This window comes from Pseudomonas syringae group sp. J248-6 (assembly GCF_032586995.1).
Classification (GTDB): domain Bacteria; phylum Pseudomonadota; class Gammaproteobacteria; order Pseudomonadales; family Pseudomonadaceae; genus Aquipseudomonas; species Aquipseudomonas amygdali.
The window spans coordinates 433768-490640 of the sequence record NZ_JAWHOP010000001.1; the positions used below are offsets into that span (position 1 = coordinate 433768).

Consider the following 56873-nt stretch of genomic DNA (forward strand, 5'->3'; position numbering starts at 1 on the left):
AGCGTACATGGCGATCTTCCCGCCACCTCCGGTACAGGGGCTAGGCACCATCGGCGGTTTCCGACTGCAAATAGAGGATCGTGGCAACCTGGGTTACGACGAGTTGTACAAGGAAACCCAGAACATCATTGCCAAGAGCCGCAGCGTGCCGGAACTGGCCGGATTGTTCACCAGCTACACCGTCAACGTGCCGCAGGTGGATGCCGCCATCGACCGCGAGAAGGCCAAGACGCATGGCGTTGCGGTCAGCGATATCTTTGACACCCTGCAGGTCTATCTGGGCTCGCTGTATGCCAACGACTTCAACCGTTTTGGCCGCACGTATCAGGTCAATGTCCAGGCAGAGCAGCAGTTCCGTCAGGATGCCGACCAGATCGGTCAGCTCAAGGTGCGCAACAATCTGGGGGAAATGATCCCGCTGGCAACCTTCGTCAAAGTCAGTGACACCGCAGGTCCCGACCGCGTAATGCACTACAACGGCTTCATCACGGCAGAAATCAACGGTGCTGCCGGTCCGGGCTTCAGCTCTGGTCAGGCGCAGGCGGCGGTCGAGAAACTGCTGCGTGAAGAGCTGCCCAACGGCATGGTTTACGAGTGGACTGACCTTACGTACCAACAGATTCTTTCGGGCAACACGGCGCTGTTCGTCTTCCCGCTGTGTGTTCTGCTGGCATTTTTGGTACTGGCGGCTCAGTACGAAAGCTGGAGCCTGCCGTTGGCGGTGATCCTGATCGTACCAATGACTCTGCTTTCGGCGATTGCCGGGGTGATGATTGCCGGTAGCGACAACAACATCTTCACCCAGATCGGTCTTATCGTACTGGTGGGCCTGGCGTGCAAGAATGCGATTCTGATCGTCGAGTTCGCCAAGGACAAACAGGCCGAGGGCATGAGCCCGCTGGATGCTGTCCTGGAAGCATGCCGACTGCGCCTGCGTCCGATTCTGATGACGTCCTTCGCGTTCATCATGGGCGTAGTACCACTAGTGCTTTCCAGCGGTGCAGGTGCAGAAATGCGCCATGCCATGGGGGTCGCCGTGTTCTCCGGGATGCTGGGGGTCACGTTCTTCGGCCTGCTCCTGACGCCGGTGTTCTACGTGCTTATCCGTAATTACGTCGAACGCCAGGAGGCCCGCAAGGCCGCCAAGGCACAAAGACTGCAAAACCTGCCTGCGGAGATGCATTGATGAGCGCGTTAAAACTCTTCCTCCCGAGCCTGCTGGTCATGGCGCTGACAGCCTGCGCCGTCGGCCCGGACTACAAGGCACCGGTTACGGCGCCAGCACAACTGGCGTCCGCAGCCCAGGGCAACTATGACCGCAGCAAAGTGGACACCGTCTGGTGGCAGCAGTTTGAGGACCCTACCCTCAATAAACTGGTGGCCCGGTCGCTGGACGGCAACCGCGATCTGCGTGTTGCCTTTGCCCGCCTGAAAGCTGCACGGGCGATTCGCGATGACGTTGCCAACGACGCCATGCCGGTGATCACCAGCCGGGCCAGCAGTGACCTGGGCAAGGGTCAACAACCTGGTGTTACCGAGCGGCGCGTCAATAGCGAGCGGTATGACCTTGGCCTGGACATGGCCTGGGAGGTCGACCTGTTCGGACGTATTCAGCGCCAACTGGAAGCCAGCGATGCCGATCAGGAAGCCGCCGAAGCCAATCTGTATCAGCTTCAGGTGACTCTGATTGCCGAGGTGGTCGACGCCTACGGGCAGCTACGCGGCGCACAGCTGCGTGAAGCCATCGCCCGCGACAACCTGAAAAACCAGCAGAGCTCTCAGGACGTGACCACCCAGCTGCGTGATGCCGGCGTGGGCAATGAACTGGACGTGGTGCGTGCCGAGGCACGACTGGCAGCCGTTGAAGCGACCGTACCGCAGTTGCAGGCCGAGCAGGTTCGCCAGCGCAATCGTATCGCCACGTTGCTGGGCGAGCGCCCGGAAAACCTCAGTGTCGACCTGAGCCCGAGCAAACTGCCTGCTATCGCCAAGGCCCTGCCGATTGGCGATCCGACACAGGTGCTGCGCAATCGGCCCGACATTCGCGCCGCAGAGCGCCAACTGGCCGCCTCGACCGCACGCATCGGCGTGGCGACCGCTGACCTGTTTCCACGGGTCAGTCTGAGCGGTTTTCTGGGCTTTACCGCTGGCCGCGGCTCACAGATCGGTTCGTCAGCGGCCAAAGCCTGGTCACTCGGCCCCAGCATCACCTGGGCAGCTTTCGATCTGGGCAGCGTCAGGGCGCAGATTCGCAGCGCCGATGCCGACGCCGAGGGCGCGCTGGCCAACTATGAGCAGCAGGTATTGCTTGCCCTGGAGGAGTCGGAGAACGCCTTCAGCGATTACGACAAACGCCAGCAACGGCTGGTTTCGCTGATGCGCCAAAGCGATGCGAGTCGCTCCGCAGCCAGGCTGGCTTCAGTGCAGTACCGCGAAGGCACAGCGGACTTCCTGGTCCTGCTGGATGCCGAGCGCGAGCGTCTGGCCGCTGAAGACTCTCAGGCACAGGCAGAAATCGAGCTGTACCGCGGCATCGTAGCCATTTACAAGGCACTGGGTGGCGGCTGGCAACCTCAGGCCTGATACACCGAACAGGCCGTAAACCCGCCCCGCGCCCATTCAGGACGCGGGGCTTTTTTTGTCCGTAAGCCGACGGCATCATGATTGCCGTTTGACAGCTGCCACCCACTCCCCGAAGCTGCAACCCGTCAAGCATTGGAAATCGATATGCCCAGACTTTCTACCAAGGGGTTATCGCCTCAACCCACTACTCGACATCGCTGGCTGATCGGCGCAGCGGCTGCGGCGATGCTGGCGCTATCACTGGCCTTCTGGTGGTGGCGCCTGCCCGTTCAGACCGTTCCCGCCAGGTTGAGCCACACCTACGCTCAGGCACTGGAACAGGCGCACGACGGCAAGCCCGGCGCTGCACGCGTGCTGTACCAACAACTGGCACGAACCGACCTGTCTGACGAGCAGCGCATCAACCTGCTCGCCGAATTGAGCGACTACCCCAGCCCTCAGGCCCTCAAATTGCTCGATGCCGCGCTGGGTGACCGATCCGCACAGGTGCGCGAAGCGGCTATCGATGTCAGCGTCAGACTGGTCTCCAACAGCCAGCGCAGCCTGCTGCTGGGCCCATTGCTGGACGACGACGAACAATCCGTCAGATTCCGCGCCACCAGTGCCCTGCTCGGCCTGTCACCAGATGAACTGGGGCTGTACTTTGCCGTGCTGCAGCAAAGTGCCGAGGCGTTTCAGGAGTCGCTGAAGAGCCAGCCGCAAAGCGCACAAAACCAGTTGCAACTGGCCAGACTGTACCTGCAGACCGGCGACCTGGAGCCGGCAGTCGCCGCGCTGCAGAGGGCCACAGCCCTGGACCCGGGCAATATTGAAGCAGCGCTGGCGCACATTGAGCTGCTGGACCGCAAGGGCCAGGCTGAGCAGGCACGCAGCCTTTTCGCCCAGTTGCTGGAACATAACCCCGGTTCGTCCATGCTCCAGCACGCACTGGGCATGTGGCTGCTTAACCACGGGCAGGCAGAATTTGCCGTGCTCAGCCTGGCGAAGGCTACAGAGCTGGCACCCGATAACACCGACTATCGCTATGACCTGGCGGTTGCCCTGCATTCGTTGCACGAGCTTGAGGCGGCACAGAGGCAGTTGACGCAGATTGTTCAGAGCCAGCCTGCGAACCGCAAGGCCAGAGTGCTGCTGATTCAATACTGGAAAGAAAACGGTCAGTTGCAAAACGTGCAGATTCTGCTGGCGGAGCTCGAGCAGCAGAACCCCGACGACCCGGTGCTGCAACAGGGACTGTAGGGTCAGAAAGGCAAAAAAAGGCAGGCCAAGGGCCATCTTTGATGCGGCTACACGCCCTTTCATCCGCTGCCTTCAGACATTTCTACTCTTTCCGCATCTGCCAGCCCCCATGTCTGTCAGATGTTTCTCCTTTTAAGCCGTCCCGTGTCGCATGGCACGTTTTCCATCAGCGACTAATGTCGGAAATAACTTACACAACAGCTCGCCTGATAACGCAGGCTTCATTGCCTATATCCAACATTCTCCACCACGACTATTTAACGAATTTGAAAAAGGCTATTTTCTAACTGAAAAAAAAGGTGCATCATTTGCGGGCTACTGAGTTATAACTATCCTCTGTCTGCGCAATGACAAGCCGCAAAGGCCATGTTTCAGCATAGAAACCGCAGGTACAGGGCAGCATCGAGTGAGCGAATCGGTCAATCAGTTTTGTCTCATCGCTTTATAGGGCTGACAACAGCCATTACATTGTTGGAGTGTATTACTTGTCCAGACTTGCCGAGTTTCGAGCAGCAGAGAAAGCCCTTCAAGAACAGCTGGCACAGCTGGAATCCTTGAAGAATGACGCCGGGTTGAAGAAGGAAATCGAGTTCGAGCAAAAGCTCCAGGACCTGATGGGCACCTACGGCAAAAGCCTGCGCGACATCATCGCAATCCTTGATCCTTCAAGCGCTACGTCGCTGGTCGCACCCGCCGGGCCAAAGCGCCGTCGTGCACGCGTGGTCAAGGTTTACCAGAACCCGCATACCGGCGAGCTGATTGAAACCAAGGGTGGTAACCACCGCGGTCTCAAGGCGTGGAAAGAGCAGTACGGTGTAGACACTGTTGATTCGTGGCTTCGCGCCTGATTGAAACTTTGTCCATTGAAGCCCTGCACTTGCGGGGCTTTTTTTATCTACCCGTACGTCAACTGAGCACCTGCACACTGCATCTGCCTGATCAAACGCCCATACACAGTTGACTGCCTGCCCGCCCATGACATTCATACACATGATTAAGTGAACTGCTCGGTACATGTACTTCCAGCGCGTCAGGCATTAATACCGTTGAAATAATGACGCCAATAAAAACTCATCGATTATTCGATTCAGCACGCAGTTACAAACCTGAACACTTGCTGAAATGTGTAGAGTAATTATTCGGTTTATTCGGTGTAATGAGCGATAAGACAATTTGTTACTGCGTGCTTCGCCGCATCGAAAATCGGCGGATGACCGACACCGCGCAGCTTCACACTTTTTTCACATGGATTCTCGGATGATGAAGACCGCTAAAGGAATAGCGCCCCATGCCCGCCTCGGCGGGCTTCTTTTTGCCTGTGAAAAAGCAGGTATCACTGCGCATCGTCCAGTCGCAGGCTCTCGCGGATACGCAACGCCTCGTCCTTGTTGGCCGTGTATCCATCTGCTGATCCCGCGTAGGACAACGACCAGGCCATTTCTTTACTGGCAGCCGCTACCAGCGTCTGGGTCAACACATGCACGCCGTTCTGGGTGATGGTGCAGGTGGTTTCCAGTGCCGGCACGACGCTGAGCCGGCTCTCACGCACATGCGTGCAGACGCTCTGCAGGCCGCTGCGGGCAAAATTGACCTGAACCGACTTGCGCATCTCCAGCAGTACGCCCTGGACATTGACCTCATGCCCGGGCGTCAGGCGTGTCTGGGTCAGCTCCATGACCATCAGCGGGTTTCCACTTTGATCGTTTTTCACCGCGCGCTGTCTGACTTGCACGGACGGTTGCACGGGCTTGCCCGACTCGGTCGGCAGCGACTCGACCTCCCAGCCTGCGGGCCAGATGATCATCGCATCGGCGGCATGAGTCTGTGCAGTGCCCAGCAGCAGGAACAGGCACAGACCTGGCAAGGAGCATCGGTATTGCGAAAGGATCATGGTCAGGTCGCCAGAACAGGTGACCGGAAATTCTGAGCCTGTTGCCGGCATCGAGCAAGACCGAAGCGACGTTATCCGAGCGAGGGTTTGGCACTGCCCGCCCTGCCCCGTATCATTTGGCATTATTTGTACATTCTGTTGGAGACACATTGATGAGCTTGCACGAACTCAACACACTACCGGGCGTTACCGCCGCCCCTGAAGCGGCTACCCGGCAGTTTGTGTTCAACCACACCATGCTGCGCGTCAAGGACATCACCAAATCGCTGGATTTCTACACCCGCGTGCTCGGCTTCAGCCTGGTTGAAAAGCGTGACTTCCCGGAAGCCGAATTCAGCCTCTACTTCCTCGCGCTGGTGGACAAGGCGCAGATTCCGGAAGACGACAAAGCCCGCAACGAGTGGATGAAATCGATCCCCGGCATTCTGGAGCTGACCCATAACCACGGTACTGAAAGCGATGCCACAGCGTCTTACCATAACGGTAACAGCGACCCGCGCGGCTTTGGCCATATCTGCGTGTCGGTCCCGGATGTGAAAGTCGCCTGCGAGCGTTTTGAAAGCCTGGGCGTCGACTTTCAGAAGCGCTTGTCCGATGGCCGCATGAACAGCCTGGCCTTTATCAAGGACCCGGACGGCTACTGGGTAGAGATCATCCAGCCAACGCCGCTCTGAGACTGCCGGTGATCGCTTCGGCAAGGAGCGATCCGCGTAGAAAGCAAAAAGCCCCGTGATCGCTCACGGGGCTTTTCGTTTACCGCTCTCCGATCAGGCCGGGGCGGAAGTACGGATCAGGTGGTCAAAGGCACTCAGGGAGGCTTTGGCACCCTCGCCCAGGGCGATGATGATCTGTTTGTACGGTGCAACCGTCACGTCACCGGCAGCGAAGATGCCTGGCACCGAGGTTTCACCGCGAGGATCGACCACGATCTCGCCGCGCGGCGACAACTCGATGGCACCTTTGAGCCATTCACTGTTGGGCAGCAGGCCAATCTGCACGAAGATACCTTCGAGCGGTACGTTGATCTCTTCGCCTGTGGTGCGGTTCTTGTAGCGCAGGCCGTTGACCTTCTGCTCATCACCTGTCACTTCAGTGGTTTGCGCACTGGTGATCACGGTAACGTTCGGCAGGCTGTGCAGTTTGCGCTGCAAGACGGCGTCGGCACGCAGTTGCACATCGAATTCCAGCAGCGTCACGTGTGACACGATACCCGCCAGATCGATTGCCGCCTCGACACCCGAGTTACCGCCACCAATCACGGCAACGCGCTTGCCCTTGAACAACGGACCGTCGCAGTGCGGGCAATAAGCCACGCCCTTGTTACGGTATTGCTGCTCACCCGGTACATTCATCTCCCTCCAGCGTGCACCGGTGGCAAGAATGACGGTCTTGGCCTTGAGGCTGGCACCGCTGGCGAATTTAACTTCGTGCAGCTCACCGGCCGCGCCTGGAATCAGCTTGTCGGCGCGTTGCAGGTTCATGATGTCGACTTCGTACTGCTTGACGTGTTCTTCGAGCGCAACGGCCAGCTTCGGGCCTTCGGTGTGCTGTACCGAAATAAAGTTCTCGATGGCCATGGTGTCGAGCACCTGACCGCCGAAACGCTCGGCTGCAACACCGGTACGAATGCCTTTGCGGGCTGCGTAAACCGCAGCAGCCGAACCAGCAGGACCGCCGCCCACTACCAGTACATCAAAAGCCTGTTTGGCGTTGAGTTTTTCCGCCTGACGCGCACCGGCACCGGTGTCGATCTTGGCCAGAATTTCTTCCAGGCCCATGCGGCCCTGACCGAAAAGCTCGCCATTCAGATAGATGCTGGGCACCGACATGATCTTGCGATCGGTGACTTCGTCCTGGAACAGTGCACCGTCGATAGCGACGTGCTTGATGCCAGGGTTCAATACTGCCATCAGGTTCAATGCCTGGACGACGTCCGGGCAGTTCTGGCAGGACTGCGAGAAATAGGTTTCGAAATGGAATTCGCCTTGAAGAGCGCGAACCTGTTCGATGGTTTCCGCACTGACCTTGGGTGGGTAGCCGCCAACTTGCAGCAGCGCCAGGACCAGCGAGGTGAATTCGTGGCCCATGGGGATACCGGCAAAACGCAGGCTGATATCGTGGCCAGGGCTGCTCAGCGAGAACGACGGAGTACGCGCGTCGGTGCCGCTGTCATTCAGGGTGACGTCCTTGGAGACACTGATCACATCATTGAGCAGTGCGAGCATTTCCTGAGACTTCGCGCCGTCATCAAGGGACGCGACGATCTCGATGGGGCGAGTAACCCGCTCCAGATAGGATTTCAACTGGGCTTTAAGATTGGCGTCCAACATGTGGCGGCTTCCTGTTTACAAAGGGTAGAAATAACAACGCCCAGGCGATTACCGCCCGGGCGTTTTTTGGGGCGATGCGGTTTACTTGCTCAAGAGCTCAACGCCCCCAGCCGATTCATGCGACTCAGATCTTGCCAACCAGGTCCAGGGACGGAGCCAGAGTAGCTTCGCCTTCTTTCCACTTGGCTGGGCAGACTTCGCCCGGGTGAGCGGCAACGTACTGAGCAGCCTTGATCTTGCGCAGCAGCTCGGAAGCGTCACGGCCAACACCGCCGTCGTTCAGCTCGACGATTTTGATCTGACCTTCAGGGTTGATCACGAACGTACCGCGATCTGCCAGACCGGCTTCTTCGATCAGCACGTCGAAGTTGCGCGAGATAGTCAGAGTCGGGTCACCGATCATGGTGTACTGGATCTTGCCGATTGCAGGCGAAGTGTTGTGCCATGCAGCGTGGGCGAAGTGGGTGTCGGTCGAAACGCTGTAGATCTCGACGCCCAGCTTCTTGAACTCTTCGTAGTTGTCAGCCAGGTCTTCCAGCTCGGTCGGGCAAACGAAGGTGAAGTCGGCCGGGTAGAAGAATACGACAGACCACTTGCCTTTGAAGTCGGCGTCCGAAACGTCAACGAAAGCGCCGTTCTTGAACGCGGTAGCCTTGAACGGTTTTACTTGGCTGTTGATGATAGGCATCGGTATATCTCCTGATGGGTTGGATGGGTTGTTAATTCGATGGAGTGGAGCTTACGCATGATCAGTGACAATCGCTCATTGGCAAACCTGATGTCACTGATTGCTTTTCACTATGAAGGCAGCTTATCGATAGAAGAAACCTTCGACCCGTTCCCTGTCTCCAGGTTGCCCGGGAACGGCGCGGCGTCAATGTAGCGCATCGCCGACTTGATGTCCCTCCAGCCTACATAAGACATCAGTGACTTGAGGTCCCAGCCATTGCTGTGCGCCCAACTGGCGAAGCCGCGGCGTAGCGAGTGACTGGTGTAGTGCTCGGCGGCAATGCCTGCATGCTGGAGAGCCTGACGCAGCAACGGGATAACGCTGTTGGCGTGCAGCCCCTCCTCGCCAAGATTACCCCATCGATCCACCGCCCGAAACACCGGACCGCGCACCAGCGCAGCGCAATTGATCCACTCTATATAAGCCTGCACCGGGCACAGCCGCTGCAAGGCGGGGGTCTGATACGTTCTGCCCAGGTTATCGCGATCACCCTTGCTGCGCGGCAGATAAAGGCTGATGCCCGAGTGGGCGATGGCCTTGACGTCCTGCACTTGCAGGCGACACAGCTCGTCGCTGCGAAAGCCGCGCCAGAACCCCAGCAGAATCAGCGCCGAATCCCGACGACAACGCAATAGGCGCGGCTGATCGTGTTGCGCCTCTGCATCACGTATCTCGCTCTCCAGCCAGGCGATGACTTTCTCCAGGTCCTGCAACTGCAAAGGCTCGGCCTGCTTCTCTTGTGCCGGATGCAATGCACGAATGCCCTTGATGACCTTACGCACCATGGGCGCCTTGGTGGGATCCGCAAACCCCTGACTGACATGCCATTGCGCCAGCGCTGACAGGCGTAGTTTCAAGGTGTTGACCGATAACTTTCCGGCATGGCTGGCCAAGTAACGCGCCACGCTTTCGCTGGTCGCCGGCAGAAACCCGCCCCACGTCACTTCGAAATGCTCGATGGCCGCCCGATAACTGCGGCGCGTGTTGTCACGGGTTGCGGCATCGATATAGCGATCAACGTCATTCATGGTTCAAGCCTGCACATGTACCGGAGAAAGCGCCGAAAAATGAACTGACAACGCCTGACACGGGATAATACGCCAATATCACGGGTTAATTAATTCAAAAAATGGCAAATAATTTCGAATGATATAGTATGTAATTACAGGGTACATACCACAGTACGAAATCGTAGGGGAATACATGGCTCGGGGCGGTGTAAACAAGGCGTTGGTGCAGAAAGCAAGGGCTTCCCTGCTGTCCAGAGGTGAAAACCCCAGTATTGATGCTGTACGTATCGAAATGGGTAACACCGGCTCGAAAACCACGATTCACCGGTATCTCAAGGAACTCGACGCCACGCATGCGCCAGCGCCGGACATCAATGAGGAATTGAGCGGCCTGGTAGCTCATCTTGCCCAGCGTCTTCAGGAGCAGGCTCAGGAACGCATTGATCAGGCCTGCAACACGTATCAGGCCGATCGCGCCACCCTGCAGCAACAATTGGCGGCGGCTCAGCAACAGATCAGCGAACTGCAGGAACATGCGCAGCAACGTCACGAGGCTCTGGAACAGCAGGCTGCCGCCCTGCTTCGCACGCAAAATGCCCTGCAAACCGAACAGACCGAGCACGCCAGACTGCTTCAGGCCAACCAGGACCTGGAGTCGCGCCTGCACGACAAGGACGGCCAGATCCACTCGCTTGAAGAAAAACATCAGCACGCCCGTGAAGCGCTGGAACACTATCGCAACTCGATCAGAGAGCAGCGCGAGCAGGAACAGCAACGCCACGAAGGTCAGGTTCAGCAACTGCAAATGGAACTTCGACAGGCGCAGCAAGGCATCGCCATGCGCCAGGAAGACATCACACAGCTGAATCGTGACAACGAGAGATTACTGGCTGAAAACCGCAGCACCCTGCGTGAACTGCACGAACGAAAAGACCTGCTGAACCAGGCCACTACCCAGGCTGCCGCTCTGGCAGAACAACAGCATCACGCCCGCACCCAATGCGCTCTGCTGGAAGAACGGTTACGCAGCCTGATGGAAGAAAGCACCACGCTCCAGCGGACCATGACAGAGCTACGGCAGCAGAACCGGATGCTGGAACTGCTGCTGACCAAGAAGGAAGCAGCACTGGAAAACCTGCAGAACGGCCTCAGCCAGCCTGATAAACCCACGACCACTGGAAAAAAGCCAAAAGGCAAGGCATGAGAAGCAACGCTCAGGCAGCCATTACTGCGCAAGACAAGAGCAGATGAACCTGAGTGCCCTGACCTTCCTGGCTTTTTATCTGCACATGCCCGCCCGCCTGCTTGATGAAACCGTAGACCATGGACAAACCCAGCCCCGTTCCCTGCCCTACGGGCTTGGTGGTGAAAAACGGGTCGAACGCCCGGTCGATGACGTCTTGAGCCATTCCACTGAGCCGCACATAATCACCAGGTGCCAGCCCGTCTTTCTGAGCGGCAAGTGTTAACCGCTGGCTGCGCACCCGGAGCGCCCCTCCGACCGCAACAGCGTCACGCGCGTTGATCACCAGATTCAACAAGGCATTTTCCAGTTGATGCTCATCCGTACGCACGCAATTCAACCCCTCCTCCAGCTCGATGCGCAATTGCGCGCGAGCGCCGACCGTACCTCGCAGCAGCTCTTCCATAGACCGGACCATATGATTGATATCCACTGCCGTGACATTCAGCGACTGACGACGAGCAAATGTCAGCAGCCTCCGGGTCAACGCAGCCGCACGATTTGCGGAACTGGTCGCAGCGTCCAGATAACGATCAACTTCCTCCACCCGGCCTGCCGCCACGCGGATCCGGATCATGTCCAGGGCACCCATTACGCCGGAAAGCACATTGTTGAAGTCGTGGGCGATGCCGCCCGTCAACTGGCCAATTGCGTCCATTTTTTGCGCATGGCGCAAGACCTCTTCAGCCATTGCTCGCTCGACGATTTCGGCCTGCAAAAATTCATTGGCGGTTGCCAGCTCGCGAGTGCGCTCGGCAACGCGTAACTCGAGACTTTCATTGAGTTCGCGCAACGCCTCTTCAGCGTTGACCTGAGCCGTAATATCGGTGTGAGTACCCAGCCAGTGAGTGATGTGGCCCTGCACATCGCGCATGGGCAGTGCACGCGACAGAAACCAGCTGAAGGCACCGTCCTTGCCGCGCAGTGGAAAGGTGTCTTCCCAGATCGAGCCCGTTGAAAAGCAGTACTGCAAATGCGCCAGCACACGCTCACGATGCTCGGGATGCAGTATCGAACGCCAGCCCAGAGCCGTCATCGCCTCGAACGACGTCCCGGTGTATGCGTACCAGCGCTCGTTATACCAATGGGCCTGCCCGCGAGGACTTGCAGTCCAGGCCAACTGACTCATGTTGTCAGCCAGGGTTCTGAACTGATGCTCGCTTTCACGCAATGCATCAATGTGCTGCGCGATTTCACAATCCTGCCCGGCCAGATGCAGGCGCATTCCGGCCGATGATTTTTCTCTGTTCACGTCGGGATCCGTCCTTTTCAAGCCTTGTCCCGGAGCTCTTCCTGACCTCCGGGTATTGCGCTGCCTGACGTTAGCGTTTGACAGGCGTGCGCATGGTTACAAACTCTTCTGCAGCAGTCGGGTGCACGCCGATGGTGTCATCGAACACCTGTTTGGTCGCGCCAGCCTTGATGGCAATTGCAAGGCTCTGGACGATTTCGCCTGCATCCGGCCCAACCATGTGGCAGCCCAGTACGCGGTCGGTTTTCGCATCCACAACCAGTTTCATCAAGGTGCGTTCCTGATCGTCAGTCAGGGTCAGCTTCATTGGCCGAAAACGGCTTTCGAACACCTGCACATCATGACCTGCCTTGATCGCATCCTCTTCGGTCAGCCCGACTGTACCAATGTTCGGCAAGCTGAAAACTGCGGTTGGAATGTGATTGTAGTCTACCGGGCGATACTGCTCCGGCTTGAACAGACGACGCGCAACGGCCATGCCTTCAGCCAGCGCAACCGGAGTCAGCTGCACACCACCGATGACATCGCCGATAGCCAGGATGGAAGGCTCGCTGCTCTGATAGAGCTCATCAACCTTGATATATCCATGCTCATCAAGTTTGACGTCAACACTGTCCAGCCCGAGATTGTCGAGCATCGGCCGACGGCCAGTGGCGTAGAACACACAATCAGTCTCGAGCGTGCCGCCGCCTTTCATGGACAGCAGCAGGCTGCCGTCGGCCTGCTTGTCGATGCGCTCGATATCGCTATTGAAGCGAATCGTCATGTGACGCTTGAGCAGCTCTTCATGAAGATGGGTGCGAACGCCGCCATCAAAGCCACGCAAAAACAGCTCGCGACGGTAGACCAGCGTGGTGTCGGCGCCGAGCCCGTTGAAAATCGAGGCGAACTCCACCGCGATGTAGCCGCCACCCACAACGACGACACGCTTGGGCAACGTTTTGAGATAGAACGCCTCGTTGGAGGTGATCGCGTGCTCGCGCCCTGGTACGTCAGGAACCTGTGGCCAGCCACCGGTGGCAATCAGAATGCGCTCGGCACTGTAGGTCTGGCCGTTGATTTCGACCTGTTGCGGACCGGTCAATTTTGCGTGCCCTTCAAGCAGCGTCACGCCGCTGTCGACAAGCAACTTGCGATAGATGCCATTGAGGCGATTGATCTCACGATCCTTGTTGGCGATCAGCGTTGCCCAATCGAATTCGGCTTCACCCAGCGACCAGCCAAAGCCCTTGGCATGATCGAAATCTTCGGAAAAATGCGCTCCGTAAACCAACAGTTTTTTGGGCACGCACCCCACGTTAACGCAGGTCCCCCCCAGATAACGGCTTTCAGCCACGGCAACCTTCGCACCGAAACCAGCAGCAAAACGTGCCGCCCTGACGCCACCGGAACCGGCGCCAATTACAAACAGATCAAAATCAAAGGCCATCGATATCTCCTTGGCAGAAGCACAGCATAACCGCTTGGCGGCCAGTCAGAAATGACAAAGCCACCCGAAGGTGGCCTTGTCCCGAGCATCATCAATCGAAAATCAATGCGCTTTGCCGGTTTTGTAGAAATGCTCGAAGCAGAAGTTGGTGGCCTGGATGTACCCTTCGGCACCACCGCAGTCAAAACGCTCACCCTTGAACTTGTAGGCCAGTACGTTGCCTTCTGCAGCCTGCTTCATCAGGGCGTCGGTGATCTGGATCTCACCCCCTTTGCCTGGCTCGGTCTGTTCGATCTTCTCGAAAATGTCCGGAGTCAGGATGTAGCGGCCGATGATCGCCAGGTTGGAAGGCGCATCTTCAGGCTTTGGCTTTTCAACCATGTTGGTCACGCGGAACAGGCCCGTCTTGATTTCTTCACCGGCGATCACGCCGTACTTGTTGGTTTCCTGCGGATCGACTTCCTGAATGGCAATGATCGAGCAGCCATAATGCTTGTGCAGTTTGACCATCTGCGCCAGCACGCCATCACCCTCAGGGTTGACGCACAGGTCATCAGCCAGAACCACGGCAAAAGCCTCATTACCAATCAGCGGACGACCGCTGAGAATGGCATGACCCAGACCTTTCATTTCAGTCTGGCGAGTGTAGGAAAAGCTGCACTCGTCGATCAGTTTGCGAATACCAACCAGATACTTTTCCTTGTCCGTACCCTTGATCTGATGCTCAAGCTCGTAGCTGATATCAAAGTGATCTTCAAGAGCACGCTTGCCACGACCGGTCACGATGGAAATTTCGGTCAGGCCAGCCGCGAGGGCTTCCTCAACACCGTATTGGATCAGTGGCTTGTTGACCACCGGCAGCATTTCCTTGGGCATGGCCTTGGTCGCTGGCAGGAAGCGAGTGCCGTAACCGGCTGCTGGGAACAAGCATTTCTTGATCATAAAAGTCCTTGGTAAGGGCTGTTGGTGTTAACGGCGCAGTCTAATCAGGAGGCGGTCACCTTACAATGCCCCGCCTTTGGCCGTCTGATGCCATGATAGAGGAATCCTCAGGCAGATAGTTCCGCACTTCCTGGATATTGCCTGCAGCCAATTACAGACTGGACCACACTCCAGCCGCCGCCAAAGCCCGCCGCAACAGTGCTGCGCACGCGTTTTCGACGACCGAAGCATTTATGCTCTGCTCCAAAAGAACTTCAACAGTGGCCAGCTAACGACGAGCTATTTATGATGAAAAACATGGCGGAACGATGGCACCCATTACCAGTCCAACGTTCGCATTTGTCAATTCTCTGACCTTATCCTGAAGCGAAAAACATGATCAGAATCCTCTCCCTACTGTCCATTATTGCTGCTCTGGGCCTGACCGGCTGCGCAACCGCCTCCAACACTTACCTGAAAAACGGCAAACAGGGCTTGAGCATCGACTGCTCCGGCGAGGCGATGTCCTGGGCAAGCTGCTACGAAAAAGCGGACGCGTCCTGCGCGGGCACAGGTTATGAAATTGTCGGCACGGACGGCACTCCGCAGCCTGCGGAAAGCGACAAGACACTGGGTGTGGACGTAGGAAACTACAAGAGCCGTAGCGTGCTGGTAGTCTGCAAGTAATCAAGCCTGCCGCCCTGCCCGAAGCGGACAGGGCCTGCTGAGCCCGCCTGAGCGATCAACCGGAAATGCACGCTTCGGCAGCGTTTTGAACATCCCTGAAGCGGATCGGCACGTTGGCGAGTCGTTCATAGACCTTGATCGTACTGCCGCCCGAGCGGCTCTCGACATCGACGACTGCCGCAGGCGATTTGCTGAGCTTTTGCGCCACAATTACGCGCAAGCCATCATGGCGAGGCTCGATAAGCGGCGGCTTGCGACTGCTGGCGATCTTGCCAACGAAGCAATCGGCATACTCCTTGGGGTTCTTGCCCGACATCACGTTCATGGTGGGGGGTGTATGTTCGATGTCATTTACTGTGGCACAGCCAGTCATTGCCAGAGCCAGGACTACTACAGCCAGTTTCATACAAAGCCTCCAAATAAAGGTCCTACGACAAGCTGACGCGCAATTAAATCCCGACTGAGGCAATATTTGCGAGAAACACGGCAAATTAGTGTCCACCGACGTCAAATTGCGGGCATCACATGCTATCGTTTTGATTTTTCAGAAAAACCCCCATTCGGAGCCCGTCATGAAATTCGTACACCAGCGTGAGCATCTCAACGAGGACGACCTGGTCGTTATCGAATGCTCGCAGACCTGCAATATTCGTCTGATGAACGATGCGAATTTTCGCAGCTTCAAAAATGGCGGTCGACACACCTATCATGGCGGTGCATTTGACACGTTTCCGGCCAAGATCGCCGCGCCGAGCACCGGTTTCTGGAACATCACCATCGATACCGCAGGCCGCAAGGTAGATACCAATGCCGGCCGCAAACCGCCTTTCACTCACAAGATCAAGATCGTCCGGCGCTCGACCTCACGCCTGGGATGATGCAAGGAGTCACCGTGAACAACCCAGCCTCGCGCACCACCAAATTTGCTGTCAGCTACAAGCTCAATGGCGAACGCCGCTTCGAGTTCGCCCAACTGCAATCGGCATCAACCAAAGAAGCCGAAGCTGCCTTGAAAAAAATGCACGGCCAGAGCGACGATCAGATCACCGACGTGAAGGTCAGCAAGGCGCTCTGATACCCGCGGGAGCTCGACCCGACCATGCAACGCAAAGGTGACACGCCCGCCAACCTGGATATGTTTGCCGACCAGACGGCCCAGCCTGCAAGCAATGAGCTGATCGGGCCTGGGTCATGGCTGCTCAGAGGCTTTGCGCTGCCTGTCATGCCACAACTGCTGGACTCTCTTGAGGCGACACTGGCCCTTTCTCCATTCAGGCACATGCAGACCCCCAGTGGCTTGAGCATGTCTGCAGCGCTGAGCAGTTGCGGACAACTGGGCTGGATAACCGACCGTCATGGTTATCGATACACCGCAACCGACCCACAAACAGGACAGGCCTGGCCGGCGATGCCGGGTGCCTTCATGCAACTGGCTCAGGACGCCGCGCTCGCAGCAGGTTATGCCGGGTTCGTGCCTGACGCCTGCCTGATCAATCGTTACATCCCCGGGGCGAAGATGTCTCTGCATCAGGACAGAAACGAACACGACCACCGCTGGCCAGTGGTATCGGTATCGCTGGGTATTCCGGCCATCTTCCAGTTCGGCGGCATGCTGCGCAGCGACAAGACCCAACGCATCTCACTGTTTCATGGCGACGTAGTGGTCTGGGGCGGCGAGGACCGGTTGCGCTTCCACGGCATCCTGCCCGTCAAACAGGCCGAGCACCCTCTGCTCGGCGAACAGCGGATCAACCTGACCTTTCGCAAGGCTGGCCGCGACGACTGATCATGCGCCTTCAAGCTCGCTCGATGTGCGAGCCAGTGCGGGGCACACCGCTCGATGCAGATTCAATGCGGTGTTGATGATGCCGATGTGGCTAAACGCCTGAGGGAAATTGCCCAGCATGCGGCCATCTTTCGGATCGTATTGCTCCGCCAGCAGGCCGACGTCGTTGCACAGATCACACAGCCTCTCGAACAGCCGTGCAGCGTCATCAGCCCGACCCAGCAGCACGTAAGCGTCAGCCAGCCAGAACGAACACACCAGAAACGTCCCTTCGCGGCCGGCGACACCATCAACACTGCGCTCGTTGTCGTAACGCAGCAACAGGCCATCCTGCATCAGTGTGCGCTCGATCTGCGCGACAGTACCGGTGACACGAGGATCTTCCGGCGCAAGAAAACCGGTCAACACAATTTGCAGCAGACTGGCGTCGACTTCTTTCGAGCCATACGTCTGCACGAAACTGCCAAGATCAGCATCGAAACCGTTGCGACAGACATCAGCATGGATCTCGTCTGCTACACGCCGGTAGTGACTCGCCAACGCACGATCCTCATCGTTTTCGGCAGCCTTGGCGATCTGAGTGGCGTTTCGGTCGAAGGCCACCCAGGCCATGACTTTTGAATGGGTGAAGTGGCGCGGTTCGGAACGAATCTCCCAGATACCAGCATCCGGCAGGTGCCAGATCTTTTCCAGATAGGGCATGACCACCTTGGAGATCGCCACGCTGCGCGGGTGCTGCGGCATGCCGCCTCTCAGCGCCTGGATCATGGCATCGGCAACCTCGCCATAAACGTCCAGTTGCACTTGAGTCGCCGCGCCGTTGCCGACCCGCACCGGCAGCGAGTTCTCGTAACCACTCAGCCACGGCAGTTCGTACTCTTGCAAACGTCGCTCACCGCCCACGCCGTACATGATCTGTATCTGTTCCGGGTTGCCGGCAACCGAGCGTAGCAGCCAGTCTCGCCAGGCGGTCGCCTCCTCGAAATAGCCAAGATTCATGAACGCCAGAAGGGTCATGGTGGCATCACGCAGCCAGCAATAGCGGTAGTCCCAATTACGCTCGCCACCCAACTGCTCGGGCAATGAAGTGGTCACGGCGGCAACAATGCCACCGGTAGGGGCGTAGGTCATGGCTTTGAGGGTGATCAGCGAGCGCTTTACCTGAGCCGTCCACGGCCCGACGTCAGGACAGCGATCAGAAAACTCCCGCCAATAGGCGGCCGTAACCTCCAGCGCCTGATCGGCATCAATCTGCGCAGCCAACGGCTCGAAAGACGCCTGATAAGCGAGCGTGAAAACCTTGCGCTCGCCCTCACCGACATGAAAACGGCTGGCGGTGTGATGATCCTGCGGGTGCAAGGCCACAGGACTGCGCAGCACGAGCATTTCCGGCCCGGCCACGGCAGTCAGCGTATGTTCGTCCTTGCGCTCGACCCAGGGCACACTGCTGCCGTAATCGAAGCGAATGGCGAGGTCCACACCGAACTCGACACGCCCGGACAGCCCGACCACGATACGCACCACATGACCAGTCGTCTTCATGGGCATGAAATCGATCAGCATGGCGCGACCGTCACGGGTTTCGAAAACAGTTTCAAGAATCAGAGTGCCGTCGCGGTAACGGCGCTCGACAGCGATAACCTCGGCAGTCGGCGCAATCTTCCAGCGGCCATGCTCATCGCTACCCAATAGAGCGGCGAAACAGGCCGTAGAGTCGAAGCGTGGGAAACACAACCAGTCCAGCGAACCATCACGGGCGACGAGCGCCGCTGTCTGACAGTTGCCCAGCAATGCGTAATCTTCGATCAGTGCCGCCATTCAGAAATGCCCGTCGTGATGATGATTCGTCAGCGTGCGCAAACCGCTCTATCAAGCCGGAAGAATGTAACGCTCGATGGCGACGGCAACGCCGTCCTGCTCATTGCTATCTGTAACATGATCAGCCTGTCCCTTGACTGTCTGCTCGCCCTGCCCCATTGCAATCGACAAGCCGGCCTTGTGGAACATCGCCACGTCGTTGCCGCCGTCGCCTATGGCCGCAGTGCGAGAAAGGTCGACTCCCAGATAGTCCGCCAACGCGACCAGAGCGGCACCCTTGTTGGCCTCCAGCGCGGTCACATCCAGGTAGTATTTTTGCGAACGTGCTGCCAGCGCGAGCCCTTCGATCTGCGGATTGAGCTGCGCTTCAAGGGTTTTGAGCAAGTCGAAATCAGCACTGGCCGCGACGATCTTGTCGACGCGATCCAGATACGGCTCGAAACTCTCGACCTGAACATAGCGGTAACCCAGCGCATCGAGCTCATGATCGACGTAATCGGCGTCAGGATCGAGCAACAGCCACTGATCGTCGGCAAACACCCAAGTGGCAACGTTCTGGCCGGCAAACAAATCCAGACATATCTTTACTGCGCGCGGGTCAATGCGATGAGCCACCAGCAGGCTACCGTCGGGATGAGTGATGGTGCCGCCATTGAACGCCACGGTGGGCAAATCCACACCCAGCGCTTCGATCACCTGGCGCATGGCCCTGGGCGGGCGACTGCTGGCCAGCGTGAAGTGAACGCCAGCATCACGCAGGCGCTTGATGGCGTCGATATTGGCTTGGCTAAGGCTGTGATCACGGCGCAGTAACGTGCCGTCGATGTCGGACAAGAGGAACTGTACGGGCAGTTCAGACATTCAATTCTCTCCATTCGCGGCCATCACGGCTCAGCAGATCTTCACCCGCTTGCGGGCCATCCTTGCCAGCTTCGTAAAGCTGCACTTCCGGTTGCGCAGCCCAGGCGTCGAGGAACGGCTGCACGGCACGCCAGCCGTTCTCGATGTTGTCGGCCCTTTGGAAGAGCGTCTGATCACCGGTCAGGCAGTCATAGATAAGGGTTTCGTAACCTGTGGAGGGCTGCATCTCGAAGAAATCCTTGTAGGCGAAGCCCAGCGCGATATCTTCCATTTTCAGTTCCGGGCCAGGACGCTTGGCAAACAGATCGAACCACATGCCTTCGTTGGGCTGGATCTGAATCCTCAGGTAGTTGGGCTTGAGGCGGTCAACTTCGGTGTCGCGAAACTGCGCATACGGCGCGGGCTTGAAGCAGATAGCGATTTCCGTGCTGCGAGCACTCATGCGCTTGCCGGTGCGCAGGTAGAACGGCACCCCGACCCAACGCCAGTTGTCGACCATGACCTTGAGCGCGACATAGGTTTCGGTTGTGCTGTCGGGCGCCACGCGATCTTCCTGACGATAGCCGACGACCTCCTTGTCCCCCATCGCGCCTTTCGCATATTGGCCACGTACCGAGTTGGCCAGAGCTTCCTCCTGACTCCAGGGCCGGATCGCTCCAACCACCTTGGCTTTCTCGCCGCGAACAGCATCGGCACCGAAAGCAGCCGGCGGTTCCATGGCAACCATCGCCAGCAACTGGAACAGGTGATTGGGCACCATGTCGCGCAATGCACCGGTGTGTTCGTAAAAGCTGCCACGGGTTTCGACGCCTACGGTCTCCGCCGCCGTGATCTGTACGTGGTCGATGTAGTGGTTGTTCCAGAACGATTCGAACAGGCCATTGGAGAAACGGCTGACCAGAATGTTCTGCACCGTTTCCTTGCCCAGGTAGTGGTCGATCCGGTAGATCTGCTTCTCGCTCATGACCTTGAGCAAACAGCCATTGAGCTCGACCGCACTGGCCAGATCGGAGCCGAAGGGCTTTTCGATCACGACACGACGGAAGCCATCTTCGGTTTCCTGCAACAAACCTGACGAACCCAGCCGCTGGGCGACCTCACTGAAAAATCGCGGCGCAGTAGCCAGATAGAACACCGCGTTCGCGGTGCCGGTGCTCTCGATCTTGCTGGCGATGTCCTGATAGGTGGAGTCGTCGAGGAAATCACCCTGCACATAACTGATGCGCTCGGCCAGCTTGCTCCACAGCGCAGGATCGAGTGGGTCCTTGCCGCCACCGGCAACCTTGCCGGCGGCTTCATCGCGAATGAAGTTCTCGAGCTTTTTCGCAAAGTCGGCATCGCTGATCGCATTGTGATCAACGCCGACGATGTGCAGCCCTTCATCCACCAGACCGTCGCGTGACAGGTTGTAAAGTGCCGGCATCAGCAGGCGCTTGACCAGATCTCCATGGGCACCAAACAGAAACAGGGTCGTGGGGGGAGCCACTTCGGCTTTTTGCTCGGCGCTGCCACGCGACAGGCCCATTACTTGGGTTCCTTGTGGCCACCAAATCCGAAGCGCATGGCGGACAGCATCTTGTCCGCGTACGAACTTGTCTGGCGAGAACGGAAACGCGCAAACAGGGCGCTGGACAGTACAGGAACCGGAACCGCCTGCTCGATGGCAGCTTCAATCGTCCAGCGCCCTTCGCCACTGTCGGCAACCGAACCGGAGAAAGCATCCAGGTGCGGGTCGGTGGCCAGCGCATCAGCGGTCAGGTCCAGCAGCCAGGAAGACACCACACTGCCACGACGCCAGACCTCGGCGATATCGGCGGTGTTCAGGTCAAAACGCTGCTCCGCTGGCAGATGCTCGGAGTTTTTCTGTTTGAGAAGATCGAAGCCTTCGGCGAAGGCCTGCATCATTCCGTACTCGATACCGTTGTGGATCATCTTCACGAAATGGCCGGAACCGGCAGGGCCGGAGTGGATATAACCGCGCTCGGCGCGGTCGTCGGTCGATTTGCGGTCACGAGTGCGCTCGATCGAGCCAAGGCCGGGAGCCAGTGTCGCGAACAGCGGATCCAGGCGCTCGACAACAGCGGCCTCGCCTCCGATCATCATGCAATAGCCACGCTCAAGCCCCCATACCCCGCCTGACGTGCCGACATCGACGTAGTGCAAGCCTTTTTCGGTGAGCTCCTGAGCGCGCCGAATGTCATCCTTGTAGAAGGTATTACCGCCGTCGATGATCACATCATCGGCGTCAAGCAACTGGCTGAGGGTCTGAATGGTCTCTTCGGTCGGCGCACCTGCCGGGAGCATTACCCAGATGGCGCGGGGCTTGTCGAGCGCATCGACCATTTCCTTGAGGCCTGCGACTGCAACTGAACCGTCATTGGCCAGGGCGTTGCGTGATGCCTCATCGCGGTCATACACAACCGTCGTGTGGCCGTTCAACATCAAGCGGCGTGCGATGTTGCCGCCCATGCGGCCCAGTCCAATAATCCCAAGTTGCATGAAGGTGCTCCTTAAATCGTAAAAAGGTGCCGCACTTGCTGTCCAGCGCATCGACAGGCTGCGAGCATGCTGGTTAGTCAAGCGAGGCGGAACGTCGGTTCCCTTGCGAGAAGATGAAGGCGTTTACGCCCTCCTGTGGTGCATTTTGTCGCGATTAATAAACATTCGCGACAATTAAAAATAAAAAAGTTCCAAAATCATGCAAAAGAAATCAAAATCGGTGCCGATAGAGAGGGTAAGCAGCGGCGCTCATGGATTGAAAGTCATTGCCACGGACCTTTCTGAGGTTGAATCCGCCATTTGCGAGGTGAGCAATGGGCACTGTACTACCAGCACTTGCACCACAAACCCTGTATGTCACGATCCGTCGCGACGAATTGCGCGCATTGAAAGAAGAGCGCGAGCAGTTGCAGAAAAAGGTCGCTCATTTGAGCTCAATGCTGCAGCAACCCCACTTGTCTGCACCCGGCAAGATGCTTCAAGCCTGACTGCCATTGCATCACCCCTTAAAACGCTTCAGGGCAAGCCCGATATTCTGGCTTGCCCACTTGATCTGCTCTCACAGTCTACGCCCCTTCCCTGTCCGAATCTGCTGAACAGCTCTTCCTTGTCCTCGATACGGCTGCACGCAAACCTGCTGCGTACTTTATAGCGCCTTCTGCCAGAACATGGCACGCCCCATTTCAGGGCTCAACTGGTAATTGTCGAAACCGAGCTTCCTGTAGGCACCTTGCGCCGCATCGTTGCCCTCCAAAACCTCAAGCGTCAGTTTGCAGCAACCTCGCTGGCGTGCAATCTCTTCCACCTTGAGCAACATTTTCTGGCTGATGCCCATACCGCGGTATTGAGCGACGACCGCAACGTCGTGAATATTGACCAGCGGACGACAGGCAAAGGTTGAAAAACCCTCAAAGCAATTGACCAGACCTACCGGCTCTCCGGAAATGAACGCCAGCACACTGAAAGCGTAGGGACGTTTGGCCAGCTCGATAGCCAACTGCTGACGCGCATCGCTCGACAGTGGCCGACCTGTGCCCATGACATCCATCGAATATTCGTTCAGCACAAATCCAATTGCATCAGCGTGCACGGGATTCGTGTAACTCGCTTGCAGTACCAATACCTCGGGGGCTTCCATTTCCATCCTCGTCAATTCAATAAAAGTGATTCTGTAAAATCAGTCAAAGGGTAACTCTTTCAGGCCAGCGCGTTATTTCAAGCCAGCTCTGTGACTAGAGCGTCCAGCCCGATTCTATCCTGCCTCGCTGCAAAATGTTCCAGCGCGGATGTAGGAATTTTCTCGCCACGCCCACAGATTGACCGCCAGACGCACCCAGAAAAGGCGCGACGCACCGATGGGGCTCATGAGCACCTCCACTCACCCGTTTTTTTCGATAAAAAAGAAACGCATGACCTCGATTGTCGAACGATCCGACGACCGGTCATGCGCGCTCGGGACTCGAATTTAACCCATAAAAAAGCGCAACGACTGCCGGGCTGGCCCTTGCAGCGTCCCGACAGGCGCGGCTTCAAAGCCCTTGCCAGACATTCGCGCAGAAAAAAGTCGAAACTTCTCCAAAACGCCCCGGTCAGGTGAATGGAGCATCTATGCTATTGGCTGACATCCGGTAATGGCGACATCACGCGGCTTTGTCACTACGCATGGTCCAAACGGGTATTGATCTTGCGTAGTGCACGTATGTGTACCCGGCCATAGGAAATGGCCAATAAAAATCAAGTGATGCACCAAGACTGTTTTAAGGGGAAAAATCGATGATTAGCGCCGCTGTCAAAACCCAGAAGGGAGAGAGTTTTAACCAGCCTGTCGGCGAGCTGACTCATCTGCCAGTCTTCTCTACCAAGAGCGTTCCTTTGCTGCAATTACCAACCTCGACAATTCAGCCTACGCCGACCATGTCTCAGGTCAGCAGACGCAAAGTGTTGTTCGTGACCTCGGAATTGGCCGACCTGGTGAAAACCGGTGGGCTGGGCGACGTATCCGCCGCGTTGCCACGAGCAATGCGCCACCTGCATGACGTGCGGGTTCTTATTCCAGGTTATCCGCAGGTCATCAACAGCGGAAACCCGATCCATATCATCAGCCAGCTGGGCGGGCATGCTGCACTGCCACCTTGCAAGGTGGGTCGCATGGACATGAAAGATGGCCTTGTGATCTATGTGTTGATCTGCCCTGAGCTTTACGAGCGTGAAGGCACGCCTTACGCCGACAGCGATGGCCGCGACTGGTCCGATAACCATATTCGTTTTGCCCGTCTGGGGCTCGCGGCTGCCGAATTTGCGGCTGGCGAAGTGAAAAGCCAATGGTGCCCCGAGCTGGTCCATGCCCATGACTGGCCTGCCGGTCTGGCACCTGCTTATATGCGCTGGCGCGGGCAGTCCACGCCAAGCATCTTTACTATTCACAATCTGGCCTATCAGGGGACCGTGAGTACCGCTTCGAGTCGTGAACTGGGCATTCCAGATGAAGCGATCAACCCGGAAGGCATGGAGTTCTACGGCAAGCTGTCCTTCATCAAGGCGGGCATGGCCTTCGCGAGCCACATTACGACCGTGAGTGCAACCTATGCTCGGGAAATCACCACGCCAGAGTTTGGTTGCGGCCTGGAAGGCTTTCTGCAGAGCAAGGCTGACAAGGGTCAGCTCAGCGGCATCCCTAACGGAATCGACGAAAGCTGGGATGCAGCGACCGACGAACACCTGATCTGCCACTTTGCGCCCAACGAATGGACGCGCAAGGAAATCAACGCCGACTATGTGCGTGAGCTGTTTGAGTTGGATGCCTCGACCGGGCCCCTGTATGCAGTGGTTTCGCGCCTTGTGTATCAAAAAGGCCTGGACCTGACCATCGGGGTTGCCGAGCACATCGTCAACAACGGCGGACAAATCGCAATTATCGGTCGCGGCGAGCCTGAGGAAGAAGATGCCATGCGCGAGCTGGCCGCACGCTTCCCGGGGCGCATTGGTGTGCGTATCGGCTTCAATGAAACCGACGCACGACGCATGTTCGCCGGCAGCGATTTTCTGTTGATGCCATCGCGCTATGAACCCTGCGGTCTGAGCCAGATGTACGCGCAACGCTTCGGCTCCCTGCCTGTCGCACGCAACACCGGCGGCCTGGCGGACACAATCGAGGACGGCGTGACCGGCTTCCTGTTCAAAAAATCAACCATCGAAAGCTACACCGAAGCCCTGAACCGCACGTTTCAGGTATTCGCCCACCGTGAGCTGCTCAACGCCATGCGCTGCCGTGCAATGGCTGCTCCCTTCAACTGGCATCAGGCAGTAGAGCCCTACGCAGATCTCTACCGCGACCTGTTGAAGAAAAACGTGAGCATTTCCAGCAACTACTAGTTTAAGGATCAATGGATGCCACTGCGTACAGACGATAACTGGCGCCACGGCGCCGTCTTGCTAGACCCCGAACACACCCGGTTTGCCCTCTGGGCACCGGATGCCAACTACGTAAATGTCGAACTCCAGGATGGCCAGGGTGTTCAGTCACTGGCCATGCTGCCCCAGCCGGAAGGCTGGTTCGTCCTTGAGGCCCGCTGCGAAGCGGGCACTCGATACCGCTTCAAAATCGATCATGAACTGGAAGTGCCTGACCCCGCCTCCCGCGCGCAGGTCGACGATGTCCATTCTCAAAGCTTCGTAGTGGACCCTCTGGCCTATTCATGGCAAAACACCTCATGGCAAGGTCGGCCGTGGCATGAGGCGGTGATCTATGAGCTGCACGTAGGTGCGATGGGCGGCTATGCTGCGGTGGAAAAACACCTCCCGCGCCTTGCGCAAATGGGCATTACCGCGATCGAGCTGATGCCGCTTGCGCAGTTTCCCGGTGATCGCAACTGGGGCTACGACGGCGTTCTGCACTACGCCCCGCAATCTTCCTATGGCACTCCGGAAGAGCTCAAGCACCTGATCGATACGGCTCACGGTCTTGGCCTGATGGTGATACTGGACGTGGTGTACAACCACTTCGGCCCGGACGGCAACTACCTGGGAAGTTACGCCAAGGATTTTTTCCGCAGCGATCTGCATACCCCGTGGGGCGATGCCATTGATTTTCGCCGCCCGCAGGTGCGCGACTTCTTCGTCGACAATGCGCTGATGTGGCTGCTGGAATACCGCATCGACGGCTTGCGCATGGACGCTGTGCATGCCATTCGCGATGAAACGTTCCTGCCAGAATTCGCAACTCGCGTACGCGGCCAGATCGAGCCGGGCAGGCACGTGTGGCTGAACCTTGAGAACGAGTTCAACCAGGCCGGTCTTCTGGAGAAAGGCTTCGATGCACAATGGGACGACGACGGGCACAACACTTTGCACGTGCTGCTGACCGGTGAAACCGACGCCTATTATTCCGACTTCGCTCAGGAGCCTACACAAAAGCTTGCGCGCCTGCTCAGCGAAGGGTTTGTCTATCAGGGCGAACAGACGCGGCATGGACACACGCGAGGAGAGCCCAGCGGCCACCTTGCGCCGACTGCCTTTGTATTGTTCCTGCAGAACCATGACCAGATCGGCAACCGCGCACTCGGTGAACGTTTGCCGCAGCTGTGCACGCCTGCTGCGCTGAGGGCCGCAACCGCCCTGTTGCTGCTTTCGCCGATGATTCCGCTGATGTTCATGGGCGATGAGTGGGCGGCCAGCGAACCGTTTCTGTTCTTCACCAGCCACCATGGCGAACTGGCCGATGCGGTGCGCGAAGGACGTCGCAAGGAGTTCGCCGACTTTGCCGCATTCGCCGATCCGGAAAAGCGCGAGCACATTCCCGACCCGAACGACATCAAGACATTCGAGGCATCACGTCCGGCGTTTTCGGCAGTTGATCTGGAGACCGACAAAGGCCTGGATCACCGCAGCTGGGTCGACTTTTATACACAGTTGCTGGCTTTGCGGCACAAGGAAATTATGCCGCGCCTGCCCGGTGCACGCTTCCTGAAAACCGATATTCTCGGCGACAAGGCCGTCAGTGCTCGCTGGGCGCTTGGCGATGGCAGCGAACTGCGTATCGACCTGAACCTCAGCGAACAGGCTGTCGATGCCCCGGCGCAGCAAAATGCCCGGCAGATATTCTCCAGCGCGGCAAAATCGTCCGAACTTTCCCCGCAGGCCATCCTCAATCCTTACACGGCCATTGTCAGCCTGACAGCAAGTGATGTTCTGGAGGAACAGGATGAACAATGAGCAATTGGAGAGGCTTGCTACCGAGGCAGGGCTATCGGTGCATTGGGTCGATGCCAACGCTCGGCCGCAGACTGTCAGCCCTGATGTACTGCGCAAGGTTCTGGAAGCGCTGGGCTATCCGGCCGAAAACGGTGAGGCTATCGATGCCAGCCTGTTAAGCCTGCAAAACGCCAGCCACGGCAAAAGCGCCCCGCCGCTGCTGACGGTCGACACGGACAGTAATCTGGATCTGTCCGAGTGGTTTGCGCCGCAAACGCCATTCACGCTGCACCTAGAAGACGGTTCATCGCTGGACGCCAGGCTAACCGCGTCCGGCGAACTTCCAGCGCTGGCACCGCCCGGCTATCAACAGTTGGAGATTGCCGGTCAACATCTGACCATCGCTGTCGCCCCTAAAACCTGTTTCAGCATGGCAATGGCCACCGATGCGCCGAAGCCACATGGCTGGGGTCTGACTGCTCAGCTTTACAGCCTGCGCCGCGAGGGCGATGGCGGTTTTGGCGATACGGAAGCACTGGAGAAGGTTGTTCGCGCTGCCGGAGAGCGCGGTGCCGATGCGCTGGGCATCAGCCCGATCCATGCAATGTTCGCCAATGATCCACACCGTTACAGCCCTTATTCGCCGTCCAGCCGACTGTTTCTAAATAGCCTGTATGCGTCGCCCGGTGCCATTCTGGGTGAACATGCATGGCGTCAGGCGATAGAAGACGCGCGCGTCGGCGACGAAATGAAGCAACTGGAAGCGCAGCAGTTGATTGACTGGCCTGCTGCTGCCCAGGCCAAGTGGAAAGCGCTGCACAAGCTGTATGAAGGGTTCAGTGCGGGTGATCACCCCTTGCACGAAGACTTCAACAGCTTCCGCCACAGCGGTGGCGAGGCCCTGGAGAACCACTGCCGCTTCGAAGCGCTGTGTGCCGAATCCGAAACGTTGAATATCGGCAGCAATTGGCATGAATGGCCGGAAGAGTTCAAAGACCCTCGTAGTGACGCCGTCGCAGCATTTGCCGAAGCGCACAGCGAGCACATCAGTTTTCATGCGTTCGCTCAATGGCTCATCGCCCGCGGCCTGGAGCGCGCGCAGTCTGCAGCACGCAGCAGTGGCATGCGCATCGGCCTGATCGCTGACCTGGCTGTGGGTGCCGATGGTGCCGGAAGCCAGGCCTGGAGTCGTCAGGACGAGTTGCTGTCGGCCCTGACCGTTGGCGCACCACCCGACATTCTCAACCGCGCCGGACAGAGCTGGGGGATTTCGGCCTTTTCACCGGACGGCCTCAAACGTAACGGGTTTCGCGCGTTCATCGAAATGCTGCGTGCCAATTTCGCCCATGCTGGCGGCTTGCGTATCGATCATGTCATGGGCCTGCAACGGCTATGGGTCATTCCGCATGGATCGCCGCCCAGCGAAGGCGCTTATCTGAATTTCCCTCTGGATGACATGCTGCGCCTGCTGAGTCTGGAATCCTGGCGGCACAAGGCGATCGTGCTCGGTGAAGACCTTGGCACTGTGCCTGAAGGCCTTAGCGACAAACTCAGCGCCCGGGCGATTCTGGGCATGCGCGTGCTGCTGTTCGAACAGAATAACGGTCAGTTCAAACCCATTCTTGATTGGTCGGACCAGGCACTGGCTACCACCAGCACCCACGATTTGCCGACACTGGCAGGCTGGCTCAGCGAGCTGGACATCGAGTGGAATGCACGACTGGGTCACATCGACGAGCAACATGAATCGCAGTGGCGTGAAGAACGTGGGCGCGAATATGCAAGCCTGCGCCGGGCCCTGAGCCAGAACGTCGAAAGCCTGCCGTCAGACAGTGAAGACCCGGAACAGATCATCGACGCGGGCATCCGTTATCTGGGTCATACGCGCGCTCCGCTCGTGCTGCTGCCGATGGAAGATGCGCTGGGTGTCGAGGAGCAGGCCAACCTGCCCGGCACCATTGACAGCCACCCGAACTGGCGCAGGCGCCTACCCGGCGATGCAGCCTCCTTGCTTGATAACCCGAATGCTGCTCGACGACTGGAATTGCTCTCCCAATCCCGGCTGCAAGCTGCGGAGCGTGACCAATGACCCGTCCATTACAGCCTTTGCGCGCTACCCAGCGTTTGCAATTTCATAAAGATTTCACGCTCGACGATGCGGTGCCACTGGTGCCCTACTTCGCCAGCCTGGGGATCAGCCATGTCTATGCCTCGCCGCTGCTCAAGGCGCGTGCTGGCTCAATGCATGGTTACGACGTCGTCGACCCGACCGTCATCAACCCGGAACTGGGTGGCGAGCCTGCCCTGCTGCGTCTGGTATCGGCCTTGCGCGAACACGGCATGGGGCTGATCCTCGACATCGTCTCCAACCACATGGCCGTCGGTGGTGCAGACAATCCCTGGTGGCTGGACCTGCTCGAATGGGGTCGGCGCAGCCCGTATGCCGAGTTCTTCGACATTCAGTGGAATTCGCCGGATCCGTTGCTGGAAGGCCAGTTGCTGCTGCCGTTTCTGAGCAGCGATTACGGCACCGTCCTGCAGGCCGGAGAAATCCCGCTGCGCTTCAACGCCGAGCGCGGCATGTTTTATATCGAGCACTACCAGCATCATTTCCCGATCTGCCCGCTGACCTATGATTCATTGCTACAGGCAGTGGAGCACCCGCAATTGAAGGAAATGGGCCAGCGCTTCACTGCGCTTGCCCAGTACCCGCAAGCCTACGAACGCGCACGTCAGGCGAGAACCGAACTGGCCGAGCTGGCAAAAGATCCGCAGGTGCTCAAAGGCATCGAGCAGATCCTTGCGCACTTCGACTCCAGCAAGCCGGAAGGCTTTCAGCGTCTGCATCAGTTGCTGGAACGTCAGCACTATCGTCTGGCCAGTTGGCGCACTGCCGGTGATGACATCAATTGGCGGCGCTTCTTCGACATCAACGAGCTGGGCGGTTTGCGTGTCGAACGGCCGCAGGTATTTGAAGCCACCCACGGCAAGATATTCCAGCTGATTGCCGACGGCCTGGTTGACGGGTTGCGGATCGATCATATCGATGGGCTGGCCAACCCGCGCGGCTACGGCCGCAAGCTGCATCGCCGGGTAAAAAGCCTGCTCAAGCTGCGTCCTGCCGAGGCGCGCATTGATCATCTGCCTATTTTCGTCGAGAAAATTCTGGGGCCGGATGAGCCGTTGCGTGAAGACTGGAGCGTGGACGGCACGACCGGCTACGAGTTCATGAATCAGGTCTCGCTGCTGCAACACGATCCCAAGGGCAAAGAGCCGCTTGGAGAGCTGTGGAGTCGACTGACAGAACGTACCGCTGACTTCGATCAAGAAGTGCTGGTGGCCCGGGATCTGGTCCTGCACGGCACACTGGCGGGCGATTTCGAGAACGTCGCGCAGTCGTTGCTGCAAGTTGCACGCAGCGACCTGATGAGTCGTGACCTCACGCTGGGTGCAATTCGCCGTGCCCTGCTCGCGCTGATCGTCAATTTTCCGATTTATCGCACCTATATCTCGGTATGCGGCCGCTCGGCGCAGGACGACAAGTATTTCCAGCAGGCAATGGAAGGCGCTCGCAGCACTTTGAACGAAGGCGACTGGCCAGTGCTGGATTATCTGGCACGCTGGCTGGGTGGCGAAGCGTGGCGCAAACTGCCACGCGGACCGTTGCGCAAGCTTTACAAGAACGCGTGTGTACGATTCCAGCAACTGACCTCCCCGGTTGCCGCCAAGTCGGTTGAGGACACCTCGTTCTATCGCTCTGCAGTGCTGTTGTCGCGCAACGACGTAGGCTTTCATCCGCAGCATTTCAGTGCGCCGGTGGAAGACTTCCATCAGGTCTGCCTGGAGCGTCTGGAAAAATTCCCCGACAACCTGCTGACCACTGCAACGCACGATCACAAGCGTGGCGAGGACACACGTACACGCCTTGCTGTCTTGAGTGAATGTGCGCCGTGGTACGCCGAACAGGTAGAACGCTGGAGACAACTGGCGGTGCCGCTGAAAGGCGAAGAGCCGGCCATCAGTGCGGGTGACGAGCTGATGCTTTATCAAGCGCTGCTGGGCAGTTGGCCGCTGAGCCTGGAGGGCGAAGACGCTCACAAGGCATACGCGCAACGCATGGTGCAGTGGCAGGAAAAAGCCCTGCGCGAAGCCAAGCTGCAAAGCAGCTGGAGCGCACCGAATCAGCCCTACGAAACGGCTTGCCGTGAATTTCTTGAACGCTTGCTGTTGGCCCCTGAAGCGCTGGCGTTGCGTCAGTCCCTGAGCGCAACGGCCAATCGTATCGCGACCGCCGGAGCACTCAACAGTCTGGCGCAAACCTTGCTACGCTTGAGCGTACCCGGTGTTCCCGATTTGTATCAGGGCACCGAGTTCTGGGATTTCAGCCTGGTGGATCCGGACAACCGGCGACCGGTTGATTATGCAGCCCGACAGAAAGCGCTGGCAGAAGATGCAAGCGCTGCCGACCTGCTCGATAACTGGCAGGATGGCCGCATCAAACAGGCGCTGATTGCGAAGGTTTTGAACCTGCGTGCCGAGCATCCAACGCTGTTCAGCGAGGGGCGTTATCAGCCTCTGGAAATAAAGGGTAGCCACGCCGAGCACGTGATGGCTTTTGCCCGGGAGACACAAGGAGTGCGCGCTATCATCGTAGTCCCACGCACAAGCAGTGAACTATTGGGTACTGCGCAAACTCCATTGATTAATGCTGCCAATTGGGGCGACACACGGATTATGCTTCCGTTTGCCGACTCTGGATCTGACTGGAAAGGACTCTTTTCCGACGGTGTCACAACACACGTTCGGGAGATACCGCTCAGTGCAGCGCTTGAAAGATTTTCCGTCAATTTGCTTATTCAAACTATGTAATAGCTGGGAGTCTCAAGATGAGTGCCGACGAAAAAAGAATTCGCGATTTTGCTTACCAGATCTGGGAGTCCGAGGGTAAGCCCTCTGGACACGACGAGCGTCATTGGGAAATGGCGCGCAAGCTTGCAGAAGCCGAAGCCCTGGCACCGAACAAGTCCAGCGTGCGCAAGTCGAGCAAGCCCAAGCTGCCTGAGGTAGACAGCGCCAAGGCGCCTGCCAAGGGCGCGGCCAAACCTGTGGCGAAGTCAGCACCCGCAGCAAAGCCAGCGGCCAAGCCCGCAGCTGAAACCAAGACCAAGCCAGCGGCCAAGGCGGCTCCCAAGCCTGCTCCCAAAGCAAAGCCGGCTGCCGCTGCGCCAACTGATGCCCCAGCCAAGCCTGCTGCCAAGAAGCCACGCAAACCGTCGAATTCTTGAAACTCTTCTGGCCGGGCGCCAGTCCATTGTTGCAGGTCGCACTCTGATCGGAGATGAGGCCTGCTACACCCCCATACTTTATCGTCAATATTGAAGCCTTTGTGGCTTCGATAGCGGCCTTGGCCGCTCAGAAAATCATTCGACGTCAGGAAGTCATCATGAATACGAAGTCCACTACAACGGCAGAAGATAATTCAGCCCCGCAAGACAATCCAGGCAGCACCCCGTCTCGCATTCGTGAAGGACTTCCCTTTCCTCTCGGCGCTAGCTGGGACGGCCTGGGTGTCAACTTTGCCCTGTTTTCGGCCAACGCAACCAAAGTAGAGTTGTGTCTGTTTGACTCGACCGGTGAAATCGAACTGGAACGCATCGAACTTCCGGAATACACCGATGAGACGTATCACGGCTACCTGCCCGATGCACACCCGGGCCTGATCTATGGCTATCGCGTCTACGGCCCTTATGACCCTAAAAACGGTCATCGCTTCAACCACAACAAACTGTTGATCGACCCGTATGCCAAGCAACTGGTCGGCGAATTGAAGTGGTCTGAAGCATTGTTCGGTTACACCATTGGTCATCCTGACGGCGACCTGAGCTTCGATGAACGTGACAGCGCGCCCTTTGTACCGAAGAGCAAGGTAATCGACGAGGCTTACACCTGGGGCCGCGATCAGCGCGTCGGTACGCCTTGGGACAAGACCATTTTTTATGAAACCCACGTGCGCGGCATCACCATGCGCCACCCGGAAGTTGCCGAAGAGCTGCGCGGCACGTTTGCCGGTCTGGGATCAGCTCCCGTTGTCGACCACATCCGCAAGCTGGGTGTGACTTCCGTCGAGCTGCTGCCGATCCACGCCTTCGTCAACGACCAGCATCTGCTGCAAAAAGGAATGACCAACTACTGGGGTTACAACAGTATTGCGTTCTTTGCGCCAGACCCGCGTTATCTGGCGAGCGGCAAGATTGCCGAATTCAAGGAAATGGTTGCACACCTACACCATGCCGGGCTGGAGGTCATCCTCGATGTGGTCTACAACCACACGGCCGAAGGCAACGAGCTAGGCCCTACCCTGTCCATGCGCGGTATCGACAACGCCTCTTATTACAGGCTAATGCCGGACGACAAGCGCTATTACATCAACGACTCAGGCACCGGCAACACCCTTGACCTGAGCCATCCGTGTGTACTGCAGATGGTTACTGACTCCCTGCGTTACTGGGCTTCGGAAATGCACGTCGACGGGTTCCGCTTCGACCTGGCAACCATTCTGGGTCGCTACCACGACGGTTTCGACGAGCGCCACAGCTTCCTCGTCGCTTGCCGTCAGGACCCGGTGCTGCGTCAGGTCAAACTGGTCGCAGAGCCTTGGGACTGTGGCCCTGGTGGCTATCAGGTCGGCGGCTTCCCGCCGGGCTGGATGGAGTGGAACGACAAGTTCCGTGACACCGTACGTGCCTTCTGGAAAGGCGACGAAGGCCAACTGGCAGACTTCGCGGCACGCATGACTGCCTCCGGCAATATGTTCAACCAGCGCGGTCGGCGTCCGCAGGCATCGGTGAACTTCATCACCGCGCACGACGGCTTCACGCTGCACGACCTGGTGTCGTACAACGACAAGCACAACGAAGCCAACGACGAAAACAACCAGGACGGCAGCAACAACAACCTGTCCTGGAACCACGGCGTTGAAGGCCCGACCGAAGATCCGGAAATCAACACCCTGCGTCTGCGTCAGATGCGTAACTTCTTCGCTACTTTGCTGCTGGCACAAGGTACTCCGATGATCGTCGCCGGTGACGAGTTCGCCCGTACACAGCACGGCAATAACAATGCCTACTGTCAGGACAGCGAAATTGGCTGGATCAACTGGGATCTGGACGAGGACGGCGCAGCGCTGCTCAAGTTCGTGACCCGCGTGATCAAGCTCCGTCAGACCTACCCGATCCTGCGTCGCAGCCGCTTCCTGGTAGGCGATTACAATGAAGAAATCGGCGTCAAGGACGTGACCTGGCTTGCGCCGGATGGCAACGAGATGAGTGTCGAGCAATGGCACGATGCCAATGGCCGTTGCCTGGGCATGTTGATGGATGGTCGCGCACAGGAAACCGGTATCCGTCGTCCAGGTGCCGACGCCACGCTGCTGCTGGTCGTCAACGCGCACCACGACGGGGTCAATTTCACCCTGCCGGAAGTGCCTGAAGGCACCCATTACGAGTGCCTGATCGACACCAATCAGGATGATGCACGCAGCAAGGAGCACTTTGCGTTCGGTTCGCAATATACCGTCACGCCGCGCTCGCTGCTGCTGTTCGAACTGAAGCGCGAAGACCAGCAATGATCGATGCCTTGAGTGAGTTTCTCGACTGGCGCAAGCACGGTTATGCCGATACGCGCGCGCTGGGCGAGTGCTTGCAGGCATTGGTCAACGAAGGTCTGGATCAGCTCCCCCTGCCTGCCAGCGGTCAGACACTTGAGCGCTGGCGGGCGCTGGCCTGCATTGCAGGCCACGACCTGGGGTTGTGCAAGTTGTACGAGGGGCATACCGACGCCTTGGCGATCATGGCGGAACTGGGTGCCCCGCCCCCCGAACAATTCAGCACCTGGGGCATGTGGGCGGCAGAGCCGCCGCAGGCACGGGTGAATATCAGCGGTACTGGCGATTCACTTCGTTTGAATGGCCGAAAAGCTTGGTGTTCCGGGGCTACGGCCTTGAGCCATGCATTGATCACCACATGGGATGAAGAGCATCGCCAGCAACTGGTGGCGGTGCGTCTCGACCAGCCCGGCGTGCATATGACCAGTGATGGCTGGCGCGCAGTGGGCATGGGCGCTACCGGTAGCGTCGAAGTGGTCTTCGTGGACGCTGCCGGGCAAGCGATCGGAGCGCCGGGCGGCTATCTGGAACGGCCCGGCTTCTGGCAGGGCGGCATCGGCATCGCGGCCTGTTGGTATGGTGCCTCACGTGCCATCGCTCAGCGCTTACTGGCACAGGTCGGCAAACGCGAAGAGCCGCACGCTCTTGCGCACCTGGGTGCTGTGGATGTCGCGCTGCACGCAGCAATCGATGTACTGCGTGCCGCCGCTGCGCATCTGGATCAGGCCCCGGCTGAAAATGCCGAGGTGCTTGCCAGACGTTGCCGTGCCTACGTCGAGCAAGCTGCGGAGCTGGTCATTCAGCATGTGGGCCGCGCGGTAGGTGCCGGTCCTTACTGCAAGGACCCGCACTTCGCTCGACTGATCACCGACCTGCCGGTTTTTCTGCGTCAGAGTCATGCCGAGCAAGACCTTGCTGCTCTGGGTCAATTGACGGGTAAACGGCTGCCAGCTGTACGCACGTGGTCACTATGAGAGCGTATCTATCATGAGCGAAGGCTTTGTAGTCAGCGACGACGAGTCTGGCCAGGGCACGCCTCTGGCTGCCTGGAACGCCTCCGGCAAGCTGCGCAGCGTGCCGGCGATTACCGCTGACCTGCTGGTGCCGAACAATTGCAGGGCAGTCATCATCGCCCCGCACCCGGACGATGAAGTGCTGGCATGCGGCGGCTTGATGAGCCAGTTAGCACAACTGGAACGCAATCTGTTGTTGATCTCGGTCACTGACGGCACCGCCAGCCATCCGGGCTCCACGCTATGGCCTGTCGAGCGACTGTCTGCAACCCGGCCCCGGGAAAGCGCCGAAGCCTTGAATCGTCTCGATATTCCCCTCGAGCGTCTTGAGTGGCTGCGCTGCGGCTTGCAGGATGGGGCTGTGGCCGAATCCGAAGATCAGCTGACAGAGTTTCTTGAACGTCATCTGGGCCCTGCCGACGTGGTGTTCGCCACTTGGGCAGAAGATGGTCATGGCGACCACGAAGCCGTTGGCCGTGCCAGTGCAAGAGCCTGTGCGTCTACCGGAGCGCAGCTTTGCGAAGTACCGATCTGGGCCTGGCACTGGGCTGACCCTGAAGACGAGCGGCTGCCATGGGACCGCGCACGCAAGTTGCTGTTGGACCCGGCGACCCTTGCCCGTAAACGCAATGCCGCTCAGGCCTTCGCCAGTCAAGTGCAGGGTGACCCGGCCATCGGTCTTGCGCCCGTTCTGCCAGCCGTTGTTCTGGAAAGACTGCTGCAACCGTTTGAAGTGGTATTCGTATGAGCGTCGAAGACCGCTATTTCGATGAGCTGTTTCGCAACAACGATGACCCGTGGGCGTTCAAGCAACGCTGGTATGAGCGGCGCAAGCGTGCGCTGACACTGGCGGCCCTGCCCCGTGAACGGTATCGCTCGATATTCGAGCCCGGCTGCGCCAACGGCGAACTCAGTGCCGACCTTGCCGGGCGCTGTGACGCACTGGTGTGCGGCGACACGTCAAACCTGGCGGTGGAACTGGCACGCCAGCGTCTGGCAGGACTGCCCCATGTGCGCGTGTTGCAGGCCCGTTTGCCACAGCAGTGGCCGCAGGGACAATTTGATCTGATCGTCTTCAGCGAGCTGGGTTACTACCTGGACGTCGATGACCTGCACCGCCTGATCGACTGCATTCTATCCTCGCTTTCACCCGATGGTCAGTTGCTCGCCTGTCACTGGCGCCCTGATATCGAGGGCTGCCCGCTGAACGCACAGGCTGTACACGACATCCTTGCCGAACGCTTGACCATGCACCGTCTTTTCAGTCATCACGAACAGGATTTCCTGCTGGACCTGTGGAGTCGTGATGGAACCTCCGTAGCAGAACAGGAATTCTCCGATGATCGGCATTCTGATCCCGGTGCACAATGAAGAGCAGCTACTCGATTTGTGCCTCGAAACGATAAAGCAGGCGGCTGAACACCCGGATCTCAAGGGTGAGCGAGTAGAGGTGCTGGTGGTTCTAGACAGTTGCACCGACAGCTCGGCAGACATCGCGCGAGCGCATGGGGTGATGGCCCTTGAGGTCTCGGCCCGCAACGTCGGGCAGGCACGCGCCGAAGGAGCAGCGTTTCTCCTCGACCGAGGTGCGCGCTGGCTGGCGTGCACCGATGGCGACAGCACCGTGGCGAATGACTGGCTTGCCGAGCAACTGGCACTGGATGCCGATGCGGTATGCGGGACCGTCATGCCCGGCGATTGGAACAAGGATATCTCCGCGGCTGCGCAGGCGGCTTACCTCAAGCATTACCAGCACCGGGACGGCCATCGGCAAATTCATGGTGCCAACCTGGGCGTGAGCTCAATTGCCTATATCAGTGCAGGCGGGTTTCCGGCACTGGCCTGTCACGAAGACGTGCATCTGGTTCGCCAGCTGGAGCTTATCGGCGCGCGGATCGCCTGGAGCTGCCGCCCGCGGGTCACGACCAGTACCCGCCTGGACTCAAAAGCCAGAGGCGGGTTTGGCGACTTTCTGAGTTCGCTGAACGCCTGAAAAGCGCTTATTCGTGATGCGCTGTCTGCATACCTGAATGGTCAGGGTCGGCAGAATTGAGCGCCGTGCTGAAGAAGCGCACAGCTTCTGCGCTCAGGTTGCGGTGAATGTCTTCGCGGTCCACTCCGTCAGGGTCGTTGCACAGTAACGGTGCGTTCGAGCGCTGTTCGTCACTGCACGGTGCCATAAAGACAAAGTGCCCTGCCCCCGCCAACAATTTATAGTCCGGGGCCTGCGGCAGTTTGCGCGCCAGCGCTTCGGCATTGCGGTCGATGGCCAGCAACTGGTCGTCATCCCCGGCATACATCAGCACCGGCACATGCACGTCGCCAAGCGTGTGACGGCCGAACATCAGGCTCAACGGGGCCATCAGCATCAGCGCACCGACCCTGGGGTCAGCCTGGGCATGCAGGTCATCGCGATCGGCGACCAGCTCCCCTTGAGTCTTGCAGGCGTCACGGTCTGTGGGACGTTCGAGGCAATACTGGCGCAGGCGCTGTAGATCAGGCTGCGCGCCCGCAAGAATAAGCGCAGTTTCGCCACCGGCCGAATAGCCGATCACGCCCACCTGACGAGCATTGAGATAAGGGGCCAGCATGGGATCAAGCAAGGCCGTGCTGATCGCTTCGGAAATCTGCAGCGGGCGACCATACAGGTTACTCAGGCTGCCCAGCCGACTGTGATCACGATCATTGTCGCCAGGATGAACCACAGCAACCACCACAAACCCTTGGCGCGCCAATGATGTGGCCAGGTCATGCAACGCCAGCGGTGTACCGGTATTGCCATGGGACAGCAGCAGCAACGGGAACCGGCCCATTGCAATCGGCGCATCTTCGCCGGCCTCGACGCGATAGCCGTGCAGGGTGCTCCACTGCTCACTGGCGGTCGACGGGTAAAACGCGATGGCCTGCACCGGCTGTGAATCCAGCGGGTCGGGGAAACTCAGCTCGTGATAGCCCGCGCTCCAGACGTCATCAGCCTGAGCGTGAACCGCAATCAGGCTGTCGAGCAAGCAAACCAGCATCACTGCACAAAGACGTACCATCGAAAGGCCCAACCTTTGCAAATCCGGAGGCTCGCCCGGATAGTCCATTCAGCGCTTGTGTCGAGCATCGTGCTCCAGCGCGCCGTTCTCACTCAGATGAGAGTGTGTAAAACAGAAATAGTGCACAAGCCGGGCCATAAACCGCCCGCTTTTTTCAGCAATCGTGAAAAGCACCACAAAACCGCAAACACAGTGCCGCGAAGATGCAGTTTAGTCCTTGAATAGCCCGCTTACCTGTAAGGAAGCTGTCAAGGTTGAGTACGCTCAAAACTGCATGCAGTTGTGCGCGCACAAAAAAACTCCACAGCCCGGCGCACACTGCTGCGCGGGTTGTGGAGTTTTGTGCAGACCGTTACCGATCAGGCGGCGAACAGCTCGCTCTCGATATGTTGCTGCGCGGCCGTCATGGCGTTGGCACGCGGTTCTTCACCATAGGCCAGGCCGTGCGCACGAACAAATTGCAGGTCAGTGATGCCGACAAAAGCGAATAGCGCCTTGAGCAGCTCTTCATGGCCAACGCCGGTTGGCTGCCCGACGTGCAGGCCACCGGAAGTGGAAACGATAATAACCTTCTTGCCGCCACACAGGCCTTCAGGGCCGGCTTCGGAATAGCGGAAAGTGCGGCCGGCAACCATGATCCGGTCAAACCAGGCTTTTAGCTGGGACGGGATAGTGAAGTTGTACATCGGCGCACCGATCACCAGCACGTCGGCGGCGAGAAACTGCTGCAAGGTGGCTTCGTTAGTGTCGACTTCCTGTTGCTGGGCCGCATCGCGGGCTTCTACAGGGGTACCCGCTGCGGCAAGACTGGCAGCAGAGAAATGCCCGAGGGCTTCGCTGGCGAGGTCGCGGTAGGTTACCTGGCTGTCGGCATGCGAGCGCTGATAGGCCTGAACGACCTCATGGGTCAACTGACGCGAAGCGGAATGATCGCCGAGGATGCTGGAATCGAGGTGCAATAAATTCATAACGTAGCTCCTTAAAGAAAATCGCCACTTAGCGATCAAGTGGCGAGCATCCTATCCTTGATCGCAATAGATGATTAGTGGTCTTGAATGCGACTGTTCGTTCTATGAAGAGAACAATAAAGCGAGTCGGGGCTGAGGCTCAGCTCTTTAAAGGATGTCTCAAACACATCCAGCAGCCCTCTGACCGCGGGAAGCAGCCCACGGCGCGAAGCAAACACGGCGTGCACGATGCCGCACTTTGGCCGATGCTGACTGAACAGTTCGACCAGACGTCCGTCCTGCAAGGCTTCGCGGACAATCAATTCAGGCAATTGCGCCACCCCAACGCCCTGCAGGGCGGCCTGCAGCATCATGTCCAGATCCGAGCTGATCAGCCTCGGCGTGTGGCGAATTTCAGCATAGTTGCCGGGAGTCGTTTCCAGCAGCCAGCGATGCTCATGGTTGGAAGACGGCGTGTCGAGGCTGGGCAGTGTCGATAGCGCCTCAAGTGTAGGTGTTGCGGACAGCCTGGCAGCCAGATCAGGGCGTGCGACCAGACGTTGAGCGCTGTGCCCGAGCAGCTTGACCACCAGCCCGTCGTCTTCCAGCGGCGGGAAGCGCACACGCAACGCAATATCGATGTTCTCCGTCAGCGGGTCGACACGGCGGTTGGTACTTTCGACCTGCACCTGAACCTTCGGATGATCGGCCGCGAACCGGGCAATGGTCTCGTTGAAGCCCATCGCCGCCAGTGCCGGAGGACAGCTGATCGCCACCCTGCCCTGCGGCTCGGATTTGGAACGCAGAATAGCCTCTTCGGCAGCCTCGGCTTCGACCAGCATTGCCACGCAGTGAGCGTAGTAATCGCGGCCGCTCTCGGTCACCGCGAACGTACGCGTCGAGCGGTGAATCAGCCGTACACCCAGGCGCTCTTCCAGCCCGGCAATACGACGGCTGAGCTTGGACTTGGGGATTCCCAGTTTACGGCTTGCGGGCGCAAAGCCGAGGCATTCGACCACCTGGACGAAATAAAACAGATCATTGAGATCAAACACCCGGCCACCTCGCTTTCAGAGCCGCGAGTATGCAGCGCCCTGGCAAGCCTCTCAATACCGGGTTTCAGATCCCGCCAGCTCACTCGGCTGTCAGAAATGCCAGCACTGGCACCGTGAATGACTCCCCGGCCTCGACACTGGACAAATGAGCCGCGTGCAATTCGATCATCTGCGAACCTTTAATGCGCTCGACCATAAAACGCCCATCCGCTGGAGTGGTTACCGCATCTTCAGTGCCGCAGACGACCAATACCGGCAGCTGGATGGAGGCAATGTGCTCACGGAAATCGGCATCACGCACGGCAGCGCAGTTAGCGGCGTACCCCTGTGGCGATGTGCGGGCCAGCATACCGACAACCGTGTCGACCACAGCAGGCTCGGCGTGCGCAAATGAAGGCGTAAACCAGCGCGCGACAGAAGCATCACGCAACGCAATCATGGCTGACTGCCCGTCACGCAGAACGGTTTCAATGCGAGGGTTCCAGATATCGGGGTTGCCGATTCTGGCTGCCGTGTTGCACAGCACAACCTTGCGCAGGCGCTGCGGCGCATTGATGGCGAGCCACTGACCGATCAGGCCGCCCATGGACAAGCCACAGAAAAAAGCCGTGTCTATGTGCAGCGCATCCAGCAACGCCAATACGTCGCGACCATTCTGCTCGATGCTGTAACTGCCCTCGCTGACCAGCGATTTGCCATGCCCGCGCGTGTCGTAGCGCAACACCTGAAAATGACGAATGAACGCGGGAATCTGGTTGTCCCACATATGCAGATCAGTGCCCAGCGAGTTGGACAACACCAGCACCGGCGCACCGGCCGGGCCTTCGAGCAGGTAGTTCAGTTCACCATCGGCGAGTTGCACGGCAGACATTCGAGACTCCGGAGAAGGACAAACCTGCACACTAATGAGTGTCGCAGCAGCATACAATCCGCTGATCGAATATCCGTGCGGCTATCGAACAGCTTACCGCTCGACGCCTCATTGAAGGAGCATTCCGTGAACAAGCGTTACAAAGAAGACATCGCCCGGTTCTGCCTGGACTTGCCGGGCGCCCGAGAGGATTACAAATGGGGCGGTGTGCGTGTGTTTTCCGTTGCCGAAAAAAAGATGTTTGCGGTCATGGACCTGGTCGGCCAGGACCTTTCGTTCAAGGTCCATCCGGAATTGTTTCTGGGTTACGTGGATCGGCCCGGCATAAGGCCTGCGCCTTATCTGGCCCGCGCGCACTGGATAAGCGTGGCAGACCTACACACACTGAGTGACGATGAAGTGCGCGATCTGCTGACGCGCTCCCACCAACTGGTGGTCGGCAGGCTACCGAAACGACAGCAGATCGGCTTGAAACTATAAAGGCGACAGCTGCAAAAGCCGCTTGCCCAGAAACAGCCAGTCAAGCCACAGCGCCTGATGCGCCAGCACGATCAGCCAGAACACGACCTGAAAAGGCACCTTGCGGGTCTTGTGCCGAAACACCTGCTGCGCCAGCAATGCTCCGGGCCAGCCACCGAGCAGTTCGGTGGCATGCAGGACATTCTCCGGCGTGCGCTGACCGCCGTTTCCGGCCTGTCGCTTGTCATGCCGATAGAGCACAAACGCCAGCAGGCTCATGACTATCAAGGCGAGCGCCGGGATCAACGTGACCTGCCTGAACCCCAGCGACGCAGAGCCGTAAACCGGTAGCGCACACAGCAGCAGGAACGCCAGCACCTTCAGGCGCAACTGCCGGACCGGTGCCCTGCCCCGGCCAGCTGGCCGCTGCGTTTCGCGGTCGCGTGTCATGCCTTGGCCGATGCCCAGTCGATCCAGCCAAACTGCCAGGTCGCCAGAATCAGCAGGCCGAAGGCGATGCGATACCAGGCGAACACTGCATAGCTATGAGTAGCGATGAACTTGAGCAGCGCGCGAACAGCAATCATCGCGAAGATGAACGAGGTAATGAAACCGATGGCAAACACCGCGAAGTCGTCCGGGCGAAACATGTCCCGGTATTTGTAGCCCGAGTACACGGCTGCACCGACCATGGTCGGCATGGCCAGGAAGAACGAGAATTCGGTCGCTGCCTTGCGTGACAGACCGAACAGCAGCCCGCCAATAATGGTCGAGCCAGAGCGCGATGTGCCGGGGATCATCGCCAGACACTGCACCAGCCCGACTTTCAGCGCATCGCTCCAGGTCATGTCATCGACGGTTTCGGTAAGCACGGTGTGCTCGCGGCGCTCGGCCCAGAGCATGATCACACCGCCCACGACCAGCGCCGTTGCCACAGTGATGGCATTGAACAGGTAATGGTGGATCATGTCGGCAAAGATCACACCCAGTACCACGGCAGGCATGAAGGCGATCAGCAGGTTAAGGGTGAAACGCTGCGCTTGCTGTTGCTTGGGCAAGCCTGTGACAACGTCGAGAATCTTGCGCCGAAACTCCCAGACCACCGCCAGAATCGCACCCAGCTGGATGATGATATTGAAGGCCATGGCGCGCTCGCCGCCAAAATCGATCAGATCGGCGACGATGATCTGATGCCCTGTACTGGAGATCGGCAAGAACTCCGTCAACCCCTCTACAACACCCAATATCAACGCCTGAGCAGCGGTCCAAAGATCCATCATTCCCCCATGAAGCGATGCCGCAGGCTCGCTGTTTAATGTTGTCGTATAAAAAATGCTTGCCACTATGCCGTCGCATGCCTGAACGAAGCTTGAAGAAAGTCGCGCAAATGCAAGGCGCCGAATGCTAGCAGACCTCCACGCACAAAGCCTGCTGACGTGCAGCCTGACGCAACACAAGCTCCACGCCGCGCGCAGAAGCGCATACAATCGCCGCCCCCGACCCTCACAACCCTCACCAAGGAGCCGCCATGTCCGGGCTTGAACTCTTCGCTGCCGCCATCGGCGTTATCGCGGTCTGGCTGACAGTGAAGCAGAATCCCTGGTGCTGGCCAATCGGGCTGGTGATGGTGGTGATCTACATCTGGATATTCTTCGACGTGAAGCTGTATTCAGACATGCTGCTGCAGGTCATCTATGCAGGCTTGCAAATCTACGGCTGGCTGCAGTGGACTCGCCATGGCGACGGCCTGCCGGTCAAGGCTGTCACTGTGATGCCGAGCCATTCAGTGCTTAAAGGGCTGGCTGTAGGCGCAGTCATCAGCCTTGCGCTGGGCGCTGGCATGGCGCATTTCACCGACGCCGCACAGCCCTGGCTCGACGCAGCACTGACGGGTTTCAGCCTGGTCGCACAAGTGTGGATGGCACACAAGCGCGTTCAGTGCTGGCCGCTGTGGATTGTGCTGGATGTGATTTTTGTCGGCCTGTTCATCTACAAAGAGCTGTACCTGACCGCTGCACTCTATGCGCTGTTTACCCTGCTGGCCGTGCAGGGCTGGCGCGAGTGGCGTAACGATCTGGCGCTGGCGCGATGAAAGTCCTGGTCCTGACCGGCCCCGAGTCCAGCGGCAAGAGCTGGCTGTCGGCCGAAATACAAAATCGGTTCGGCGGCGTACTGGTCGGCGAATATGTACGTCATTTCATCGATCAACAGGGGCGCGATACCGACTACGCCGATATACCGGCCATTGCTCGCGGCCAGCTGAACTGGGAGGATGCCGGTCGCGCCAGCGAGCCGCACTTGCTGATACTCGACACACACTTGCTGAGCAATGTGCTCTGGAGCCGCACCCTGTTCGGCGACTGTCCGGCGTGGATCGAACAGCAACTGCTGAGCCGCTCCTACGACCTGCACCTGCTGCTATCACCCGAGGGCGTGGACTGGATCAGCGACGGGCAACGCTGCCAGCCGCAGTTATGCGAACGCCAGGCCTTCTTCGACAGCAGCCGGGAATGGCTGGACCACCATCGGCAGGCCTATAAAGTGCTGGGCGGTGACTGGCCGCAGCGCCGCGAACAGGCGATGGCGGCTGTCTCGCAACTGCTGGGGGCTCAGCGGATCTGATGTTTGTGTAACAGCCGATAGAAGGTCGGTCGCGATATGCCCAGGACTCTGGCCGCCACACTCAGATTGTCACTGTGGCGGGTCAATACATCGCACAATGCCTGACGCTCGGCACGCGATTTATATTCCTCCAGCGTGCCCATACTGCCAGCACTGTCTTCTTCGCCCAGCAAGCCCAGGTTTGCCGCTTCTATCTGCCTGCCTTCGGCCAGCAGCAGCCCGCGCCGTACCCGACCGGCCAGCTCCCGCACATTACCCGGCCAGTCGTGCTTGCCCAGCGCCACCAGAGCATCCTGGCTGAAACTGCGTGCTCGCCTGCCGCTGTCCTGACTGTAAAAATGGGCGAAATGATTGGCCAGCAACGCCAGATCGCCATGACGCTCACGCAACGGCGCCACCCCGACCTGCAGCACATTGAGCTGGTAATACAGGTCTTCACGAAAGCGCTTTTTCCGCACAGCCGTTTCAAGATCCTCACGGGTCGCGGCCAGCACCCGCACATCCACTGCAATTGACTCACCGCCGCCCAGGCGCTCGATTTGCCGGTCTTCCAGAAAGCGCAACAGCGACATCTGGGTTTCCAGCGGCAGATCGCCAACCTCGTCAAGCAGCAGCGTGCCGCCGTCAGCAGCTTCAAGCAGCCCGACCCTGTGCGCCTGAGCACCGTCAAACGCAGCGCTTTCATGGCCAAACAGCTCGGTCTGGATCGAATGCCCGCTGAACGCAGCGCAATCCACGACAACAAAGGGCTTGCCGCGTCGCTGAGACTGTACATGCAGGCTGCGTGCGATCAGCTCTTTGCCCGTACCTCGCTCGCCCCGAATCAATACAGGTGAATCGATAGGTGCCAGCCGGCTCAGCAGCTTGCGTAGCTCACGAATGGGCCGACTGTCGCCCAGCAGCTCGGGCTCGGCCTCGGAAAGCACCAGCCCACCTTGCACTTCGGGACGACCTGCCGCTAACGCTCTGTCCAGCGCGCCATGCAACCGCGCTGCATCGAAAGGAAGGGTGTGAAAATCGAAAAACCACTGGCAAACGAAATCGCCGACTTTTTCGCATTGCAGATCGTTGGCTGACAGCACTGCAACCCAACGCATGTTGCTGTGGGCGACAAGCTCCTGAAGCCTGGGCAGTTGTTCGAAATGACCGGGCGTCAGGCGAATCAGGCCCACGTCATGATCGGCATTGAAGGTAGAACCTGAGGTGCTTTCCTGCACCGTCCATCCGGCATCACTCAAAGCAGGAATCAGAAGATGACAGTCGTCACCGCCGTCGATGATCAACAGACGTCGCGTTGGGGCCGATCCATGCATGAAGTTTCCTTGGCGCCCGACGTGGAGTGGGATTTTTAAAAGCTTTTCATAAACAGCATGTTGGCGAGCCCAACTATCACCCTAGCAAATTTTTGACGCAGCGTTGTACCGTTTGGGTCTAACGCTCATAACCCTCTGTCACTAACGCCCTTAGCCGCTGAAGGATGTTCATTTGCAAGGTCACGCGGGCGAGCGTTGAAAAAAAATCGCATATTTTTCTTTGAAGGGTGTGACTCATGCCCCCTTGTCGTTCATCAACACAAGTAACCAGCCGGACGGTCAGCCCGCCGCCGTGACTGAATTGATATGGGCACTTGAGGAAAAAAACATGAACGCCCCACTGCGCTTCAACGATGCACTTCTGATCGCTGGACACGCTTTTGAACCCTTCCAGTGTGTTGCCTGGGCACCACAGGACGGTAACGGCGAACTGAGCCTGACGGTGATCGACCGCACCAGCAACCGTATCGGTCGCAAGCAGATCCCGAGCAGCACCTATTCAGACAAGCGGCAACTGGCCAGCGCTCTGGAACAGGCCCGTGCTGAAATCAGCAACGAAGGCTATGACCTTGAGCCTTGGACCATGCCAGCCTGATGCAGGGTTGGGCGTTGCTCGTGCACTGCAACTGACTGCCGTGCCAATGCTTCAGCGCATTGGCACGCAGTTGCAGAACTGCCAGACCAGATGGCTCAAACCGGTTTCAGCTCATCGATGTGCTGATAATCAGCCCCCAGGCTGGACGCCAGTTCCCGCGCCCTGCCCAGGCGGATCGGGCCTTTCTCGATATCGATCAACACACTCGCACAGTTGAACGCAGGCAGGACGGGTAACTGCTTGATCCTGCCATCGGTCAGCACCAGAACCCGCTGCTGCTCGGCCGGATATCGTTTTTGCCGCTGCGCCAGCCATTCACTGGCCTGCTGGAGCGCCGCTGACAGTGGCGTGCCGCCGCCCGCTCCCAGTGCATCCAGCCATGGACTCAATGCCGATGACGCTTTCAGGCCCTGATGTTGCCAGCGTGGCGTATTACCGCTGGCGGTCAGTAAGGCAAGACGCGCGCGGCGTCTATACGCATCGTCGAACAATTGCGACAACAGCCCCTTGGCCTGACTCAACGCCTGATGGCGTCGCGTAGAAGCTGAAGCATCGACAATCACCAGCAATAACTCACTGGGACGGCTGCTGCGCGGCTGGCGAATCAGGTCCTTGCGGCTTTTCGGCTGACCGCGCAACAGCGTGGGCAACCATTGCACCGAGCCATCAGCACCGGCACGCATAGCCCCTTGTCTGCCAGCGGCCAGTCGACCAGGACGGGGAACGGCATCCGCCCCCTGTGCGATACGAGGGCGGATGCCTAAGGCTTTTTTGGCCAGCTCGGCACTTCGCGGCGTGCGCCGGTAGTGACGGCCTGGGCGGGCAACTCGCCCCAGCTGCCCTGCCCGCTTTCAGGGTCGGCCTGCTTGCCGGACGATCCGGGCGGCGGCGCTTCCGGGTTTTGTGGCGGCGGGGCAGGCTCGCGCCGCCGATGACGCAAGGCAAACTCGGCGACCGCTTCGATGTCATGTTCTTCGATCCGGTCGGCACCACGCCATGCCGCATGGGCGCGCGCGGCGCGCAGCCAGACCAGATCGGCACGCATACCGTCGACCCCCGCAGCAAAGCAGCGCTCGGTGATCATTGCCAATGACTGGTCATCCAGCTCGATACCGGCAAGCAGTTGACGCGCCTGCTCACAACGATGCTTCAAAGCGTCCTGCTGCGCTTGCCATTGCTGGCAAAACATTACCGGATCGCTGTCGAAATCCAGACGGCGGCGGATGATCTGGCTGCGCTCGGCAGGCAGGGTCTGGCCACTCAATGCGACATTCAGGCCAAAGCGATCCAGCAACTGCGGGCGCAATTCGCCTTCTTCCGGGTTCATGGTGCCGATCAGTACGAAGCGCGCTGCATGGCGATGGGAAATACCATCCCGCTCGACCAGATTGACGCCGCTGGCCGCAACGTCCAGCAACAGGTCGACCAGATGGTCGGCGAGCAGATTGACCTCATCGACATACAGCACGCCACCGTCGGCCTTGGCCAGCACGCCCGGAGAGAAGCGCGAGCGGCCTTCGCTCAACGCAGCGTCCAGATCCAGTGTGCCGACCAGACGCTCTTCGGTAGCACCCAGCGGCAAGGTGACGAACTGACCGCTGGCCAGCACATCGGCCAGCCCGCGGGCCAGCGTCGATTTGGCCATGCCTCGAGGCCCTTCGATCAATACGCCACCGATGCGCGGGTCGATGGCGGTCAGGCACAACGCCAGCTTCAAGTCATCGGCACCGACCACAGCGGCCAGCGGAAAATGTGGAGTTTCGGTGATGTTCGGGTCAGGCAAGGTCATCAGTTCTCTTCTATGTCCAGGAGCAGGTCTTCCAGCGCCTGCTGATACTCGCCCGGCTCCTGCCAGAGGCCACGCTGCTGGGCTTCGAGCATGCGCTCGGTCATGTCGCGCAAGGCATCGGGATTGTGCTCGGCGAGAAAATCGCGAGTGGTCGGGTCAAGCAGATAGGCGTCGGCCAGCAGCGCGTACTGGTGATCATCGATCAGTTCGGTGGTCGCGTCGAAGGCAAACAGGAAATCCACGGTCGCGGCCATTTCGAACGCACCTTTGTACCCATGACGTCTGGCCCCGTCGATCCATTTCGGATTCGCTGCGCGCGAGCGTATCACCCGGTTCAGCTCTTCCTTCAGGGTGCGGATTTTCGGCAGGTCCGGCTGGCTGTGATCGCCATGGTAACTGGCGGTCTTCTGCCCGCTGAGGGTTTCCGAAGCCGCGAGCATGCCGCCTTGAAACTGGTAATAATCGTTTGAATCAAGCAGGTCGTGTTCGCGATTGTCCTGATTCTGCAGCACGGCCTGTACCTGAGACAGACGCTGGGCAAAGCGCTGACGCGCAGGCGTACCTTCATCGGCAGCGCCATAGGCGTAACCGCCCCAGTTCAGGTAAACCTCGGCAAGGTCCTCACGGCTCTGCCACAGACGGCCGTCGATCGCGCCCTGCACGCCAGCACCATAGGCACCGGGCTTGGCGCCGAAGATCCGCCAGCCCGCCTGACGTGCCGCTTCGTCTTCACTCAACCCTTCGGCGATAAAACCTTGTCGTTCTTCTCGCACCCTGGCCGCCAGCGGGTTCAGGTCGTCCGGCTCGTCCAGCGCAGCAACTGCCTGCACCGCAGCGTCGAACAGCTTGATAAGGTTGGCGAAGGCATCACGGAAAAAGCCCGACACCCGCAATGTCACGTCTACCCGCGGGCGGTCCAGCAGGCTGACCGGCAGAATCTCGAAATCATCGACCCGCTGGCTGCCCGTCGCCCAGACCGGACGTACGCCCATCAGCGCCATCGCCTGAGCGATATCGTCACCACCGGTGCGCATGGTCGCAGTGCCCCAGACCGACAGCCCCAACTGACGCAGATGGTCGCCATGGTCCTGAAGGTGCCTTTCCAGCAACAGGCTGGCAGACTGGAAACCGATACGCCACGCCGTGGTGGTCGGTAGGTTGCGGACATCCACGGTAAAAAAGTTACGACCGGTGGGCAGCACATCCAGACGCCCCCGACTCGGCGCGCCGCTGGGGCCTGCCGGAACGAAGCGGCCGCTCAGTGCATCGAGCATGCCCTGCATTTCGCCGGGGCCGCAGGCGTCCAGACGCGGCGCGACCACTTCACGCAGGCTGTCGAGGATCAGTGCCAGATCATCGTCGACCGGCAGGTCGTGCAGCGCTTCGCCCTGTGTCACGCGTTCGATGAGCGCAGCGGCGTAAAGCTCAAGCCGTTCACGCGCATCACCGGCAGTGCGCCACGGGTCACTGCTGACCGCCAGCAATGCAGCGGGACGCGCGCCGGTCCAGGTTTCGGCCAGTTCGCAGTCCAGCGGGTCGAAATCCAGACCGAACGCTTTGCTCAACGCTCGTAACAGACTCGACTGCGCGCCGCGCCCGTCGCCACGCGGGATGCGCAGCAGGGCCAGCAAGGTGTCGGTGCGCAGGCGGCCTTGCGGTGACTGACCGAAGATGTGCAGGCCATCGCGGATCTGTGACTCCTTCAGATCACACAGGTAAGTGTCCAGACGCGGCAGCCAGAGCGCCGCATCGGCGTCGCTGTCGAGGTTTTCGCTCAGGGCCAGCTCGCGGTCGATATGGGTTTCACGGACCAGTTCAAGAATGTCCCGTTGCAACTCGCGCGCGCGGCGCGGATCAAGCAGTTGCGCCTCATAGAACTCGTCGGCGAGCAGTTCCAGATTGCGCAGTGGGCCATAGGTTTCCGCACGGGTCAGGGGCGGCATCAAGTGATCGATGATCACCGCCTGGGTGCGTCGCTTGGCCTGTGCGCCCTCGCCCGGATCGTTGACGATGAATGGATAGATGTTCGGCATGGCACCCAGTACAGCGTCCGGCCAGCAGGTTCGGGAAAGGCCGACGCCCTTGCCCGGCAGCCACTCAAGGTTGCCGTGCTTGCCGACATGCACCACGGCATGCGCGCCGTACGCCTTGCGCAGCCAGAAGTAAAACGCCAGATAACCGTGGGGCGGAACCAGATCCGGGTCGTGGTACACCGCGCTGGGGTCTACCTGGTAGCCACGCGCAGGCTGAATGCCAACAAAGGTCAGGCCAAAGCGCAGACCGGCAATCATCATCCTGCCACTGCGAAACATCGGATCGCCGTCCGGCGCGCCCCAACGGGCATTCACGGCATCACGGTTTTCCTGCGGCAGCTCGTTGAACGCCGCCAGGTATTCCTCCAGTGCCATGCTTTGCTGGCAGGGCCGCAGGTCAATGCTGTCCAGATCATTGGTCACACCACCCAGCAGTTGCTGGATAAGCTCGGTGCCGCTGTCCGGCAATTGTGCCAGCGGATAACCCTCGGCCTGCATGGCGCGCAGGATGTTCAGCGCCGCAGCAGGCGTGTCGAGCCCCACACCATTGCCGATCCGCCCGTCGCGGGTCGGATAGTTGGCCAGGATCAACGCCACGCGCTTCTCGGCGTTGGGCAGCCGCGCCAGTTCGATCCAGCGCCGCGCCAGTTGCGCGACAAAATCCATCCTGTCCGGCTGGGCGCGGTAACACACCACGTCCGACTGGCTGCGCTCGCTGCGCCAGGCCAGGTCCTTGAAACTGATTGGCCGACTGATGATTCGCCCGTCCAGCTCCGGCAAGGCAATGTGCATCGCCAGATCGCGCGCACCAAGGCCCTGCTCGCTGGCCTGCCAGGCAGGTTCGTTGTCCTGCGCGCAGATCGCCTGAATGACCGGCACGTTGCGCCGAAACGGGCGCAGATGCGGCGCTTCCGGGCTCGACTGGGCAAAGCCGGTGGTGTTGAGGATCAGCTCGGTTTCAGCCTCGTCCAGCCAGTCCTCCACCTGAGTGAAACAGCCGGGCTCCTTCAGGCTGGCCACGGCTATGGGCAACGGGTTGATGCCCTGCGCCTGCAAGCGCGCACAGAACTCGTCGATAAAACCGGTATTGGCGGCCTGCAAGTGCGAACGATAGAACAGCAGCGCCACGACGGGCTGCCCTGCAACCCAGTCGGCTTGCCAATCGGTGAGCTGCGCACTTGCCAATCGAGGGTGGTAAATGGCTGTGCGTGGCAACGGTTGGGGCTCGGTCCAGGAATAGTCCCGGTCCAGCCAGCGACTGGCCATGCAACTATACATTTCCAGCGCATTCTGCAAGCCGCCCTGACGCAGAAACTGCCATAGCCGGTCGCGTTCTGCGGCAGGCACTGTGCTCAGGTCGCTCAGTTCAGGATCAGGGCGGTCATCACCCGGCACCAGAATGACCTGAACCCCGCGTGCCGCCAGCTCCATCAGCCGCTCGACGCCGTAACGCCAGTAACCGATGCCACCGTGCAGGGAAATCAGAATGACTTTGGCGTGGCGCAGCACCTCATCGACGTACAAGTCGACCGAAGCGTGATTCTGTACCTGCATCGGGTTGGCCAGACGCAGGCTCGGGTAGTCGTCAGGGAGCTGCCTGGCGGCTTCGGCCAGCAGCGCCAGGCTGGAGTCTCCGCTACAGAGAATCACCAGCTCGGCCGGGGTCTGGCCCAGATCGGCAATGCTGTCGTCGGGTACGAAACCGCCGGGCTGGGTTCTCAGTAAATGCATGGGGTCAGCCGACAACTGCAGCGTTGAGCTGCGCTTGCAGGGCCACGGCATCCAGCTCCTGACCAATCAGCACCAGATGCGTGGCACGCTCTTCGTCGGCGCGCCACGCGCGGTCGAAGTGCTTGTCAAAACGCGTACCCACACCCTGGATCAGCAGGCGCATCGGCTTGCCGGGAATGGCCGCGAAGCCTTTCACGCGCAGAATGCCGTGCTGCACGACCAGTTGATTCAGTGCGTCTAGCAGCACCTTTTCATCGGCCTGAGGCAATTTCAGGGAAATAGAATCGAAAGCATCGTGATCGTGGTCATCATGATCGTCATCGTCGTGATGATCATGATGGGTCTTGCGACCATCGATGTGCAGCTCGGACTCGGCGCCAACACCCAGCAGCACGCTGATGGGCAGACGACCGCTGCTGGCTTCAATCACCTTGACGGCTGGCGGCAGTTCTTCGGCAACTTCGGCACGCACCGCTGCCAGACCTTCGGCGTCGATCATGTCGGCCTTGTTGAGGATCACCAGATCGGCGCTGGCCAGTTGATCAGCGAACAGCTCGTGCAGAGGCGATTCATGGTCCAGATTCGGGTCGAGTTTGCGCTGCGCATCGACCTGATCGGGGAACGCAGCAAACGTACCGGCCAGTACCGCCGGGCTGTCGACGACAGTGATCACCGCATCGACTGTGCAGGCGTTGCGAATTTCCGGCCACTGAAAAGCCTGAACCAGCGGCTTGGGCAATGCCAGCCCGGAGGTTTCGATCAGGATGTGGTCCAGATCGCCTCGGCGTGCGACCAGCTCGCGCATGACCGGGAAGAATTCTTCCTGCACCGTGCAGCACAGGCAGCCGTTGGCCAACTCATATACCCGGCCGTTGGCCTCTTCTTCGGTGCAACCGATGGTGCACTGCTTGAGGATTTCTCCGTCGATGCCCAGCTCACCGAATTCATTGACGATGACCGCGATGCGCCGCCCTTCGGCGTTGTCGAGCATGTGCCGCAACAGGGTGGTTTTGCCCGAGCCGAGGAAGCCGGTGACGATGGTGACGGGAAGCTTGGCCAGTGTTTTCATCAGGTGCCCTTTGGCAATGCGGCGGGCAAACAGGACGAGAACCGCGTGCCTGGCACACGGATCGGATCGCCACCGGATCACCCCGCCCGGTTGTAGTGAGAATTCGCAGGCTTTTTGGTCAGCCCGGTTCGAGGCAGGTCTCCTGGCTCACGGCGGCATGGGGCAGGCAATGAAGACCGCTCCGACACGCATTCATCGCGCCTTCCCGCCGCAGCAGTGGCTGTGCAATGAACCTCACCGTTTACAGTTGCGGGGGCAGCTGCGGCGTGTACCGCATTCCCGTCTTAGCTCCATGTGTAACGCTTTACGCATGGAGAACCTCGAACCGGCAAGGCTACGCAGTGACCGAAGACAGGTCAATCGTTCAGATTGACGATCCCCCGCCGCCCATGCTCTCCTGTACGCCTTGTTTCGGGTGCCCCTCACAGGGTGAAACGGGAAACCGGTGCGCTCACGCTGTCGAGCAAGTCCGGTGCTGCCCCCGCAACGGTAAGCGAGAGAAGGTCTGATCCACTGTGCCACGGCATGGGAAGGTGACCTTGCAGGCCTTGAACGTACGACGTTTGAGCCCCTCGCGAGCCCGGAGACCGGCCCGACATCGTTGCAATGACAAACCCGCGGTGGGCGGGCGCAGTTGAAACCTCTGGCGTCTGCCGGCAGGTTCCTTCGCGCGTGGCCCGCTTGCCAATCATCAAGAGGGATCGCCATGTCGACCATCAGCAGCAGCCACGCCGCCGCCACCAGCTCCACCCGCACTCAACGCCTGACAGCCGCCATCAGCGCTGCGCTGCTGGGTGCCTGTCTGGTGTACTTCGCCGGTTTCTCGCACATCGCGGCCGTACACAACGCCGCACACGATACCCGTCACAGCGCTGCCTTTCCTTGCCATTAAGGACTCCACAATGTTCAAGCGAATCGCACAAACTGCCGGGTTCACGGGCCTGCTTGCGGCCCTGCTGCTGACCGTGCTGCAAAGCTTCTGGGTGGTGCCACTGATCCAGCAGGCCGAAACCTACGAGAACGCAACTGCCGAACAGGTCCATGAGCATGCCGACGGCGCTGCTGCCGAGCACAGTCATGCGCATGACCAAGCGGCCTGGGAACCTGAAAACGGCTGGCAACGTGTGCTGTCCACCACGGGCAGCAATCTGGTGGTCGCGGTAGGCTTCGCCCTGATGCTTGCCGGGCTTTACACCCTGCGCGCGCCGGGTCGCACAGTGCAAGGCGTATGGTGGGGGCTGGCCGGTTTCGCGGTTTTTGTGCTGGCACCCACGCTTGGCCTGCCACCTGAATTGCCAGGCACCGCTGCCGCTGAACTGAGTCAGCGTCAGGCCTGGTGGATAGGTACGGCCGCATCGACTGCCGCCGGGCTGGCCTTGCTGGTATTTGGTCAGAACTGGCTGCTCAAAGTGCTGGGCGTGGCGATTCTGGTCGTTCCTCACGTGATCGGCGCACCACAGCCGCTGGTCCATCAGAGCATGGCACCCGAAGCTCTGGAATCGCAATTCATGCTTGCCTCGCTATTGACCAACGCGCTGTTCTGGATCGCGATGGGGCTGATCAGTGCCTGGCTGTTCCGCAGAAACGATGCCGACCTGCATCAGGCCTGATTCACCGACCGTTCAGCCCGGCTCGTCACTGGTGGCCGGGCTGGGCTGTCGCCGCGGTTGCTCTGCAGCGACGTTGCGCGAGCTGATCGAGAACAGCCTTCGCGTAATCGACCTGGAGATTGCCAGCGTCACTGCGCTGGCATGTATTGATCTGAAAGACCAGGAACCGGGCCTGCTTGAACTGGCCGGGCAACTGGCAGTGCCGCTGGTGTTCTTCAACGCAGCGCAACTGGTCGCGTGGGAGCTGCACCTCACCCATCGTTCTGCGCAGGTCTTCCAGACCACCGGCTGTCACGGTGTCGCCGAAGGTTCGGCACTGGCGCTGGCCGCGCAACTGGGAGACGGCACCGCCACCCTGCTGATCGAACGGCAGAAAAGCGCCCACGCCACATTTGCCTTGGCAATCAGCCCTGCACACAGCGGATAATCTCCCCGCGCTCATCCACTCCGGAGAATTCATTGACTGTCTATTTCATCGGTGCCGGCCCTGGTGATCCCGAGCTGATCACCGTCAAGGGGCAACGCCTGATTCGCACATGCCCAGTCATTATCTATGCAGGCTCACTGGTGCCGCTTGCCGTGCTGGAGGGTCATCAGGCCGTGCAGGTGACCAACAGCGCCGAGCTGCATCTGGAGCAGATCATTGAACTGATAAAGGCCGCGCATGCGCAAGGCCAGGACGTTGCTCGCGTGCATTCCGGCGACCCGAGCCTGTATGGCGCCATCGGCGAGCAGATCCGCCATCTGCGGGAACTGAATATTCCATTCGAAATCATTCCCGGCGTCACCGCGACCGCTGCCTGCGCTGCGCTGCTGGGCGTCGAGCTGACCCTGCCGGATGTTTCGCAAAGCGTGATTCTGACTCGCTATGCCGACAAGACCTCAATGCCCAGCGGCGAGGAGCTGGCCAGTCTGGCCAGCCACCGGGCAACCATGGCGATTCATCTGGGGGTGAACAACCTGCAGCGGATTGTCGACGAGCTCGTTCCACATTACGGAGCCGATTGCCCGGTTGCCGTGGTGCACCGTGCCAGTTGGCCAGATCAGGACTGGGCAGTTGGCACACTGGCGGATATTCAAGACAAAGTGCAGGCCAAAGGCTTTCGCCGCACGGCATTGATTCTGGTCGGACGTGTGCTTGCCGACGACACCTTCAGGGAGTCCTCGCTGTACCGCGCCGGGCATGCACACCTGTTCAGACCGAGCTGATATTGGCGAAGGCGATACTCCGGGCGCAGAACACAGCGGATCTGCCCCGGTCGCTGCGAAGCATCTCCCCGTCAGGCAGCCGCCTCATACAACTTCGGCGCAACCACTTCGCCACTTTCCAGACCCTTGCGCAGAATGTCGGCCTGCAATGCAGCCGCTTTCATGGCGCTCTCCTTGATATAGCCATAGCCACGAATTCGCTCCGGCAGACGTGCCAGGTTCAAGGCGGTATGGCGGTTCTGTGCTTGCAGGTGCTGAAGAATCAGCTCGATGTCACGCACGTAACCGTCAATCAGATCCCTCTCCTGTTTGCGCTCAAGGCTGTGACCGAACGGATCGAGCGCTGTGCCACGGAGGAATTTGAATTTTGCCAGTACGTTGAAC

At 59.1% G+C, this 56873-nt stretch carries 54 protein-coding genes and 2 riboswitches (2 of these 56 only partly in view); of the genes, 29 read left to right on the forward strand and 25 right to left on the reverse strand.

Annotated features, from left to right (window positions below):
* The 4 genes from RYC17_RS01385 to RYC17_RS01400 all read left to right on the forward strand — a co-directional run.
* A protein-coding gene (locus tag RYC17_RS01385) for an efflux RND transporter permease subunit (protein ID WP_122280806.1) crosses the window boundary here: on the forward strand, positions 1–1186 show its end. The gene continues 2006 nt to the left of window position 1, outside the view; 1186 of the gene's 3192 nt are visible here — the last part of the coding sequence; the start codon falls outside the window, past its left edge; the stop codon is at positions 1184–1186.
* Positions 1186–2583, forward strand: coding sequence for a TolC family protein (locus RYC17_RS01390; RefSeq protein WP_316888659.1), 1398 nt, complete (start codon positions 1186–1188; stop codon positions 2581–2583). The genes RYC17_RS01385 and RYC17_RS01390 overlap by 1 nt, the downstream gene beginning before the upstream one ends.
* Positions 2584–2727: 144 nt before the next feature.
* Complete coding sequence (locus RYC17_RS01395) at positions 2728–3822, forward strand: tetratricopeptide repeat protein (RefSeq protein WP_058402291.1); 1095 nt, start codon at positions 2728–2730, stop codon at positions 3820–3822.
* A gap of 485 nt (positions 3823–4307) precedes the next feature.
* Positions 4308–4670, forward strand: a complete 363-nt coding sequence (locus RYC17_RS01400; protein WP_002553302.1) for a histone-like nucleoid-structuring protein, MvaT/MvaU family — start codon at positions 4308–4310, stop codon at positions 4668–4670.
* Positions 4671–5155: 485 nt separating this feature from the next.
* Here the strand turns inward: RYC17_RS01400 and RYC17_RS01405 are convergent, their stop codons facing one another.
* A complete protein-coding gene (locus RYC17_RS01405) occupies positions 5156–5764 on the reverse strand; it encodes a DUF4946 domain-containing protein (protein WP_316902307.1) in 609 nt (202 codons plus the stop codon).
* Positions 5765–5865: 101 nt separating this feature from the next.
* Here RYC17_RS01405 and gloA point away from each other — a divergent pair, with 101 nt between their 5' ends.
* Positions 5866–6387, forward strand: a complete 522-nt coding sequence (gene gloA / locus RYC17_RS01410; RefSeq protein ID WP_058402289.1) for a lactoylglutathione lyase — start codon at positions 5866–5868, stop codon at positions 6385–6387.
* 93 nt (positions 6388–6480) lie between these two features.
* On the opposite strand, the gene ahpF is transcribed toward gloA, so the two are convergent.
* From ahpF to RYC17_RS01425, 3 genes are all read right to left on the reverse strand, one after another.
* Complete coding sequence (ahpF, locus tag RYC17_RS01415; protein ID WP_058408145.1) at positions 6481–8043, reverse strand: alkyl hydroperoxide reductase subunit F; 1563 nt, start codon at positions 8041–8043, stop codon at positions 6481–6483.
* A gap of 124 nt (positions 8044–8167) precedes the next feature.
* On the reverse strand, positions 8168–8731 hold the full coding sequence (gene ahpC, locus RYC17_RS01420) for an alkyl hydroperoxide reductase subunit C (RefSeq protein ID WP_002553298.1): 564 nt from the start codon (positions 8729–8731) through the stop codon (positions 8168–8170).
* Positions 8732–8841: 110 nt separating this feature from the next.
* Positions 8842–9801, reverse strand: a complete 960-nt coding sequence (locus RYC17_RS01425; protein ID WP_316888665.1) for a site-specific integrase — start codon at positions 9799–9801, stop codon at positions 8842–8844.
* A gap of 175 nt (positions 9802–9976) precedes the next feature.
* Between RYC17_RS01425 and RYC17_RS01430 the strand changes: the two genes are divergently transcribed.
* Positions 9977–10987 carry a DNA-binding protein gene (locus tag RYC17_RS01430; protein ID WP_058402286.1) on the forward strand — a complete coding sequence of 337 codons (1011 nt, stop codon included), beginning with the start codon at positions 9977–9979 and terminating at the stop codon, positions 10985–10987.
* A gap of 10 nt (positions 10988–10997) precedes the next feature.
* Here the strand turns inward: RYC17_RS01430 and RYC17_RS01435 are convergent, their stop codons facing one another.
* The 3 genes from RYC17_RS01435 to galU all read right to left on the reverse strand — a co-directional run bounded on the left by RYC17_RS01435 (position 10998) and on the right by galU (position 14649).
* Complete coding sequence (locus RYC17_RS01435) at positions 10998–12278, reverse strand: PAS domain-containing sensor histidine kinase (RefSeq protein WP_316902308.1); 1281 nt, start codon at positions 12276–12278, stop codon at positions 10998–11000.
* Positions 12279–12348: 70 nt separating this feature from the next.
* Positions 12349–13707, reverse strand: coding sequence for a glutathione-disulfide reductase (gene gorA, locus RYC17_RS01440; RefSeq protein ID WP_058402284.1), 1359 nt, complete (start codon positions 13705–13707; stop codon positions 12349–12351).
* Between the two features lie 102 nt (positions 13708–13809).
* Entirely contained in the window at positions 13810–14649 is an 840-nt protein-coding gene (gene galU, locus RYC17_RS01445; RefSeq protein WP_057401823.1) for a UTP--glucose-1-phosphate uridylyltransferase GalU, read from the reverse strand.
* Positions 14650–15033: 384 nt separating this feature from the next.
* On the opposite strand from galU, the gene RYC17_RS01450 reads away from it, so the two are divergent.
* A complete protein-coding gene (locus tag RYC17_RS01450) occupies positions 15034–15315 on the forward strand; it encodes a hypothetical protein (RefSeq protein WP_230018886.1) in 282 nt (93 codons plus the stop codon).
* Between the two features lie 55 nt (positions 15316–15370).
* Here RYC17_RS01450 and RYC17_RS01455 read toward each other — a convergent pair whose 3' ends face one another.
* Positions 15371–15721, reverse strand: a complete 351-nt coding sequence (locus RYC17_RS01455) for a hypothetical protein (protein ID WP_058402283.1) — start codon at positions 15719–15721, stop codon at positions 15371–15373.
* Between the two features lie 166 nt (positions 15722–15887).
* Here RYC17_RS01455 and RYC17_RS01460 point away from each other — a divergent pair, with 166 nt between their 5' ends.
* Genes RYC17_RS01460 through alkB form a run of 3 tightly spaced genes read left to right on the forward strand, consistent with a single transcriptional unit; the run spans position 15888 to position 17101 of the window.
* Complete coding sequence (locus tag RYC17_RS01460; protein ID WP_003380432.1) at positions 15888–16193, forward strand: DUF1883 domain-containing protein; 306 nt, start codon at positions 15888–15890, stop codon at positions 16191–16193.
* A 14-nt stretch (positions 16194–16207) separates the two neighbouring features.
* Positions 16208–16390 carry a hypothetical protein gene (locus RYC17_RS01465; protein ID WP_316902317.1) on the forward strand — a complete coding sequence of 61 codons (183 nt, stop codon included), beginning with the start codon at positions 16208–16210 and terminating at the stop codon, positions 16388–16390.
* 24 nt (positions 16391–16414) lie between these two features.
* The gene (gene alkB / locus RYC17_RS01470; protein ID WP_316902319.1) at positions 16415–17101 is read left to right on the forward strand and encodes a DNA oxidative demethylase AlkB; all 687 of its coding nucleotides are present in this window, start codon (positions 16415–16417) and stop codon (positions 17099–17101) included.
* On the opposite strand, the gene RYC17_RS01475 is transcribed toward alkB, so the two are convergent.
* Genes RYC17_RS01475 through gnd form a run of 4 tightly spaced genes read right to left on the reverse strand, consistent with a single transcriptional unit; the run spans position 17102 to position 22279 of the window.
* On the reverse strand, positions 17102–18919 hold the full coding sequence (locus RYC17_RS01475) for a glycoside hydrolase family 15 protein (protein ID WP_058408146.1): 1818 nt from the start codon (positions 18917–18919) through the stop codon (positions 17102–17104).
* Positions 18920–18970: 51 nt separating this feature from the next.
* Positions 18971–19780 carry a Cof-type HAD-IIB family hydrolase gene (locus tag RYC17_RS01480; protein WP_058402279.1) on the reverse strand — a complete coding sequence of 270 codons (810 nt, stop codon included), beginning with the start codon at positions 19778–19780 and terminating at the stop codon, positions 18971–18973.
* Positions 19773–21305: a glucose-6-phosphate dehydrogenase gene (gene zwf, locus RYC17_RS01485; RefSeq protein ID WP_058408148.1), complete on the reverse strand. Its 1533-nt coding sequence runs from the start codon at positions 21303–21305 to the stop codon at positions 19773–19775. The genes RYC17_RS01480 and zwf overlap by 8 nt, the downstream gene beginning before the upstream one ends.
* Positions 21305–22279 carry a phosphogluconate dehydrogenase (NAD(+)-dependent, decarboxylating) gene (gene gnd / locus RYC17_RS01490; protein ID WP_316902321.1) on the reverse strand — a complete coding sequence of 325 codons (975 nt, stop codon included), beginning with the start codon at positions 22277–22279 and terminating at the stop codon, positions 21305–21307. The genes zwf and gnd overlap by 1 nt, the downstream gene beginning before the upstream one ends.
* A gap of 314 nt (positions 22280–22593) precedes the next feature.
* Here gnd and RYC17_RS01495 point away from each other — a divergent pair, with 314 nt between their 5' ends.
* Entirely contained in the window at positions 22594–22767 is a 174-nt protein-coding gene (locus tag RYC17_RS01495; protein WP_002553283.1) for a DUF6026 family protein, read from the forward strand.
* 158 nt (positions 22768–22925) lie between these two features.
* Here RYC17_RS01495 and RYC17_RS01500 read toward each other — a convergent pair whose 3' ends face one another.
* The gene (locus tag RYC17_RS01500; protein ID WP_316902323.1) at positions 22926–23417 is read right to left on the reverse strand and encodes a GNAT family N-acetyltransferase; all 492 of its coding nucleotides are present in this window, start codon (positions 23415–23417) and stop codon (positions 22926–22928) included.
* Between the two features lie 635 nt (positions 23418–24052).
* Here RYC17_RS01500 and glgA point away from each other — a divergent pair.
* The 10 genes from glgA to RYC17_RS01550 all read left to right on the forward strand — a co-directional run bounded on the left by glgA (position 24053) and on the right by RYC17_RS01550 (position 38138).
* Positions 24053–25651 carry a glycogen synthase GlgA gene (gene glgA / locus RYC17_RS01505; RefSeq protein ID WP_316902325.1) on the forward strand — a complete coding sequence of 533 codons (1599 nt, stop codon included), beginning with the start codon at positions 24053–24055 and terminating at the stop codon, positions 25649–25651.
* A gap of 15 nt (positions 25652–25666) precedes the next feature.
* The gene (gene treZ, locus RYC17_RS01510) at positions 25667–27490 is read left to right on the forward strand and encodes a malto-oligosyltrehalose trehalohydrolase (protein WP_316902327.1); all 1824 of its coding nucleotides are present in this window, start codon (positions 25667–25669) and stop codon (positions 27488–27490) included.
* The gene (gene malQ, locus RYC17_RS01515) at positions 27480–29558 is read left to right on the forward strand and encodes a 4-alpha-glucanotransferase (RefSeq protein ID WP_316888679.1); all 2079 of its coding nucleotides are present in this window, start codon (positions 27480–27482) and stop codon (positions 29556–29558) included. The genes treZ and malQ overlap by 11 nt, the downstream gene beginning before the upstream one ends.
* Positions 29555–32338, forward strand: coding sequence for a malto-oligosyltrehalose synthase (locus tag RYC17_RS01520; RefSeq protein WP_316888681.1), 2784 nt, complete (start codon positions 29555–29557; stop codon positions 32336–32338). The genes malQ and RYC17_RS01520 overlap by 4 nt, the downstream gene beginning before the upstream one ends.
* Before the next feature lie 17 nt (positions 32339–32355).
* The gene (locus tag RYC17_RS01525; RefSeq protein ID WP_058408154.1) at positions 32356–32754 is read left to right on the forward strand and encodes a DUF2934 domain-containing protein; all 399 of its coding nucleotides are present in this window, start codon (positions 32356–32358) and stop codon (positions 32752–32754) included.
* A gap of 158 nt (positions 32755–32912) precedes the next feature.
* Positions 32913–35096, forward strand: coding sequence for a glycogen debranching protein GlgX (gene glgX / locus RYC17_RS01530; protein ID WP_058402272.1), 2184 nt, complete (start codon positions 32913–32915; stop codon positions 35094–35096).
* On the forward strand, positions 35093–36106 hold the full coding sequence (locus tag RYC17_RS01535; protein WP_316902329.1) for an acyl-CoA dehydrogenase: 1014 nt from the start codon (positions 35093–35095) through the stop codon (positions 36104–36106). Before glgX ends, RYC17_RS01535 begins: the two co-directional genes overlap by 4 nt.
* Before the next feature lie 13 nt (positions 36107–36119).
* A complete protein-coding gene (locus RYC17_RS01540) occupies positions 36120–36893 on the forward strand; it encodes a PIG-L deacetylase family protein (RefSeq protein WP_058408156.1) in 774 nt (257 codons plus the stop codon).
* Positions 36890–37516, forward strand: coding sequence for an SAM-dependent methyltransferase (locus RYC17_RS01545; protein ID WP_058402269.1), 627 nt, complete (start codon positions 36890–36892; stop codon positions 37514–37516). The genes RYC17_RS01540 and RYC17_RS01545 overlap by 4 nt, the downstream gene beginning before the upstream one ends.
* The gene (locus tag RYC17_RS01550; RefSeq protein WP_316902331.1) at positions 37485–38138 is read left to right on the forward strand and encodes a glycosyltransferase; all 654 of its coding nucleotides are present in this window, start codon (positions 37485–37487) and stop codon (positions 38136–38138) included. Before RYC17_RS01545 ends, RYC17_RS01550 begins: the two co-directional genes overlap by 32 nt.
* 7 nt (positions 38139–38145) lie before the next feature.
* Here RYC17_RS01550 and RYC17_RS01555 read toward each other — a convergent pair whose 3' ends face one another.
* From RYC17_RS01555 to pcaD, 4 genes are all read right to left on the reverse strand, one after another.
* The gene (locus RYC17_RS01555; protein ID WP_058408215.1) at positions 38146–39186 is read right to left on the reverse strand and encodes an alpha/beta hydrolase family protein; all 1041 of its coding nucleotides are present in this window, start codon (positions 39184–39186) and stop codon (positions 38146–38148) included.
* Between the two features lie 359 nt (positions 39187–39545).
* Positions 39546–40154 (reverse strand): FMN-dependent NADH-azoreductase, encoded by a 609-nt coding sequence (locus RYC17_RS01560; RefSeq protein ID WP_058408158.1) that lies wholly within the window; start codon positions 40152–40154, stop codon positions 39546–39548.
* A 74-nt stretch (positions 40155–40228) separates the two neighbouring features.
* Positions 40229–41188: a LysR substrate-binding domain-containing protein gene (locus RYC17_RS01565; protein ID WP_058408159.1), complete on the reverse strand. Its 960-nt coding sequence runs from the start codon at positions 41186–41188 to the stop codon at positions 40229–40231.
* Between the two features lie 79 nt (positions 41189–41267).
* Entirely contained in the window at positions 41268–42059 is a 792-nt protein-coding gene (gene pcaD / locus RYC17_RS01570; protein ID WP_058408160.1) for a 3-oxoadipate enol-lactonase, read from the reverse strand.
* Positions 42060–42185: 126 nt separating this feature from the next.
* Between pcaD and RYC17_RS01575 the strand changes: the two genes are divergently transcribed.
* Positions 42186–42539 (forward strand): MmcQ/YjbR family DNA-binding protein, encoded by a 354-nt coding sequence (locus tag RYC17_RS01575; protein ID WP_230016341.1) that lies wholly within the window; start codon positions 42186–42188, stop codon positions 42537–42539.
* Here the strand turns inward: RYC17_RS01575 and RYC17_RS01580 are convergent.
* Together RYC17_RS01580 and RYC17_RS01585 are read right to left on the reverse strand one after the other, a co-directional pair.
* Positions 42534–42968, reverse strand: a complete 435-nt coding sequence (locus RYC17_RS01580) for a DUF1294 domain-containing protein (protein ID WP_058408162.1) — start codon at positions 42966–42968, stop codon at positions 42534–42536. The two genes, RYC17_RS01575 and RYC17_RS01580, sit on opposite strands and share 6 nt — an antisense overlap.
* Positions 42965–43795: an undecaprenyl-diphosphate phosphatase gene (locus tag RYC17_RS01585; protein ID WP_230016342.1), complete on the reverse strand. Its 831-nt coding sequence runs from the start codon at positions 43793–43795 to the stop codon at positions 42965–42967. Before RYC17_RS01585 ends, RYC17_RS01580 begins: the two co-directional genes overlap by 4 nt.
* A gap of 251 nt (positions 43796–44046) precedes the next feature.
* Here RYC17_RS01585 and pnuC point away from each other — a divergent pair, with 251 nt between their 5' ends.
* Both pnuC and RYC17_RS01595 read left to right on the forward strand, forming a co-directional pair.
* Positions 44047–44610 (forward strand): nicotinamide riboside transporter PnuC, encoded by a 564-nt coding sequence (gene pnuC / locus RYC17_RS01590; RefSeq protein ID WP_058402265.1) that lies wholly within the window; start codon positions 44047–44049, stop codon positions 44608–44610.
* The gene (locus tag RYC17_RS01595) at positions 44607–45140 is read left to right on the forward strand and encodes an AAA family ATPase (RefSeq protein WP_316902336.1); all 534 of its coding nucleotides are present in this window, start codon (positions 44607–44609) and stop codon (positions 45138–45140) included. The genes pnuC and RYC17_RS01595 overlap by 4 nt, the downstream gene beginning before the upstream one ends.
* Here the strand turns inward: RYC17_RS01595 and RYC17_RS01600 are convergent.
* A complete protein-coding gene (locus RYC17_RS01600; protein ID WP_316902338.1) occupies positions 45128–46453 on the reverse strand; it encodes a sigma-54 dependent transcriptional regulator in 1326 nt (441 codons plus the stop codon). The genes RYC17_RS01595 and RYC17_RS01600 overlap by 13 nt on opposite strands.
* A gap of 328 nt (positions 46454–46781) precedes the next feature.
* Here RYC17_RS01600 and RYC17_RS01605 point away from each other — a divergent pair, with 328 nt between their 5' ends.
* Positions 46782–47048, forward strand: coding sequence for a hypothetical protein (locus tag RYC17_RS01605; RefSeq protein WP_003315350.1), 267 nt, complete (start codon positions 46782–46784; stop codon positions 47046–47048).
* A gap of 95 nt (positions 47049–47143) precedes the next feature.
* Here the strand turns inward: RYC17_RS01605 and RYC17_RS01610 are convergent, their stop codons facing one another.
* From RYC17_RS01610 to cobW, 4 genes are all read right to left on the reverse strand, one after another.
* Positions 47144–47731, reverse strand: coding sequence for a vWA domain-containing protein (locus tag RYC17_RS01610; RefSeq protein WP_058402262.1), 588 nt, complete (start codon positions 47729–47731; stop codon positions 47144–47146).
* 77 nt (positions 47732–47808) lie between these two features.
* Positions 47809–48837 carry an ATP-binding protein gene (locus tag RYC17_RS01615; protein ID WP_316902339.1) on the reverse strand — a complete coding sequence of 343 codons (1029 nt, stop codon included), beginning with the start codon at positions 48835–48837 and terminating at the stop codon, positions 47809–47811.
* Positions 48837–52601, reverse strand: coding sequence for a cobaltochelatase subunit CobN (gene cobN / locus RYC17_RS01620; RefSeq protein WP_316902341.1), 3765 nt, complete (start codon positions 52599–52601; stop codon positions 48837–48839). The genes RYC17_RS01615 and cobN overlap by 1 nt, the downstream gene beginning before the upstream one ends.
* A 4-nt stretch (positions 52602–52605) precedes the next feature.
* Positions 52606–53670 carry a cobalamin biosynthesis protein CobW gene (gene cobW / locus RYC17_RS01625; protein WP_122260060.1) on the reverse strand — a complete coding sequence of 355 codons (1065 nt, stop codon included), beginning with the start codon at positions 53668–53670 and terminating at the stop codon, positions 52606–52608.
* A 114-nt stretch (positions 53671–53784) separates the two neighbouring features.
* A riboswitch (cobalamin riboswitch) is annotated at positions 53785–54008 on the reverse strand.
* Between the two features lie 58 nt (positions 54009–54066).
* A riboswitch (cobalamin riboswitch) is annotated at positions 54067–54281 on the forward strand.
* Between the two features lie 95 nt (positions 54282–54376).
* Between cobW and RYC17_RS01630 the strand changes: the two genes are divergently transcribed.
* From RYC17_RS01630 to cobM, 4 genes are read left to right on the forward strand one after another with little or no spacing between them, the layout of a single operon-like run.
* On the forward strand, positions 54377–54562 hold the full coding sequence (locus RYC17_RS01630) for a CbtB domain-containing protein (RefSeq protein ID WP_122260047.1): 186 nt from the start codon (positions 54377–54379) through the stop codon (positions 54560–54562).
* Positions 54563–54572: 10 nt separating this feature from the next.
* Positions 54573–55280, forward strand: coding sequence for a CbtA family protein (locus RYC17_RS01635; RefSeq protein WP_316902342.1), 708 nt, complete (start codon positions 54573–54575; stop codon positions 55278–55280).
* Complete coding sequence (locus RYC17_RS01640) at positions 55258–55707, forward strand: cobalamin biosynthesis protein (RefSeq protein ID WP_058402258.1); 450 nt, start codon at positions 55258–55260, stop codon at positions 55705–55707. The genes RYC17_RS01635 and RYC17_RS01640 overlap by 23 nt, the downstream gene beginning before the upstream one ends.
* A 32-nt stretch (positions 55708–55739) precedes the next feature.
* Positions 55740–56489 (forward strand): precorrin-4 C(11)-methyltransferase, encoded by a 750-nt coding sequence (gene cobM / locus RYC17_RS01645; RefSeq protein ID WP_219169249.1) that lies wholly within the window; start codon positions 55740–55742, stop codon positions 56487–56489.
* Between the two features lie 71 nt (positions 56490–56560).
* Here cobM and RYC17_RS01650 read toward each other — a convergent pair whose 3' ends face one another.
* Positions 56561–56873 carry the 3' portion of an indolepyruvate ferredoxin oxidoreductase family protein gene (locus RYC17_RS01650; RefSeq protein ID WP_122280821.1) on the reverse strand. Its footprint extends 3170 nt past the window's final position, so 313 of the gene's 3483 nt are visible here — the last part of the coding sequence; the start codon falls outside the window, past its right edge — the gene reads right to left on this strand; it ends in the stop codon at positions 56561–56563.

What these genes read in the sequence shown, in the direction of transcription:
- treZ (WP_316902327.1), top strand. Translation starts at nt 25,667, where the DNA reads ATGCCACTGCGTACAGACGATAACTGGCGCCACGGCGCCGTCTTGCTA.
- RYC17_RS01545 (WP_058402269.1), top strand. Translation starts at nt 36,890, where the DNA reads ATGAGCGTCGAAGACCGCTATTTCGATGAGCTGTTTCGCAACAACGAT.
- RYC17_RS01395 (WP_058402291.1), top strand. Translation starts at nt 2,728, where the DNA reads ATGCCCAGACTTTCTACCAAGGGGTTATCGCCTCAACCCACTACTCGA.
- RYC17_RS01500 (WP_316902323.1), bottom strand. Translation starts at nt 23,417, where the DNA reads ATGGAAGCCCCCGAGGTATTGGTACTGCAAGCGAGTTACACGAATCCC.
- alkB (WP_316902319.1), top strand. Translation starts at nt 16,415, where the DNA reads ATGCAACGCAAAGGTGACACGCCCGCCAACCTGGATATGTTTGCCGAC.
- RYC17_RS01550 (WP_316902331.1), top strand. Translation starts at nt 37,485, where the DNA reads ATGATCGGCATTCTGATCCCGGTGCACAATGAAGAGCAGCTACTCGAT.
- ahpF (WP_058408145.1), bottom strand. Translation starts at nt 8,043, where the DNA reads ATGTTGGACGCCAATCTTAAAGCCCAGTTGAAATCCTATCTGGAGCGG.
- RYC17_RS01520 (WP_316888681.1), top strand. Translation starts at nt 29,555, where the DNA reads ATGACCCGTCCATTACAGCCTTTGCGCGCTACCCAGCGTTTGCAATTT.
- malQ (WP_316888679.1), top strand. Translation starts at nt 27,480, where the DNA reads ATGAACAATGAGCAATTGGAGAGGCTTGCTACCGAGGCAGGGCTATCG.
- RYC17_RS01460 (WP_003380432.1), top strand. Translation starts at nt 15,888, where the DNA reads ATGAAATTCGTACACCAGCGTGAGCATCTCAACGAGGACGACCTGGTC.
- RYC17_RS01540 (WP_058408156.1), top strand. Translation starts at nt 36,120, where the DNA reads ATGAGCGAAGGCTTTGTAGTCAGCGACGACGAGTCTGGCCAGGGCACG.
- RYC17_RS01615 (WP_316902339.1), bottom strand. Translation starts at nt 48,837, where the DNA reads ATGACCTTGCCTGACCCGAACATCACCGAAACTCCACATTTTCCGCTG.
- RYC17_RS01475 (WP_058408146.1), bottom strand. Translation starts at nt 18,919, where the DNA reads ATGGCGGCACTGATCGAAGATTACGCATTGCTGGGCAACTGTCAGACA.
- pnuC (WP_058402265.1), top strand. Translation starts at nt 44,047, where the DNA reads ATGTCCGGGCTTGAACTCTTCGCTGCCGCCATCGGCGTTATCGCGGTC.
- RYC17_RS01480 (WP_058402279.1), bottom strand. Translation starts at nt 19,780, where the DNA reads ATGTCTGAACTGCCCGTACAGTTCCTCTTGTCCGACATCGACGGCACG.
- gnd (WP_316902321.1), bottom strand. Translation starts at nt 22,279, where the DNA reads ATGCAACTTGGGATTATTGGACTGGGCCGCATGGGCGGCAACATCGCA.
- RYC17_RS01585 (WP_230016342.1), bottom strand. Translation starts at nt 43,795, where the DNA reads ATGGATCTTTGGACCGCTGCTCAGGCGTTGATATTGGGTGTTGTAGAG.
- RYC17_RS01425 (WP_316888665.1), bottom strand. Translation starts at nt 9,801, where the DNA reads ATGAATGACGTTGATCGCTATATCGATGCCGCAACCCGTGACAACACG.
- RYC17_RS01405 (WP_316902307.1), bottom strand. Translation starts at nt 5,764, where the DNA reads ATGCCGGCAACAGGCTCAGAATTTCCGGTCACCTGTTCTGGCGACCTG.
- RYC17_RS01555 (WP_058408215.1), bottom strand. Translation starts at nt 39,186, where the DNA reads ATGGTACGTCTTTGTGCAGTGATGCTGGTTTGCTTGCTCGACAGCCTG.
- RYC17_RS01430 (WP_058402286.1), top strand. Translation starts at nt 9,977, where the DNA reads ATGGCTCGGGGCGGTGTAAACAAGGCGTTGGTGCAGAAAGCAAGGGCT.
- RYC17_RS01455 (WP_058402283.1), bottom strand. Translation starts at nt 15,721, where the DNA reads ATGAAACTGGCTGTAGTAGTCCTGGCTCTGGCAATGACTGGCTGTGCC.
- RYC17_RS01610 (WP_058402262.1), bottom strand. Translation starts at nt 47,731, where the DNA reads ATGCGTGCCGGTGCTGATGGCTCGGTGCAATGGTTGCCCACGCTGTTG.
- RYC17_RS01580 (WP_058408162.1), bottom strand. Translation starts at nt 42,968, where the DNA reads ATGACACGCGACCGCGAAACGCAGCGGCCAGCTGGCCGGGGCAGGGCA.
- RYC17_RS01635 (WP_316902342.1), top strand. Translation starts at nt 54,573, where the DNA reads ATGTTCAAGCGAATCGCACAAACTGCCGGGTTCACGGGCCTGCTTGCG.
- RYC17_RS01600 (WP_316902338.1), bottom strand. Translation starts at nt 46,453, where the DNA reads ATGCATGGATCGGCCCCAACGCGACGTCTGTTGATCATCGACGGCGGT.
- RYC17_RS01630 (WP_122260047.1), top strand. Translation starts at nt 54,377, where the DNA reads ATGTCGACCATCAGCAGCAGCCACGCCGCCGCCACCAGCTCCACCCGC.
- cobW (WP_122260060.1), bottom strand. Translation starts at nt 53,670, where the DNA reads ATGAAAACACTGGCCAAGCTTCCCGTCACCATCGTCACCGGCTTCCTC.
- RYC17_RS01390 (WP_316888659.1), top strand. Translation starts at nt 1,186, where the DNA reads ATGAGCGCGTTAAAACTCTTCCTCCCGAGCCTGCTGGTCATGGCGCTG.
- gloA (WP_058402289.1), top strand. Translation starts at nt 5,866, where the DNA reads ATGAGCTTGCACGAACTCAACACACTACCGGGCGTTACCGCCGCCCCT.
- RYC17_RS01595 (WP_316902336.1), top strand. Translation starts at nt 44,607, where the DNA reads ATGAAAGTCCTGGTCCTGACCGGCCCCGAGTCCAGCGGCAAGAGCTGG.
- RYC17_RS01640 (WP_058402258.1), top strand. Translation starts at nt 55,258, where the DNA reads ATGCCGACCTGCATCAGGCCTGATTCACCGACCGTTCAGCCCGGCTCG.
- zwf (WP_058408148.1), bottom strand. Translation starts at nt 21,305, where the DNA reads ATGGGCCTGTCGCGTGGCAGCGCCGAGCAAAAAGCCGAAGTGGCTCCC.
- RYC17_RS01605 (WP_003315350.1), top strand. Translation starts at nt 46,782, where the DNA reads ATGAACGCCCCACTGCGCTTCAACGATGCACTTCTGATCGCTGGACAC.
- RYC17_RS01525 (WP_058408154.1), top strand. Translation starts at nt 32,356, where the DNA reads ATGAGTGCCGACGAAAAAAGAATTCGCGATTTTGCTTACCAGATCTGG.
- RYC17_RS01495 (WP_002553283.1), top strand. Translation starts at nt 22,594, where the DNA reads ATGGGCACTGTACTACCAGCACTTGCACCACAAACCCTGTATGTCACG.
- galU (WP_057401823.1), bottom strand. Translation starts at nt 14,649, where the DNA reads ATGATCAAGAAATGCTTGTTCCCAGCAGCCGGTTACGGCACTCGCTTC.
- glgA (WP_316902325.1), top strand. Translation starts at nt 24,053, where the DNA reads ATGATTAGCGCCGCTGTCAAAACCCAGAAGGGAGAGAGTTTTAACCAG.
- gorA (WP_058402284.1), bottom strand. Translation starts at nt 13,707, where the DNA reads ATGGCCTTTGATTTTGATCTGTTTGTAATTGGCGCCGGTTCCGGTGGC.
- glgX (WP_058402272.1), top strand. Translation starts at nt 32,913, where the DNA reads ATGAATACGAAGTCCACTACAACGGCAGAAGATAATTCAGCCCCGCAA.
- pcaD (WP_058408160.1), bottom strand. Translation starts at nt 42,059, where the DNA reads ATGTCTGCCGTGCAACTCGCCGATGGTGAACTGAACTACCTGCTCGAA.
- RYC17_RS01535 (WP_316902329.1), top strand. Translation starts at nt 35,093, where the DNA reads ATGATCGATGCCTTGAGTGAGTTTCTCGACTGGCGCAAGCACGGTTAT.
- ahpC (WP_002553298.1), bottom strand. Translation starts at nt 8,731, where the DNA reads ATGCCTATCATCAACAGCCAAGTAAAACCGTTCAAGGCTACCGCGTTC.
- cobN (WP_316902341.1), bottom strand. Translation starts at nt 52,601, where the DNA reads ATGCATTTACTGAGAACCCAGCCCGGCGGTTTCGTACCCGACGACAGC.
- RYC17_RS01560 (WP_058408158.1), bottom strand. Translation starts at nt 40,154, where the DNA reads ATGAATTTATTGCACCTCGATTCCAGCATCCTCGGCGATCATTCCGCT.